This is a genomic window from Epilithonimonas sp., assembly GCF_036780765.1.
In the GTDB taxonomy this organism is placed as follows: domain Bacteria; phylum Bacteroidota; class Bacteroidia; order Flavobacteriales; family Weeksellaceae; genus Epilithonimonas.
Map to the genome: position 1 here is coordinate 1 of NZ_DAIQCG010000002.1, position 57,671 is coordinate 57,671.

Annotated in this window: 56 protein-coding genes (1 of these 56 running past the window's edge); 25 read left to right on the top strand and 31 right to left on the bottom strand. The window is 35.2% G+C overall.

What is annotated here, in order from left to right; all coding sequences use genetic code 11:
* Positions 1-735, top strand: a 735-nt coding sequence (locus tag V7P73_RS03505; RefSeq protein WP_333851546.1) for an isocitrate/isopropylmalate family dehydrogenase, incomplete at its 5' end; no start/stop codon positions are given.
* Between the two features lie 72 nt (positions 736-807).
* Here V7P73_RS03505 and V7P73_RS03510 read toward each other — a convergent pair.
* The 6 genes from V7P73_RS03510 to V7P73_RS03535 form a co-directional block, all read right to left on the bottom strand.
* Positions 808-1,305, bottom strand: coding sequence for a hypothetical protein (locus V7P73_RS03510; RefSeq protein WP_333851548.1), 498 nt, complete (start codon positions 1,303-1,305; stop codon positions 808-810).
* Between the two features lie 365 nt (positions 1,306-1,670).
* Positions 1,671-2,174: a hypothetical protein gene (locus V7P73_RS03515; protein WP_333851550.1), complete on the bottom strand. Its 504-nt coding sequence runs from the start codon at positions 2,172-2,174 to the stop codon at positions 1,671-1,673.
* A gap of 153 nt (positions 2,175-2,327) precedes the next feature.
* Positions 2,328-2,504 (bottom strand): hypothetical protein, encoded by a 177-nt coding sequence (locus V7P73_RS03520; RefSeq protein ID WP_333851552.1) that lies wholly within the window; start codon positions 2,502-2,504, stop codon positions 2,328-2,330.
* A 12-nt stretch (positions 2,505-2,516) separates the two neighbouring features.
* Positions 2,517-3,128: a DUF4230 domain-containing protein gene (locus tag V7P73_RS03525; RefSeq protein ID WP_333851554.1), complete on the bottom strand. Its 612-nt coding sequence runs from the start codon at positions 3,126-3,128 to the stop codon at positions 2,517-2,519.
* 32 nt (positions 3,129-3,160) lie between these two features.
* Positions 3,161-3,706, bottom strand: a complete 546-nt coding sequence (locus V7P73_RS03530; protein ID WP_333851556.1) for a TlpA family protein disulfide reductase — start codon at positions 3,704-3,706, stop codon at positions 3,161-3,163.
* A gap of 10 nt (positions 3,707-3,716) precedes the next feature.
* Entirely contained in the window at positions 3,717-4,181 is a 465-nt protein-coding gene (locus V7P73_RS03535) for a nucleoside triphosphate pyrophosphohydrolase family protein (protein WP_333851558.1), read from the bottom strand.
* A gap of 99 nt (positions 4,182-4,280) precedes the next feature.
* Between V7P73_RS03535 and V7P73_RS03540 the strand changes: the two genes are divergently transcribed.
* Complete coding sequence (locus tag V7P73_RS03540) at positions 4,281-4,730, top strand: DUF305 domain-containing protein (protein WP_333851560.1); 450 nt, start codon at positions 4,281-4,283, stop codon at positions 4,728-4,730.
* A 59-nt stretch (positions 4,731-4,789) separates the two neighbouring features.
* On the opposite strand, the gene V7P73_RS03545 is transcribed toward V7P73_RS03540, so the two are convergent.
* Positions 4,790-5,929 carry an acyl-CoA dehydrogenase family protein gene (locus V7P73_RS03545; protein WP_333851562.1) on the bottom strand — a complete coding sequence of 380 codons (1,140 nt, stop codon included), beginning with the start codon at positions 5,927-5,929 and terminating at the stop codon, positions 4,790-4,792.
* A 119-nt stretch (positions 5,930-6,048) separates the two neighbouring features.
* On the opposite strand from V7P73_RS03545, the gene V7P73_RS03550 reads away from it, so the two are divergent.
* From V7P73_RS03550 to V7P73_RS03565, 4 genes are all read left to right on the top strand, one after another.
* Positions 6,049-6,564 carry a ribonuclease domain-containing protein gene (locus tag V7P73_RS03550; protein WP_333851564.1) on the top strand — a complete coding sequence of 172 codons (516 nt, stop codon included), beginning with the start codon at positions 6,049-6,051 and terminating at the stop codon, positions 6,562-6,564.
* A gap of 116 nt (positions 6,565-6,680) precedes the next feature.
* Positions 6,681-6,968, top strand: a complete 288-nt coding sequence (locus tag V7P73_RS03555) for a barstar family protein (protein WP_333851566.1) — start codon at positions 6,681-6,683, stop codon at positions 6,966-6,968.
* Positions 6,958-7,407, top strand: a complete 450-nt coding sequence (locus V7P73_RS03560; RefSeq protein ID WP_333851567.1) for a GNAT family N-acetyltransferase — start codon at positions 6,958-6,960, stop codon at positions 7,405-7,407. Before V7P73_RS03555 ends, V7P73_RS03560 begins: the two co-directional genes overlap by 11 nt.
* 45 nt (positions 7,408-7,452) lie before the next feature.
* Entirely contained in the window at positions 7,453-7,956 is a 504-nt protein-coding gene (locus tag V7P73_RS03565; protein ID WP_333851568.1) for a DinB family protein, read from the top strand.
* A 111-nt stretch (positions 7,957-8,067) separates the two neighbouring features.
* Here V7P73_RS03565 and lnt read toward each other — a convergent pair whose 3' ends face one another.
* The 4 genes from lnt to V7P73_RS03585 form a co-directional block, all read right to left on the bottom strand.
* Positions 8,068-9,717 carry an apolipoprotein N-acyltransferase gene (lnt, locus tag V7P73_RS03570; protein ID WP_333851569.1) on the bottom strand — a complete coding sequence of 550 codons (1,650 nt, stop codon included), beginning with the start codon at positions 9,715-9,717 and terminating at the stop codon, positions 8,068-8,070.
* A 181-nt stretch (positions 9,718-9,898) separates the two neighbouring features.
* On the bottom strand, positions 9,899-11,557 hold the full coding sequence (gene gldG, locus V7P73_RS03575; protein WP_333851571.1) for a gliding motility-associated ABC transporter substrate-binding protein GldG: 1,659 nt from the start codon (positions 11,555-11,557) through the stop codon (positions 9,899-9,901).
* 220 nt (positions 11,558-11,777) lie between these two features.
* A complete protein-coding gene (locus V7P73_RS03580; protein WP_333851573.1) occupies positions 11,778-12,506 on the bottom strand; it encodes an ABC transporter permease subunit in 729 nt (242 codons plus the stop codon).
* 38 nt (positions 12,507-12,544) lie between these two features.
* Positions 12,545-13,093: a CopD family protein gene (locus tag V7P73_RS03585; protein WP_333851575.1), complete on the bottom strand. Its 549-nt coding sequence runs from the start codon at positions 13,091-13,093 to the stop codon at positions 12,545-12,547.
* 535 nt (positions 13,094-13,628) lie between these two features.
* Here V7P73_RS03585 and V7P73_RS03590 point away from each other — a divergent pair.
* The gene (locus V7P73_RS03590) at positions 13,629-15,782 is read left to right on the top strand and encodes a M12 family metallo-peptidase (protein WP_333851577.1); all 2,154 of its coding nucleotides are present in this window, start codon (positions 13,629-13,631) and stop codon (positions 15,780-15,782) included.
* 43 nt (positions 15,783-15,825) lie between these two features.
* Here the strand turns inward: V7P73_RS03590 and V7P73_RS03595 are convergent, their stop codons facing one another.
* Entirely contained in the window at positions 15,826-16,653 is an 828-nt protein-coding gene (locus tag V7P73_RS03595) for an SAM hydrolase/SAM-dependent halogenase family protein (RefSeq protein WP_333851579.1), read from the bottom strand.
* Between the two features lie 101 nt (positions 16,654-16,754).
* On the opposite strand from V7P73_RS03595, the gene V7P73_RS03600 reads away from it, so the two are divergent.
* The 8 genes from V7P73_RS03600 (at position 16,755) to V7P73_RS03635 (ending at position 24,954) form a co-directional block, all read left to right on the top strand.
* Positions 16,755-17,702, top strand: a complete 948-nt coding sequence (locus tag V7P73_RS03600) for a PhoH family protein (RefSeq protein ID WP_333851581.1) — start codon at positions 16,755-16,757, stop codon at positions 17,700-17,702.
* 58 nt (positions 17,703-17,760) lie between these two features.
* The gene (locus V7P73_RS03605) at positions 17,761-18,285 is read left to right on the top strand and encodes a hypothetical protein (RefSeq protein ID WP_333851583.1); all 525 of its coding nucleotides are present in this window, start codon (positions 17,761-17,763) and stop codon (positions 18,283-18,285) included.
* Positions 18,286-18,458: 173 nt separating this feature from the next.
* Complete coding sequence (locus V7P73_RS03610) at positions 18,459-19,313, top strand: transketolase (protein ID WP_333852118.1); 855 nt, start codon at positions 18,459-18,461, stop codon at positions 19,311-19,313.
* Positions 19,314-19,414: 101 nt separating this feature from the next.
* Complete coding sequence (locus V7P73_RS03615; RefSeq protein WP_333851585.1) at positions 19,415-20,368, top strand: transketolase family protein; 954 nt, start codon at positions 19,415-19,417, stop codon at positions 20,366-20,368.
* A 349-nt stretch (positions 20,369-20,717) separates the two neighbouring features.
* On the top strand, positions 20,718-21,632 hold the full coding sequence (locus tag V7P73_RS03620) for a 1-aminocyclopropane-1-carboxylate deaminase/D-cysteine desulfhydrase (protein ID WP_333851587.1): 915 nt from the start codon (positions 20,718-20,720) through the stop codon (positions 21,630-21,632).
* A gap of 203 nt (positions 21,633-21,835) precedes the next feature.
* Positions 21,836-22,900: a glucosaminidase domain-containing protein gene (locus V7P73_RS03625; RefSeq protein ID WP_333851589.1), complete on the top strand. Its 1,065-nt coding sequence runs from the start codon at positions 21,836-21,838 to the stop codon at positions 22,898-22,900.
* 69 nt (positions 22,901-22,969) lie between these two features.
* On the top strand, positions 22,970-24,250 hold the full coding sequence (gene hemL, locus V7P73_RS03630; protein ID WP_333851591.1) for a glutamate-1-semialdehyde 2,1-aminomutase: 1,281 nt from the start codon (positions 22,970-22,972) through the stop codon (positions 24,248-24,250).
* Between the two features lie 5 nt (positions 24,251-24,255).
* A complete protein-coding gene (locus V7P73_RS03635) occupies positions 24,256-24,954 on the top strand; it encodes an XAC2610-related protein (RefSeq protein WP_333851593.1) in 699 nt (232 codons plus the stop codon).
* A 50-nt stretch (positions 24,955-25,004) separates the two neighbouring features.
* Here V7P73_RS03635 and V7P73_RS03640 read toward each other — a convergent pair whose 3' ends face one another.
* The 6 genes from V7P73_RS03640 to V7P73_RS03665 form a co-directional block, all read right to left on the bottom strand.
* A complete protein-coding gene (locus tag V7P73_RS03640; RefSeq protein WP_333851595.1) occupies positions 25,005-26,225 on the bottom strand; it encodes a hypothetical protein in 1,221 nt (406 codons plus the stop codon).
* On the bottom strand, positions 26,209-28,767 hold the full coding sequence (locus V7P73_RS03645; RefSeq protein WP_333851597.1) for a DUF2339 domain-containing protein: 2,559 nt from the start codon (positions 28,765-28,767) through the stop codon (positions 26,209-26,211). Before V7P73_RS03645 ends, V7P73_RS03640 begins: the two co-directional genes overlap by 17 nt.
* Before the next feature lie 95 nt (positions 28,768-28,862).
* Positions 28,863-29,924 (bottom strand): NADPH dehydrogenase NamA, encoded by a 1,062-nt coding sequence (gene namA, locus V7P73_RS03650; RefSeq protein WP_333851599.1) that lies wholly within the window; start codon positions 29,922-29,924, stop codon positions 28,863-28,865.
* 83 nt (positions 29,925-30,007) lie between these two features.
* Positions 30,008-30,454 (bottom strand): hypothetical protein, encoded by a 447-nt coding sequence (locus tag V7P73_RS03655; protein WP_333851601.1) that lies wholly within the window; start codon positions 30,452-30,454, stop codon positions 30,008-30,010.
* A gap of 115 nt (positions 30,455-30,569) precedes the next feature.
* Positions 30,570-31,025 carry a DUF1569 domain-containing protein gene (locus V7P73_RS03660; protein WP_333851603.1) on the bottom strand — a complete coding sequence of 152 codons (456 nt, stop codon included), beginning with the start codon at positions 31,023-31,025 and terminating at the stop codon, positions 30,570-30,572.
* Between the two features lie 4 nt (positions 31,026-31,029).
* Positions 31,030-31,389 carry a hypothetical protein gene (locus V7P73_RS03665; protein ID WP_333851605.1) on the bottom strand — a complete coding sequence of 120 codons (360 nt, stop codon included), beginning with the start codon at positions 31,387-31,389 and terminating at the stop codon, positions 31,030-31,032.
* Positions 31,390-31,598: 209 nt separating this feature from the next.
* Here V7P73_RS03665 and V7P73_RS03670 point away from each other — a divergent pair, with 209 nt between their 5' ends.
* The 5 genes from V7P73_RS03670 (at position 31,599) to V7P73_RS03690 (ending at position 36,600) form a co-directional block, all read left to right on the top strand.
* Positions 31,599-33,212 carry a CTP synthase gene (locus V7P73_RS03670; protein ID WP_333851607.1) on the top strand — a complete coding sequence of 538 codons (1,614 nt, stop codon included), beginning with the start codon at positions 31,599-31,601 and terminating at the stop codon, positions 33,210-33,212.
* A gap of 176 nt (positions 33,213-33,388) precedes the next feature.
* Positions 33,389-35,176 (top strand): membrane protein insertase YidC, encoded by a 1,788-nt coding sequence (gene yidC, locus V7P73_RS03675; RefSeq protein WP_333851609.1) that lies wholly within the window; start codon positions 33,389-33,391, stop codon positions 35,174-35,176.
* 363 nt (positions 35,177-35,539) lie between these two features.
* Positions 35,540-36,199 carry a TrmH family RNA methyltransferase gene (locus V7P73_RS03680; protein ID WP_333851611.1) on the top strand — a complete coding sequence of 220 codons (660 nt, stop codon included), beginning with the start codon at positions 35,540-35,542 and terminating at the stop codon, positions 36,197-36,199.
* A 31-nt stretch (positions 36,200-36,230) separates the two neighbouring features.
* Complete coding sequence (locus V7P73_RS03685; RefSeq protein ID WP_333851613.1) at positions 36,231-36,446, top strand: hypothetical protein; 216 nt, start codon at positions 36,231-36,233, stop codon at positions 36,444-36,446.
* Positions 36,436-36,600, top strand: coding sequence for a hypothetical protein (locus V7P73_RS03690; RefSeq protein ID WP_333851614.1), 165 nt, complete (start codon positions 36,436-36,438; stop codon positions 36,598-36,600). Before V7P73_RS03685 ends, V7P73_RS03690 begins: the two co-directional genes overlap by 11 nt.
* Before the next feature lie 216 nt (positions 36,601-36,816).
* Here V7P73_RS03690 and V7P73_RS03695 read toward each other — a convergent pair whose 3' ends face one another.
* From V7P73_RS03695 to tsaD, 5 genes are all read right to left on the bottom strand, one after another.
* Complete coding sequence (locus V7P73_RS03695; RefSeq protein ID WP_333851615.1) at positions 36,817-37,509, bottom strand: RsmE family RNA methyltransferase; 693 nt, start codon at positions 37,507-37,509, stop codon at positions 36,817-36,819.
* Positions 37,510-37,595: 86 nt separating this feature from the next.
* On the bottom strand, positions 37,596-37,955 hold the full coding sequence (locus tag V7P73_RS03700) for a four helix bundle protein (protein ID WP_333851616.1): 360 nt from the start codon (positions 37,953-37,955) through the stop codon (positions 37,596-37,598).
* A gap of 33 nt (positions 37,956-37,988) precedes the next feature.
* Positions 37,989-38,870 (bottom strand): DUF808 domain-containing protein, encoded by an 882-nt coding sequence (locus V7P73_RS03705; RefSeq protein ID WP_333851617.1) that lies wholly within the window; start codon positions 38,868-38,870, stop codon positions 37,989-37,991.
* Positions 38,871-38,944: 74 nt separating this feature from the next.
* On the bottom strand, positions 38,945-39,361 hold the full coding sequence (locus V7P73_RS03710) for a hypothetical protein (RefSeq protein WP_333851618.1): 417 nt from the start codon (positions 39,359-39,361) through the stop codon (positions 38,945-38,947).
* A gap of 292 nt (positions 39,362-39,653) precedes the next feature.
* The gene (gene tsaD / locus V7P73_RS03715; RefSeq protein ID WP_333851619.1) at positions 39,654-40,670 is read right to left on the bottom strand and encodes a tRNA (adenosine(37)-N6)-threonylcarbamoyltransferase complex transferase subunit TsaD; all 1,017 of its coding nucleotides are present in this window, start codon (positions 40,668-40,670) and stop codon (positions 39,654-39,656) included.
* 5 nt (positions 40,671-40,675) lie between these two features.
* Here tsaD and V7P73_RS03720 point away from each other — a divergent pair, with 5 nt between their 5' ends.
* The 3 genes from V7P73_RS03720 (at position 40,676) to V7P73_RS03730 (ending at position 46,375) form a co-directional block, all read left to right on the top strand.
* Positions 40,676-45,337, top strand: coding sequence for a translocation/assembly module TamB domain-containing protein (locus V7P73_RS03720; RefSeq protein ID WP_333851620.1), 4,662 nt, complete (start codon positions 40,676-40,678; stop codon positions 45,335-45,337).
* A gap of 129 nt (positions 45,338-45,466) precedes the next feature.
* A complete protein-coding gene (locus V7P73_RS03725; protein ID WP_089871628.1) occupies positions 45,467-45,937 on the top strand; it encodes an Lrp/AsnC family transcriptional regulator in 471 nt (156 codons plus the stop codon).
* Between the two features lie 66 nt (positions 45,938-46,003).
* The gene (locus V7P73_RS03730) at positions 46,004-46,375 is read left to right on the top strand and encodes a hypothetical protein (protein WP_333851621.1); all 372 of its coding nucleotides are present in this window, start codon (positions 46,004-46,006) and stop codon (positions 46,373-46,375) included.
* Positions 46,376-46,672: 297 nt separating this feature from the next.
* On the opposite strand, the gene V7P73_RS03735 is transcribed toward V7P73_RS03730, so the two are convergent.
* The 4 genes from V7P73_RS03735 to V7P73_RS03750 all read right to left on the bottom strand — a co-directional run bounded on the left by V7P73_RS03735 (position 46,673) and on the right by V7P73_RS03750 (position 50,882).
* On the bottom strand, positions 46,673-48,133 hold the full coding sequence (locus V7P73_RS03735; protein WP_333851622.1) for a tetratricopeptide repeat protein: 1,461 nt from the start codon (positions 48,131-48,133) through the stop codon (positions 46,673-46,675).
* A gap of 105 nt (positions 48,134-48,238) precedes the next feature.
* On the bottom strand, positions 48,239-48,814 hold the full coding sequence (locus V7P73_RS03740) for an acyl carrier protein phosphodiesterase (protein ID WP_333851623.1): 576 nt from the start codon (positions 48,812-48,814) through the stop codon (positions 48,239-48,241).
* Positions 48,815-48,997: 183 nt separating this feature from the next.
* A complete protein-coding gene (radA, locus tag V7P73_RS03745; RefSeq protein WP_333851624.1) occupies positions 48,998-50,341 on the bottom strand; it encodes a DNA repair protein RadA in 1,344 nt (447 codons plus the stop codon).
* A gap of 1 nt (position 50,342) precedes the next feature.
* Positions 50,343-50,882: a hypothetical protein gene (locus V7P73_RS03750; RefSeq protein WP_333851625.1), complete on the bottom strand. Its 540-nt coding sequence runs from the start codon at positions 50,880-50,882 to the stop codon at positions 50,343-50,345.
* Positions 50,883-51,020: 138 nt separating this feature from the next.
* On the opposite strand from V7P73_RS03750, the gene V7P73_RS03755 reads away from it, so the two are divergent.
* A complete protein-coding gene (locus tag V7P73_RS03755; RefSeq protein WP_333851626.1) occupies positions 51,021-51,521 on the top strand; it encodes an FKBP-type peptidyl-prolyl cis-trans isomerase in 501 nt (166 codons plus the stop codon).
* Positions 51,522-51,582: 61 nt separating this feature from the next.
* Here the strand turns inward: V7P73_RS03755 and V7P73_RS03760 are convergent, their stop codons facing one another.
* Positions 51,583-53,022, bottom strand: coding sequence for an aminoacyl-histidine dipeptidase (locus V7P73_RS03760; protein WP_333851627.1), 1,440 nt, complete (start codon positions 53,020-53,022; stop codon positions 51,583-51,585).
* A gap of 139 nt (positions 53,023-53,161) precedes the next feature.
* Between V7P73_RS03760 and V7P73_RS03765 the strand changes: the two genes are divergently transcribed.
* Positions 53,162-53,677, top strand: coding sequence for an FUSC family protein (locus tag V7P73_RS03765; protein WP_333851628.1), 516 nt, complete (start codon positions 53,162-53,164; stop codon positions 53,675-53,677).
* Between the two features lie 207 nt (positions 53,678-53,884).
* Here the strand turns inward: V7P73_RS03765 and ahcY are convergent, their stop codons facing one another.
* The 3 genes from ahcY to V7P73_RS03780 all read right to left on the bottom strand — a co-directional run.
* On the bottom strand, positions 53,885-55,198 hold the full coding sequence (gene ahcY / locus V7P73_RS03770; RefSeq protein ID WP_333851629.1) for an adenosylhomocysteinase: 1,314 nt from the start codon (positions 55,196-55,198) through the stop codon (positions 53,885-53,887).
* Between the two features lie 147 nt (positions 55,199-55,345).
* Entirely contained in the window at positions 55,346-56,791 is a 1,446-nt protein-coding gene (locus V7P73_RS03775; protein ID WP_333851630.1) for a TolC family protein, read from the bottom strand.
* Positions 56,769-57,671 carry the 3' portion of an efflux RND transporter permease subunit gene (locus V7P73_RS03780; protein WP_333851631.1) on the bottom strand. Its footprint extends 2,289 nt past the window's final position, so 903 of the gene's 3,192 nt are visible here — the last part of the coding sequence; its start codon lies beyond the right edge, outside the window; its stop codon occupies positions 56,769-56,771. The genes V7P73_RS03775 and V7P73_RS03780 overlap by 23 nt, the downstream gene beginning before the upstream one ends.

A 57,671-nucleotide genomic window follows, 5' to 3' on the forward strand; every position in this document is an offset into this window, starting at 1 on the left:
GGAACGGATATTCAAATTTATCGTGAGTTGATTAGCGGAATTTATTTCGGGGAAAAATTCACGGATGAAAACGGAGATTACGCTTACGACCTTTGCAAATATTCCAGAGAAGAGATTGTGGGAATTACCCATTTGGCTTTTCAAGATGCGCAGAAAAGAAGGAAGAGACTGACCTTGATAGACAAAGCAAACGTTCTTGATACTTCCAGACTTTGGAGAAAAATCGTCAAAGAAATTGCACTTCAATATCCGGATGTTGAATTAGATTTTATGTTTGTGGACAACGCTGCGATGCAGATGATCCTCAACCCAAAACAGTTTGATGTGATTTTGACTGAAAATATGTTTGGCGATATTATTTCGGACGAAGCTAGTGTTATCGGCGGTTCTATCGGTTTGTTACCGTCGGCTTCCATTGGCGATGATAATGGACTTTTCGAACCAATCCACGGGTCATACCCACAAGCCAAAGGAAAAGGAATTGCAAATCCAATCGCTTCAATCTTGAGCGCGGCAATGTTGTTGGATTATTTGGAACTGAATCAAGCTGCGGATAAATTGAGAAAAAGTGTAGAACACGCTATAGAAAGCAAGTTTGTAACAATAGATTTGAATGCGGAACAGCATTATTCCACTTCAGAAGTTGGTGATTTTATCGCAGATTATATTAAGTTTTCAGAAAGGTCTTATTATAATTACGAAAATATTCAGTTGGGCAAATCCACAATTGTATAAAATATTAATAAGAATCCAATAAAAAAGAACCGAATTTCTGCGGTTCTTTTTTTGTAAAATTAAAAGATGATTTTAATCTTTATTTCCCAAAGAATCCATTTCATCAACCATTCCTTCTTGGATAGTCGTCTTTGGTTTTCTATTGTCTGTAAAATATAAATCATTTTTAGCCTTTGCAATAATTCTGGCTTTTTTAGACTCGGAAATTGGATATTCATGAGGAGTATTTGGATATTTATCAGCCAAATAACCTTTTGTTTTTTCCTCCACATCTATTGCGCCATTTTCGTCTAGGATTGCTTTTGCAGCATTGGCGTCTTCTTCGGTTTCTGTGTAAACAGTAATGGTACTGCTGTTGATACTTGCATACTCGTAGCGGTCTTTTTCAACAACATCTCTGTCAAATAACCAGTCAAAAAAATTAGGCTTCTTCCCGGTGTCAACTTTTTCAAGTGCTTCCACTTCAGATTTCGAAATCGTATATTCGTACAAGCCTGCATCTTCCAGTTTTGTAATCACATCTCTGCTTTCTGTTTCGTTGGGGAAAATCCCGATAATCGTGTAAGACATAATAATATTTTTTTGGTGTTAAACATATTTGTTTATTTCTAAACAAAAATGATGTCACATTCTGGATATCTATAAAATTTAACTTTATTTTAATATTTTGGGCGCCTTTATCCGCCTTCCGCTCCCAATCTTTTCACTCCACTTCGTTGCGTAAAAAGGATTTCCGCTCAAGTCGGGGCGCGCTTCGCAAAATAGAAATTTTTCTAGCAAAAAAACCTTCCAGTTTATCCGAAAGGTTTTTCATAGTTTGAGTTTGTAAAAGACTATTAAAGACTGAAGTTTTATGTAATACCAGCCTAAACACACTCTTCGTAAGCATCAGAGAGACAAAGCAAAACTGGATGTCTTAAGTTGTCTTAATTATTTTACTTGAATTTTGTAAATACCAATCCATCGATTTCATCAGATATTCTTTTTTCGTGATGAGAATGTGGCTTTCTATCGTTTGTAAAGAATAGATTGTTCTTAGCTTTTGCAATGATTTTGGCATTGATACTTTCAGAATTCGAATAATTCTGTAATGTTTCGGAATGATTTTCAAACATATATTCTCTAGTTTTCTCTTCGACATTCACTGCGCCATTGTTGTCTAGGATATCTCTCACGATGTGCGCATCTTGTTCCGTTTTCAGATGTACGGTTATCGTGTTGTGGTCGATACTTGCGTATTCGAAACGGGCAATGTCGAGATGGTCATCATCGAATAACCAATTCCATAGCCCATTTTTCTTCTCAATGTCTACATTTTGCAAAATTTCTTCTTCGGAATGAGAAAGATTGTAGTCATTGTAACCTGCGTTTTCCAATTTTAAAAGGACTCTTTCAATTTCCATCTGAGTGGGAAAAAGCCCTACAACAATATATAACATAGCTGTAAATTTTTGGTGAAACGAAATTTTAAAGAACATAACTAAACCAGAATTAGTGAACTTCTGATTTTGTTATTAAATATACATTAATTTTATTAAATAAATAAGCCTTTCAAAATAAATTGAAAGGCTTATTGTATTATTCGTAAAAAATTACTTTTCTGTATTGTCTGTTTTTCCGTCTTTGTTGACTTTCGAACCTTTGTCGATATCTTGTTTATCAATATCTGGCGGATTTTTTTTATCTGATGCAGCAGGAATATTTTTGAAATCTTCGGTCTGCTTTTTATTTTCAGAATTGTTGCTGTTTTCGGATTTATCAGGATTCATAACGGTGATTTTTTATAATTCGGTGGAAGGAAATGTATTTGTTTTGTCTTCTATCGAATAATGCAAGGCCTTTGCCAAAACAAAAATTTCGTTAAGATTTTCTTTAAGTTGTTTTTTACTTTGCTGTTTCAGACTTTCCTGATTCACACTTTTTGCCATATTTTTCTTGGCAGATTCCATAATACTATTGATGTCACTTTGCTTGAATCTGTTAACCGCATAATCATCCATAAAATGAATTTTCACGGCCGGAAAAATCTTGATTTCAGGTTGTGGTAATTCATTAATAATAACTTTTTTGCTGACCGTGTCCACATCAATTTTCATTCTTTTCAAATCGTAAGAAACCTGAGCTTTTGCAGTCGTATAAAGAACCATTTCTCTTGGCAAAATATCGAATCCTGCAACAGTCGCCGCTGAACTTTTATGGGTTTGAAAGCTGGAAAAATCTTGTTCCAAAACCACCATTTTGTTCATTTTCTGGATTTGGTTCGTAATCAGATAATAATCCTGATTGACTAGAGCAGCATCGTCTTTTTTGTTGCAGCTTCTCCACGACAAGAACACAAAAACCGTCAGAATAATTCCGAAAATAAAAGAAAGTAAACCTGTGTATTTATTCATTGATTTAGAATTTATCAGCAAATCAAGTTCTATTATTTAAACAAACCTGAATTATTATCTTTTTTCAGAATGTTAAGCAAATCTCTTTCCAAATAGCCTGTTTCCGGCATTTCTGTGATTCTTCCGATTTCTTTTCCATATTTTTTAACGATAATTGTCGGAACTAGAGTGATGTTATACAAACCTTCTTCGCCTGCTGGGGATTCTTTTTTTCGATTAACGGCTATGATTTGCATTTTTTCAGTATTGTATTTCAAGGTTTCCAGAATTTTTATCAATCTCGGAAATTCTCTGTGACTGTCTTCGCACCAGCTTCCTACAAAAACCACCAAACTGTAAGAATTAAGTTTTTCTTTTTTTAATTCCGCCAAACTCGATTGGTCAATTTGGTAACGATTGTACTCCTCATCAAACCAAGTTTTAAATGGTTCTTTTTGGAACTGGTCAAGCGTCTGTGTTCCCAAAAGCATTTTACCATCGTTTTTGGATTCTACTTCTCGGTTGACGATGACTCTTTCAGCACAAGAATTAATAGTTGTGAGTGCAATGATTCCCAATAAGATCGAAATTTTTTTCATCCTGAGTTTTTTATTTTATTAAAGAAGCGATGTCCGCAGCAGAATAATATTTGTTCTTAAGAACTTTGTTGTCTGCAACTCTGTGAACATTGTATTTGTCGCCAGATTTTTCGTAATAAGCGTCGGTTCCTTTGTCTTTGTAAAATTCTACAGTTTCCTGCGCCTGAACTTCATTATCACAAGCTTTTGACATATTAGAACGCTGAACTTCATTAAACAATTCCACGAATTTTTCACCCAAGCCAAATTCCAAAACGGCGCCGCTCAAAACATATTGCAAATCGCAAAGTGCATCTGCAACTTCTACCAAATCATTATCTTCAATTGCTTTTTTCAACTCGTCTAATTCTTCTTGTAAAAGGCTGACTCTCAAAGCTGCACGTTCTTTTGAAGGAATCTGTGGCGTGTCAAGAATTGGAGCGTTGAAGGTTTTATGAAATTCGGCTACCTGATTCAGGCTATCTAATTTTTCCATTATTTTTCTAAAATTTTAACAAATATAAAAAACAGAATTTACAGAGAAGAATTTATTGGTTCGGATATTGCATAATTACAGAAAAAAGTTATGGAAAATATGAATTCCCACACCTATGGCAAGCTTGCGGTTACGTTGATAATTTCCTTTGTAATAATGTATTTGGTTATGTTTCTGAATATGGATAAAATAGAAGATTATCATACAAGTATTACAAGAATTTATATGACTTTTCTAATGATTTCACCAATGGCGATTTTGATGATCTTACGTATGAAAATGATGTATAAAAACAGAAAAATCAACGTTGCAATTATTATTTCTTCGGTCGTCATATTCGTATTTTCATTAATAGGATTGCGAACGCAGACACCTCTCGGAGATATTCAATATATGAAAGCAATGATTCCGCATCATTCATCTGCTATTATGACCAGTAAAAACGCAAATATCAAAGATGCTGAAGTCAGAAAGTTGGCAGATAGTATCATCAAGTCTCAGGAAAAAGAAATCAATCAAATGAACAAAATTCTTAAAAGACTGGAATAAATAAAAAAGCCTTCCAAAATCATTTGGAAAGGCTTTTCAATCATAACAGATTCTTTTAATTATAAAGTGATATCCCTCCCAATCACCAATCTCTGGATTTCAGAAGTTCCTTCTCCAATTGTACACAATTTAGAATCTCTGTAGAATTTTTCAACTGGGAAATCTTTAGTATAGCCATAACCACCGAAGATTTGAACAGCATTATTGGAAATTCTAACACATGCTTCGGAAGCATATAATTTTGCCATTGCGCCTTCACGTGTCATTTTTTGTTTCGCATTTTTCATGTCAGACGCTCTTCTGATTAATAATTCTGAAGCATCAATTTCTGTCGCCATATCAGCCAACATAAAATTAACCGCTTGGAAACTTGAAATCGCTTTTCCGAACTGATGTCTTTCTTGAGCATATTTCAAAGCCGCTTTGTAAGCACCTCTTGCAATTCCCAAACTCAAAGCTGCAATAGAAATACGACCGCCATCTAGAATTTTCATTGCTTGTTTGAAACCGCTTCCAACTTCGCCCAATCTGTGAGAATCTGGAACACGGACATTATCGAAAATCAATTCTGCTGTTTCAGAAGCACGCATCCCTAACTTGTTTTCTTTTTTACCGGAAGCGAAACCAGCCATTCCTTTTTCCAAAACAAAAGCTGTGGAATTATTTTTCGCTCCTTTTTCTCCAGTTCTTGTCATTACAACTGCAATGTCTCCGGAAATAGCATGCGTGATAAAGTTTTTTGCACCGTTGATAATCCAGTCATCGCCATCTTTTATAGCAGTTGTTGACATTCCGCCTGAGTCAGAACCTGTGTTGTGTTCTGTCAATCCCCAAGCGCCAATAACTTTTCCAGATGCTAATTGTGGTAACCATTTTTTTCTTTGCTCTTCGTTTCCGAATTCATAAATATGATTAGTACAAAGTGAATTGTGCGCAGCAACCGATAATCCTATCGATGGGTCAACCTGAGAAATCTCGTCCAAAATGGTGACATATTCTTGATAACCAAGACCAGAACCTCCATATTCTTCAGGAATTACAATTCCCATAAAGCCTAATTCTCCCAATTGATGAAACAATTCTACAGGAAAAATCTGGCTCTCGTCCCAATCCATAATGTTTGGGCGAATATTTTTTTCAGCGAAGTCTTTGGCCGTTTCGGCTATCATTTTTAAGTTATCCATTGTGTCGGAATTCATATTTTTATCTTTGTGCCCAAATATAGAAAAATTAGGTTAAGCACAATTTTTTTTTAAAGTTTGTTTTTTCTTCTGTAAGAATCAAGGTTTTCATTATTTTAGCGAAGAAATTTTCATCCATGAATCCAAAACTGAAAACCCTGTTTTTCTTTCTCATCGGAGCTTTTGCCGGAATATTGACAATGTATCTCATTTCGAATTACCGAATCGAAAAGAAGTCAGATCATGGAAGTCGGAAGACTGAAGTTGCGCAATCTGAGAATAAATCCGAAACTAAATTAGGTGTTGAAAAACCTTCTGAAGAAAGTTCAATAGAAAAGTTGACGAATGAGACAAAAGTTATTTCTTACGTCAAGTCCAATCACAAATTGCCCGATTATTATATCACAAAATCTGAAGCGAAAAGTAAAGGCTGGAATCCATCCAAAGGAAATCTTTGTGACGTTTTACCGGGAAAAGTGATTGGAGGAGATAAATTCAGTAATCGTGAAAAACAATTGCCAAAAGGAAAACAATATTATGAAGCAGACGTGAATTATAATTGCGGAAACCGAGGCGCTGACCGAATTGTCTTTACTAAAAACGGTGATGTTTGGCTCACAAAAAATCATTATAAAACGTTTGAGAAAAAATAGTTAGAAGCTGGATGTCAGATGTCAGAAGTCGGAAGATTTTTGATTAGTAATGATTAAAAAATAAATATTAAAAACTTCGGACCTCGGTCTTCCGACTTCCGACAAAAATTAAAAAAATGAAAGAAATATATATCGATTTCGTCAACATCGGCGATTACGAAGATTTTTATGAACAACTGAAATCGAAATTAGAATTGCCAGAACATTTTGGTGATAATTTGGACGCCTTATTTGATGTGATTTCCGGAGGATTGGAAATGCCGCTTCATATCGAATTTGTGAATATGAGTGTTGACCAATTGGAATTGTTTGAAGACCTTCTGACAACTTTGGAAGATGCAGAAGATGAGGTAGAAGGTTTCACTTTTACTTATTATCTGGAGCAATATGAGGATGAAGAATAACATCAGAAAAGCAAGTCAAGAAGATTTGGTTCAGCTTTCACAATTGTTTGATGAATACAGAATGTTCTATCACAAAACATCTGATTTGTCAGGCGCACAACGATTTTTATCTGAACGATTAGAGAAAAATGATTCCGAGATTTTTGTTGCAGAAGATGAAGGGGAATTGGTTGGATTTGTTCAGCTTTATCCATTGTTTTCATCAACAAGAATGAAACGTTATTGGTTGTTGAATGACCTTTATGTTAATTCGAATTCCCGTGGAAAAGGTTTTTCCAAAGCTTTAATAGAAAGTGCAAAAGAACTTTGCAGAACATCTGATTCTTGTGGAATGTATTTGGAGACAGGAAAAGAAAATATGATTGGAAATCAATTATATCCAAGTGCAGGCTTCAAAAAATATGATGAAGTTAATTTCTATGAATGGGAAGTTTCTTAATCATTTATAATTAACAATTAATAATTAATAATTAATAATTAAAAAGTGACAGAATTCGAAAAATATATACAGCGCTATTTGGATTTGGTACCTTCTGATCAATGGATTGAAGAAATGAAAATTGCTTCGGACCAAACTTTACAAATCTATGAATCTCTTTCCGAAGAACAGGGTAATTATGCTTATGTAGAAGGAAAATGGAGTTTAAAAACACTTTTGCAACATCTCATCGATACAGAAAAGGTTTTTGCTTATCGTGCTTTGAGATTTTCCAGAAAAGACAAATCATTGGTTTCAGGATTTGATGAAGAAGCTTGGGCAGATAATTCTTATGCGGACAGCCGAACTTTGAAAAGTCTGATTAAAGAATTTAAATTGACTAGAAAATTATCCATTAAATTCTTTAAAAATCTTCCAGAAGAAGCGCTTCAATTAATCGGAATCGTAAATGGAAATGATATCAAAGTGGAGACGATTGGAAAATTGACCGTTGGTCATAATATCCATCATTTGAATATTATTAAGGAAAGGTATTTGCCGAATCTGTAAAATTGTTGATTTGCTGAATCGTAAAATCGTTCGAATTTTAACAATTTTACAGTTTTACAAATCAACAATTTCACCAATCTTACAGTTTTACAAATCAACAATTTCACCAATCTATTTTGTCCTAGTTAAATACTTTCTCCCCGGAATAAAAAGCAACAATGCACCAATCACAAAAAGACAAATTCTGGAAAGGAAATCGCCACTTTTGGTGTAGAACGTTTCTTTGTCAATCAGATTGACTTTTGCTGTCAATGCACCTTTTGCACCGTATGGTAATTCATCCACAATATCGCCTCGAGAATTGATGTGAGCACTGGTTCCGCTGTTTGCTGCTCTTGCAATTTCACGTCTGGTTTCTATGGCACGTAGTTTTGCATAAGCCAACAATTGTTTATGTCCCTGTGAATATCCCCACCAAGAATCATTAGTTACAATAGTTAGAAGGTTTGCTCCTTTTTTGACATAACCAGTCACGAATTCGCCATAGATGCTTTCGTAGCAAATGATTGGAGCGATTACAGATTTGTTGTAAGGATTTGCGAAAACTTTTCTTTCGTTGGAAATTCCAAGAGAACGCGTAGTTCCACCTAAATCCAACATTACATCACCTAAAATCGGTTTAAAGAAATTGATATATGGAAAAATCTCAACACCAGGAACTAGCATTGCTTTGTGATAAACTTCGGGTTGTTGATTAGGAATGATTTGTATTGCCGAATTATACTCATCCAACCAAATCCCTTGTCTGTCAAGATAACTTGCTGTTGATGGTTTTTCTTCATCTTCTTTATAAACATAATAACTGGAAATTCCGCCTGAGAAAACAGATTTGGGATGCTGAGAAAGAAAACCCTCGATATTATTGATTAATAAACTATTATTAAGACCTCTTTCGCTAAAACCGCCAATTCCGGGGAGTGAAGTTTCGGGAGAAAGATATAAATCGATTTTAGATTTTTTATCGCTTTGTAACACCGAATTTTCTGTAGCCAATTTTAACAAATCATTTTCAATTGTTAAACTATCTTTTTGGTATTTTTCATTGTAAGGGTCAAGCGCTGGTTGAAGCATTGTGACATTAATTGAACCAACTGTTTCTGGTTTGTAATTATAATATTTAACCAAAGAAATAACCATCGGTAAAATGATAAAACCGGCTGTCATCAAAACATTTTTGATTAATGATTTTCTGATTCTTCCAGCTTCCCAAATTCTTATTGTATAAAAAACTAAAACATTACAAATCAAAATCCAGAAACTTCCACCGGTCGCACCCAAAGTGTCGTACCATTGGACAAACTGATGATAATCTGCAAAGACATTTCCGAGATTGAGCCAAGGCCAGGTGAATTCCCAAACGAGATGAAGCTTCTCAAAACACATCCAAATCGCTACAAAAAAAACCAACCCGAAATAAGTTCCCTGACTTTTTTTATAAATGTGATAGAAAGTAAAAACCAAAGCCATAAAAAATGAATTGGTGAGAACAGGAAACAGAACTGCTAAAAGAGATTTGCTTCCATCAGGCAATTGCGAATTGTAAAGCCAACCCGTAGTAACCCAATTCCAAATCAAAAATGTGAGATATGAAAAACAAAAAACCGCTAATTTTTTCTTTTTGATATCGCTGAATTTTGCAATGTTGTGTTCCATCATCAGAAGCGGAACCCACGCAAAAAATATAAAAAACGGAATCCCGTAAGTTGGCCACGAAATGGCGAGTAAAACTCCGGAAATTAAAGCCAGTAAAAGGTTTTTCATAATACGTTGTTTATGAACGCAAAGCGCGCAAAGTTTTATAACAATTATTGTGATTATTTTAAGTTCGAAAATCCGTTAGCATTTAGCAAAGAATCTCTTAGGAGCGAAGCGTCTTTGTGAACTTATATTAATTTTTATTTTTATTAAAAATCTTAGTGGACTTTGTGTTCAAAAAGATTTATTACGAGAACATCTTCTTTCTCAAGAAATAGAATCCTGCTCCCAAAGCTCCCAAAATCCCTAAAGGTAGAAGCAGATTGAACCATTGCCAATCCGATTTTTCTTCATCAATTCTCTGTCTATCGAGTAATCGGACTTCGATGGTTCTGTCACGCAGTTCCATTAGGTTGCTGTCATCCAAAAGATAATCCAAAGCATTTCTCAAGAATTGCGCATTGCCGTAATGTTGTTTAGTTAGCAGATCTTCGCCCAAAGGAAGCGGTTCGCCTTTCCATATTTGGTTTCGGGCAATGTCGCCGTCAGCAATTACGAGCATTTTATTTTCCGGACTTTGAGCTTTGAAATCTGGATAAGCATTTTTCTCGCTTCTTGTCGCATAAGCGGATTTGAATTTACCTTCCAACGCTACTGCGAAAATCTTCGGTGGCGTTGGACGTTCCATCTCGCCGATGCTGTCCGTTCTTACAATTTCAGAAAGTGCGACATAATTCGGAACTGTTTTGGTGTTGGTTCTTTCGCTGGATTCGAAAAGAACTTTGGTTTTGATATTTGGTCTTCCCAAGGTATCAATCGAAGTCGGAAATTCGAATTTTACAGGATTGATATTTTTGGTAATTGGATTTTTGGCTTCAGCAATTCCTAAAGGAAAATATGGCCAAAGAAAACTGCTGTACTGCGGATTGCCAGCGACTTCTCCCGAGACAATTCTTGCCAACGCCGATTTTTTCATATCCTTTACCAAAGCTGGATTAATTCTCAATCCATAATTGAACATAAAATCTGTAAGATTAAGGTCAATTGGGTAAGCCATAATTTTTTTAGCTTGAAAAAGCGTGTCCATCTCGGCATTCACAGCGTCCAGCATCCAAAGCGTTTTTCCACCATTCATAATATATTGGTCAAGAATCACTTTTTCAGTATCAGTAAACGCTTTTCTTGGTTTTGCAATGACCAGAGCATCCATTTGTTTCAGTTTCGGGACGTCTGCTAAGGATAATTCGGTTTTGTTTTCCGGAATGATTGGTCCAATATTGTAATTCTCCATGGCCAAATCCAAAAATCCACGGAATTCATCGGGACTCAATTCTTGCTGATTGACTAAGAAACCAATATTCTTCGCTGTTTCTTCCGTCATTCCTTTGATAGTGGAAACAAAATTATATTCCAGGTTTTCAATCGATTTGCTGAGTTGTGTTGCTGCATCAATTCCGGATTGCTGGACAATCAAAGGAACCGAAGTTCCGTAGCCATTATATTTGATAGCGGCATAAGGAAACATCACGATTTCGGAGATTTTTCCGTCTTTCATATCAGGCAAAATCGAAGGTTGCATTCCCATAGCTTTCAGCGTGTCCTGCGGAACTTTCTCAGCAATCGGGTCCCGGAATTTGTAATCGATTTTCGGATTGATTTTTCGGAACTCGTCCAACATAAATTTGGTTTCGTTCGAAAGCTGTTTGAAAGAAGCAGGAAAATCACCTTCCAAATAAACCTCAATCGTCATAGGTTTTTTCACATTTTCCAAAACCTTGATTGTAGAATCAGAAAGTGTGTAGCGTTTTTCCGCCGTCAAATCGAAACGTTTATAAATAATACCGCTCATCCCGATAATTAGGAGAACAGCAATTATAATCAAAGTGATTTTATTTTTTTTATTCATTTTAATTAATTGACAGTTGTTAGTTGTCTTTCGAGTCTTTGATACTCGATTTTGAATCTTTTTTACTCTTCGTTGAGTCTTTTACACTCGAATTCGAGTCTTTTATACTCGTTGTTGAGTCTTTTTCACTGGTTTTTGAGTGTTTCATACTCATCATTGAGTCTTTTTGACTCGTTATTGAGACTTTTATACTCGTTGTTGAATGTTTTATACTCGTTTTTTATTTCTTTTTCCAGACAAACCAACTCGCTAATCCTAACCCCAAAAATATCACGAAAAGAAAATAGCAAACGTCTCTTGTATCAATTTGACCTCTTGTAAAAGCTAAGAAATGTTGATAAAAACCGATATTCTGCAAAATATAATCTGCACCGCCCATCAACTTATAACTTGCCAATTGTTCAATGCCAAAATAGAGAATGAAACAAAGGAAAACGCCCAATAGATAAGCCATAATTTGGTTCGATGACAACGATGATGCTAAAATCCCGACTGCAGAAAAAGCGGCAATCAAAATAGTCAAACCGATATAACTTCCGAAAGTCATACTTCCATCAATATTACCTTCTGGAACGCCTAAAACATAAACCGTGTAATAATAAACCAACGATGGTAGCAAACATAAAATACCAACCAACCAAACGGAAAGGAATTTTCCGCCAACGATTTCGGTGATTTTCACCGGTTGAGAAAACAGCCAAAATAAAGTTCCGGACTGTTCTTCCTCGGCCAAAGTTCTCATACTGATTGCAGGAATGATGAACATAAAAAGCCAGGGCGAAAGCACAAAGAAACTTTGTAACGTGGCGCTTCCAATATCGAAAATATTAAAATTATTCTCGAAGAAGAATAGGAACAATGCGGAAATATTACTGAATGCTGCGATGATGATCCACGCGCTCCAGTTTCCGAAAAAATTCCAAAGTTCTTTTTTGAATATAGCTATCATAATTTAGTTGATGGTTGTTGGTTTGTTGTTGATAGTTTTTATTTTTTCTTGTTTTTGTTCACCAATTTTACAATCGAGGTTATCAGAATGACGATTCCGAAAAATCCGAGTAACAGTTGCCACCAATATTGTATAACGGAATATTTGAGAATTACTGTAAAAACTACTGCAAATAAAATAAATGTTGCAATCTCATTGAATTGTCTAAGTTTAATATTCGGAATGGAGAGTGTTTTTCCGTTGAGGTTTTTCAATTCTTTAACTCTCTTCCAGCACCAGAAGTGATAAATCCCGAGCCCGACTAGAAAAGTCAATTTAAGATGAAACCAAGGCGTTTTCAGTAATCCTGAATTAAGGAAAACCATTGTGAGTCCGCTTAATAACATCAGAATTCCTGCAGGAACAGTGATGATGTTCCAAAGTCTTACTGCCATAAAAGTATATTGATTTCTGAGAATCTGCTGTTTCACGTCATCAAACTCATCAGTATCTTTATAATAGACAAACAATCTCACGAGATAGAAAATCCCGGCAAAATAACTTACCATAAAAATAATATGAATTGCCTTGATAATCGTGTAAAGCATCTACGGATTTTTTTGCAAAGATACTTTTTATTGGCTGAAGATAAAATTTGGTTTCAATAATTGTAAATTGAATAATTGAAGGCTAAAACGGATTTTTGTGATTAATTTTTCAATGAAAATTTTCATATTGTAACAAAATAACAACTCAATGAAAAACGAAATTACAATTTCTTGTTTTTTAGTTTGTGGATGTTGAGTTTTGCTCAGTTAATTATCAAAGGAGATGATAGAGTGGTGTCAGGAAATTATGTTGTTAAGATAAAAAACGGATCAAAAAACAATCAGTAAAAAATTAATCAAATAATAAACTGTATCAAATTGAATAAAACAGTCTAATTTATTTATCTGCTGTTTTTTTTTGTAATCAATTCTAATTATTATTATATAAATTACTAGAAAATTAGATTTTTTTTGTGTGGGTGAATTAAATTTTAGGTCAAATTTAAATTGAAAGAAAATTGTTAAATTTTTGTTTAGGTAATGAATTCTGAAAAAAAAACCTTTTTTTTGTGGGATAAATTTAATTGTTCTAAATATGAAGAAAATTTTACAACTACTATTTTCAGTGTGTATTACAGTCTTCGGATTTTCTCAAAATCTAAAGCCAATTGCACAGAAAGTAGCAGCTCAAAAATCAGCGAAAAAAACATTCGCAAAATTCAGTCCTTTTACAAAAGATGTTGCATCAAAAAATGCAGCAACTTACAGAAATGAAGCAGAAGACGTCACGGTAATGCAATTGAAAACAACAGAATTGCAAAAAATCGTCAATGAAAAGCCACAAACAATGGAAATGAATTTTCCTTTTGAAGATGGCGAAATTACGGTAGAATTGGTTAAAAATGACATTTTTGCCGCTGGTTTCAAAGTGGGAACCGATAAAGGAGATGCCAACTATACACCCGGAGTTTATTATCAAGGGATTATCAAAGGAGATGATACATCTGTTGCAGCTTTTAGTTTCTTTAATAATGACATTGTTGGTGTAGCTTCTACTAACCAATTTGGGAATATTGTTGTAGGTAAAACAAAAAGTTCTGATGACTTTGTATCTTACAGTGATTATAAATTGAAATCTCAAAATCCATTCTCTTGTAGTGCAGATGAACTTCCAGAAAACCAAACTAAGAAAATATCTTTTGATCCCTACAAGAAAAAAGCTTCTAAAGATGCTAACAGTTGTGTAAGAATTTATTTCGAAGTTGGTTACGGGCCTTATACGCAGAATGGTTCTAATGTAGCTTCTACAGTAAACTGGGTTACAGCTTTGTTCAACAATATCAAAACATTGTATGATAATGAAAATGTAAAAGTTGCGATGAGTGAAACTTATGTTTGGACAACAACAGATCCTTATTCTGGACAACCAGGAGCAATTCTAAGTCAATTCAGAACAACAAGAACTTCTTTCAACGGAGATCTTGCACAATTAATTAGAAACCCAGCAACAACAAGTGTAGCTTATGTTAACTCATTGTGTTCAACTTATAAATACTCTTATTGTGGTGTAAATAACCAAAATGTAGCAGTCCCTACTTATTCCTGGAATATCGAAGCGATGACACATGAGTTAGGACATAATCTTGGTTCTCCTCACACGCACGCCTGTGCTTGGAATGGTAATAATACAGCAATCGATGGTTGCGGACCTGCTTCTGGTAATGATGAAGGTTGCGATGGACCACTTCCTACAACTACCAAAGGTACGATTATGAGTTATTGTCATTTGCTTTCTTCTGTAGGGATTAGTTTTGCCAATGGTTTTGGACAACAGCCAGGTGACTTAATCAGAGAAACTATTGCAGGTAAACCTTGTCTCGGATCAGACTGTATTGCTTCTTGTGATGTTACTATTACAGGATTAGCAATTAGTAATCTTGCTGCCAATACAGCTACTGCAACTATAGCAGATGCGACAGGTACAAGCTGGAAATATCAATTGACTAAAACAACAGATGGTAGCGTGATAACATCTGGAACTACAACTAATAAGGTGTTGAATTTTACAAATCTTGATGCAAATTCTTTTTACAAAATTGAAGTGGGAACAGATTGTGCTACAACCTATCAGAAAAGCCAAATCTTCATAACAGATGGTTCTTGGTGTGGTAAAGTTCTAACGGATACCGGAGGCGAAAATGGAAACTATTCTAATAATGAAAACTGGACAAAAACTTTCTATCCAGATGCAGAAGGACAAAAACTGAAGATTACTTTTACAGAGTTTGATCTTGAAAGTACAACAGATTATATCACCTTAAGAAACGGTTTGGCTAATTCTGGTGTATTTTCTGGCGCTGCACGATTGACAGGGTCTAATATTCCTGCTTCTTATGAGTCAACTCACGCTTCTGGTGCAATAACAATTACTTTCAGATCAGATGATGCTGTCACAAAATCAGGGTTTAAAGCTAATTTCAGCTGTACTTTATTAGCAGTGGATGATGTAGTGAATTCTAAAGATGTTGTATTATCCCCAAACCCAGTTAAAAATGAATTTACTTTAAAAGGAATTAATAAAATGGTTTCTGTAGAATTGTATGATATCTCTGGAAAATTGGTTAAGCAATTTGATGCTGAGAGTTTATCAAAAAATAATTTCGATGTTTCTCGATTGAAAAGTGGTAATTATGTTGTGAAGGTTAAAACTTCCAATGATAGTTTTACTAAGAAATTAATCAAACAATAATATTCTTAGATTAAAACAAAAACCGGCAATTATTTGCCGGTTTTTATGTGAATTCTATATAGATTTTCTCACCAGCATTCATTCCGAAAAGAGAAGAAGCACCATTCAGAACACTGCCTTTGTAGATGGTAATTTCTAACAAGTCTGCATCATTAAAAATCACAGAAGATTTTCCGTGGAATTCCTGTTCTCTGCTCCAGTCTGTAACAATATCAGTGTATTGTTCCAAGATTTTTGATAAAACAATATTTCGGAATTTAACCGTGAAATCATTATTGATAGAGGCGTGTTTTTCGAAAAATTTTCTGCTGATATTAGAAACTACATTTCCGAAATTATCAATATACATTACTTCGCCAACAATCATTTTTTCAGCTTCGTTATAAATGGCCTTTGGAAAAGAAATATCCTTAATGGTTTTAATTTTTCTTCCAATTACTTCTGGTAAACCGCCTTTGTAAAGATGCATAGCTGCAGGAACAAAAATATCTACCGATGGAAAAGAAACCTTGTCATCGAATCTGTTATTCAAAGTTATTTCATAAATAGCTTCTGGTTTGATGTCAAAAAACATCAGATTAATGATTCCATTATCGGCACAAATGAAATAATGACCATCGATTTTAGTAATAATATTCTTCCTTGACTTATGATGAAAACTGTCCACAGAAATGATATGGATACTTCCTTCTGGGAAAAATTTATAAGCGTTTCTAACAATGTAAGCGGTTTGTAAAAGGTTGTAAGCCGTTATGTTATGGGTGATGTCAATGACTTTTACATCCTCGCTCCAGCTGAGTATTTTTCCCTTGATACTTGCCACCCGATGGTCTACAAGTCCGTAATCTGAAGTAAGCGTAATGACTGACATTTGATAAGATTTGTTGCAAATTTAATATAATTCAATTTTTAAAGGCACATAAGATGTCAAATCTATTCATATATTTGTTAGACTAACCACTAATATTATTTATGTTCGAAATCAATTATGAACTACAAGATATCAACACCAAAACATTTTATGGTGTTCAGAATCAAAATTTCAACCTAATAAAATCCAGTTTTCCAACACTCAAAATCACGGGTCGGGATAATTTTATCTTTGCAATGGGAAACAGAGAAACTCTGGATGTTTTGAAGCAAAAACTCGATGATATTTCTGCTTACATTACCAAGCACAATTCTATAGAAATCAAACAATTGGAATCTCTTCTAAAATTAAAAGATGATTCTGAAAAACAATTGGTTTTTGATCAGGATATTATTGTAAAAGGCGTCAATGGAAAAGCCATCAAAGCGAAGACTACCAATCTGAAAAAATTGGTAAAAGCATCTGAGAAAAAAGATATGGTTTTTGCGATTGGTCCTGCTGGAACTGGAAAAACGTATACCAGTGTTGCTTTGGCTGTAAAAGCATTGCGTGATAAAGAAGTTAAAAGAATCATTCTTACAAGACCTGCAGTGGAAGCTGGCGAAAGTCTTGGTTTCCTGCCTGGCGATCTAAAAGAAAAATTAGACCCATATATGCAACCGTTATATGATGCGCTTCGTGATATGATTCCGCACGAAAAGCTGGAAGGTTTTATGGAGAAAAGAATCATAGAAGTAGCACCTTTGGCTTTTATGAGAGGTAGAACTTTGGATGAAGCTTTTGTAATCTTGGATGAAGCACAGAACACCACACATTCTCAAATGAAAATGTTCTTAACCAGAATGGGGATGAATGCTAAATTCATCATTACAGGCGATCCGAGCCAGGTAGATTTGCCTAAAAATCAACAGTCTGGGCTTAAAGAATCTATGACTATTCTAAAAGATGTAGAAGAAATTGGTTTTGTACATCTTTCAGAAGAAGATGTTGTAAGGCACCCTGTGGTGAAAAAGATTATTATGGCTTATAATAATGTAGAAAGAAAGTAAAAATTAATTTTTGGTACAAAAATTGGTTAAAGTTTTGCTGAAATTAAATTTTTAAACTATGAAAAAGTTATTTTTAGCTGCAGCTATAGCAGTTTTTGGTTTTACTCAAGCACAAGAAGGTTTTAAATTAGGAGCACATATTGGTGCGCCTACAACTGGTAACTCTGATTTTACTTTAGGGTTGGATGCAGCTTATAGATGGAATATTGCAAAAGGTTTTGACTTAGGTGTGGCAACAGGATATTCTCACTATATTGCTAAAAGTTACAGATATGAAGGTGGAACTTATAAAGGTGATGATTTCGGATTTATTCCGGTTGCAGTTACTGGAAAATACTCTTTTTCTGGAGCACCGATAGCTGTTGGACTTGATTTAGGATATGCTATCTCCACAGCGGATAATGTTAACGGAGGTTTATATGCAGTGCCAAAATTTATGTATAACTTACCTGTAGGGGAATTATATGTTGGATATCAAAGTGTTTCTAGTAAATATGATAGAGGATATTATGATGACCGACCTATTGCTGGCAAAGAAACAGTAGGTGCAGTTGTTGTTGGATTTAATTTCAATTTGAAATAGACTAACCACTATAAATAAATACAAAAAACTCCAATGTGTTCATTGGAGTTTTTTGTTTATACATTTTTGTGTATTAAAAATTGTTAATTATTGTCAGTGATTATTTCTTAAGTTACATTCAGCTTGGATTTACACATAAAAAAAACGTAATTTCGCAAGAAAGCAAATCCAATATAATGAGCAAATCAATAGAAGAGCTGAAAAGCCTTTCAACGCAAATCAGAAGAGATATTCTGAGAATGGTTCACGCTGTAAACAGTGGTCACCCAGGAGGATCTCTTGGTTGTACAGAATATTTCGTAGCACTTTACGGAGAAGTTATGAACTACAAACTGCCTTTTACAATGGAAGGTAAGAACGAAGATTTATTTTTCCTTTCAAACGGACATATTTCTCCAGTGTTTTATAGCACATTGGCGAGATTCGATTTCTTTCCGGTTGCAGAATTGGCAACGTTTAGAAAATTAAACTCAAGATTACAAGGTCACCCAACAACACACGAAGGACTACCTGGAATCAGAGTTGCTTCGGGGTCATTAGGTCAAGGGTTGTCAGTTGCTTTAGGAGCTGCTCAAGGTAAAAAATTAGACGGAGACAATTCTTTGGTTTACACACTTCAGGGTGATGGTGAGTTGCAGGAAGGTCAAAACTGGGAAGCATTTATGTATGCTGCTGCAAAAAAAGTGGATAACATCATTACAACAATAGACTACAACGGAAGACAGATTGATGGAGATACAGTTGATGTGTTGTCTTTAGGAGATTTGAGAGGGAAATTAGAAGCTTTCGGATGGCTGGTTCTTGAAGAAAAAAACGGAAACGATCTGGAAGCTGTTATTGGAATCTTAAACAGAGCAAAAGCGGAAACCGGAAACGGAAAACCTGTTGCGATTCTCCTTCATACAGAGATGGGAAGTGGTGTAGATTATATGGTGGGAAGTCACGCTTGGCACGGTAAAGCGCCTAATGATGAGCAGTTGGAATCAGCTATCAAACAATTGTACTTAGAAGCACCAGCTGATTATTAATTATCAATGATAAATTATTAATGATGAATGATTTTTTTTGATTAAACAAAATTAAAAGTAAAGAAATCATTTATTACTTATCAATCATCAATTATAGTAAAATGAAATATACATACATAGAAAAAAAAGATACACGTTCCGGTTTTGGAGCAGGATTGGCAGAACTAGCTGATACAAATCCAAATGTTGTAGCACTTTGCGCAGATTTGATTGGCTCTCTTAAAATGGAGAAATTCATAGAGAAAGCTCCGGAAAGATTTTTCCAAACAGGTATTGCAGAGGCTAATATGATGGGCTTGGCGGCAGGTTTGACGATTAACGGGAAAATCCCTTTTGCTGGTACTTTCGCCAATTTTGCAACATCCAGAGTTTACGATCAGATCCGTCAATCCATTGCTTACTCAGGCAAGAATGTAAAAATTGCCGCTTCTCACGCTGGGGTTACTTTGGGAGAAGATGGTGCAACTCACCAGGTTTTGGAAGATATTGGGATGATGAAAATGTTGCCAGGAATGACGGTAATCAATCCTTGCGATTATAACCAAACTAAGGCGGCAACTCTTGCTGCAGCTGCACACGAAGGTCCTGTTTATCTAAGATTTGGACGTCCAGTTGTTCCGGTTTTCATTCCGGAAGATATGCCTTTCGAGATTGGAAAAGGAATTCTTTTGCAAGAAGGAACGGATGTAACGATTGTTGCAACCGGACATTTGGTTTGGGAATCTCTGTTGGCAGCGGACGAATTGGAGAAAGAAGGTATTTCAGTTGAAATTATCAATATCCACACCATCAAACCTTTGGATGAAGAAATTATCTTGAAATCTGTGGAGAAAACAGGTAAATTGGTTTCTGCAGAAGAGCACAACTACCTAGGTGGACTTGGAGAATCTGTTGCCGGGATGTTGGCGAGAAGAAGACCAACACCTCAGGAATTTGTAGCGGTTCACGATACTTTCGGAGAATCTGGAACACCGGCAGAGCTAATGAAAAAATATCAAATTGATGCCGATGCTGTTGTAAAAGCAGTGAAAAAAATCATCGAAAGAACAAAATAATTTTTAAGAATTATATCATAAAAAGTCCACCATTTTTGGTGGACTTTTTTGTTTGTAGAATTTTTAGGAGCTTATTGACTCCGTCGAATAGCGACTTTTTAAATTTTCAATTAGGAGCTATTTCCCGCTATCCGCTATATCTTTTTTGGCATTGCGAACGAAGTGAAGCAATACTTAGAGGTTTTCACCGCAATGCCAAAAAAGGATGCCGCTACTATCGGGGCTATGGCTTTTGTCATCCAAAATATTTTTTCAGTTTAGTAGAACAGTCGGAAATTTTTTATAGTGAAAGAAAGAGAAAAATTTTCATAAATTTCTTTCTCATCAAAAACTTACCTAATTTTGAAAAATGCTTCAGATTCCGGAATATAAAATCCCAATTGTTGAAATCAAAACTGATTTTGATATTCAGATTTTTATCAAAAGAGAAGACTTGATCCATCCAAAAATTTCCGGGAACAAGTTCTGGAAACTCTTTTTCAATGTCAATCAATATCTAGAATCAAATCCTGAAAATCCTTTAATAATAACGTTCGGAGGCGCTTTTTCTAACCATATTGCATCGGTTTCAGCCTTTGGGAAAGAGTTTGGGATTCCTACAATTGGAATCATAAGAGGAAATGAATTAGAAAATAACGGGCAAAATAATCCAACACTTTCCGAAGCTTCCAAAAACGGAATGCAGTTCTTCTTTGTTTCCAGAGAAGATTATCAAAAGAAAGAAAAATTAACCAAAGAATTTTCAGAACAATATCCCAATTCACTCATCATTCCGGAAGGCGGAAGTAATGAAATGGCAGTGGAAGGTATACAATATATGTTGAGAAATGACACCAAAGATTTTGATTATCTTTGCACGGCTGTTGGAACTGGAGGAACAGTTGCTGGGATTTCCAGATTTGCAGAAGAACACCAGAAAGTAATTGGAATCAAAGCGGTGAAAGATAATTCGCTGGAGAAGACAATACAAGAATGGAGTAGGAGAAGCAATTTTGAATTGATGGATGCAGATGAAAGTCGTTACGGAAAAATAACTGACGAGAATATCCGTTTTATAAATTGGTTTTATAAAAAATATGAGATTCCGCTTGACCCAATCTATACAGGAAAAATGATGCAGAAGATTTTTGATTTGGCCCAGAAAGCTTATTTTCCGAAAGGATCGAAGATTCTGGCATTTCATACGGGCGGATTGCAGGGCATCAAAGGCGCGAATCAGTTTTTGAAAAGTAAAAATAAAGCGTTGATTGATTTTGAAATGTGACGTCAGTTCGAGTGAAAATTATTGAAGTGTAACGGAAATAATTTTTGTATCGAGAACTTTTTATTATAAACTTCTCGATACGTCTCGCCTAAGGCGGACTACTCGAAGTGACGGAAGTTCTAAAGAAGTTGAAAACCCATAGCCCCGATAGTAGCGGCATTAGCTCCTTAAAAATAAAGAATAAATATTTTAAAATATTGAAAATGAAAAAATTATTGGCGATTGGTTTCGTTTGTGTTTTAGGATTTGCAAAAGCACAAACCTGGAAAACGGAAGACCAATATATCCAGAAGTTCGCGCTATACGCGGTGGAAGAAATGGAAAAATATAAAATCCCAGCGAGTATCACACTGGCTCAGGGACTTTTGGAAACTGGAGGCGGGCAAAGCCGATTGGCGCTGGAAGGGAAAAACCACTTCGGAATCAAATGTAAGGAAGAATGGACAGGAAAAACAATGAAACATACAGACGACGCTCCGAATGAGTGTTTCCGTGTTTATGAAGACCCGAAACAGTCTTATGAAGACCATTCGATTTTCTTGGCAACGAGAAAATATTACACGAAACTTTTTGACCTAGACCCAAAAGATTACAAAGCTTGGGCTCACGGGCTTAAGAAAGCTGGATATGCAACCAATCCGAGATATGCGTACATCCTGATTGATAAAATCGAGCGATACAAATTGTATGAATTTGATAATACTTCTAAAGACGAGGTTTATTATGCGATTCTGAAATTGTATCCCAACTTGAATAGTGACGCAGTTTTTATGGCACAACTAAGTCAGGAAAAGCAAAATGAAAAAGTTGCGCCGCCAACAGTGAAAGTTCCTTATTCGCAAGGTTCTTATGCAAAAAAACAAGCGGAAGTTTCTGATATTGTAGATGCCAATACGAAAACAGCACTTTTGAAAAATATCCTTGTGAAAAATCATCCCAACGGCGATTTGAAATTCTTTGTAATGCCTGTAGATGCAGATATGTCTGATATTGCTAAGAAATTCGGGATCAGTGAAAAACGTCTGATGAAATATAATGAGTTGGAAGATTCTAAGCTGGCAAAGAATGACATCATATTCTTGGAAGGCAAAAACTCATCCGGAAACAAAGAAACTTACAAAGCCGGAATTAGCGAAACAATGCACGACATAGCTCAGAAATTCGGAATCAAATTGAAGAAATTGTATTCTAAAAATAGAATGGAAGCTGGACAAGAACCAAGAGCAGGACAGGTGATCTATCTGCAAAGTAAAAAACCGAGAAGTTAGAATTTAGAAATTAGCGGTTAGAATTTAGACCAACAACTATCAACCAACAACCAACAACCAACAACTATAATGTTATACCAAAGAAGTTCAGCGCTTTTTGAAGAAGCGTACAAATATATTCCAGGCGGTGTTAATTCGCCGGTTCGTGCTTTCAAATCTGTGGGTGGTGTTCCACTTTTTATGAAGTCTGCAAAAGGTGCTTATCTTACAGATGAAGACGACAGAACTTACATCGATTATATCAACTCGTGGGGACCAGCAATCTTAGGTCACACACATCCAGAAGTTTTGGAAGCTCTGAAACTACAGGCAGAGAAAGGTTTTTCTTTTGGTGCTCCGACTGAATTGGAAACAGAAATCGCAAAATTCATTGTGGAAAATGTTCCTAATGTTGACCAAATCAGAATGGTTTCTTCCGGAACCGAAGCTTGTATGAGTGCAATTCGTCTGGCTAGAGGTTATACTGAAAGAGAAAAAATCATCAAGTTCGAAGGCTGTTATCACGGACATTCGGATTCATTTTTGATTCAGGCAGGAAGTGGAATGGCTACTTTTGGAAGTCCGAATTCTCCAGGCGTTACCCAAGGAACAGCAAAAGATACTTTGTTAGCCGAATACAATAACATCGAACAAGTCGAAGAGCTTTTCAGAAATAATCCTGAGCAGATTGCTGCGATTATCGTAGAACCGATTGCCGGAAATATGGGTTGTATTTTGCCTGAAAATCAATTCCTTCAAAACCTTAGAAAACTTTGTGATGAAAACGGAACGTTATTGATTTTTGATGAGGTAATGACGGGATTCCGTTTGGCTTTTGGTGGTGCGCAGGAAGCTTTGGGTGTGAAAGCGGATTTGGTAACTTACGGAAAAGTGATTGGCGGCGGTTTGCCAGTTGGTGCTTTTGCCGGAAGAAACGAAATTATGAACTGGCTTTCTCCAAGAGGACGCGTTTATCAAGCGGGAACTTTGAGTGGAAATCCATTAGCAATGAGAGCCGGACTCAAAACTTTACAACTAATCAAACAAGATGCTGATTTCTATAAAAAATTAGATAAAACAACCGAAACCTTAGACTTTGAAATTGGGAAAATTCTGAATGAAAAAGGAATCAGACACAGAATCAACAGAAAAGGAAGTATGATGTCAATTTTCTTTGATGTAACTTCTGCGAGTAACTTTAATGAGGTGAATAATTCCAACATCGGATTGTTCAATAATCTGTTTCATCAGGTTTTGGAACAGGGGATTTATCTTCCGCCAAGTGGTTATGAGACTTGGTTTATTTCATCTGCGATTGGCGATACAGAGATTGACAAAACGCTGGAAGCTTTTAGAAAGTTTCAGTATTAAAGTAAATGAAATATTTTTTCTTTTTATTTGTTGCCGTTTTGATTTTTTCTTGCCAAAAGAAAGAAAAAAATGAGATAACATATAATTTAGTTGATAAATATATTGACAGTACAAATTCTGGTGAAAAAGGTAAGACCAGAATTGTAGCTGAACAATTTCAAAGAAATGATGATTCTGGAGCTTTCGTTATTCTAAATTTTTATCATAAAGAAAAAATTATAGATTATAAGTCTCAGAAATATAAGTACAAATGGCATTTTGATAATAGATATTATTTTGAGACAACAAGTCCTTTAGGTATTGGTGCTAATTTACAAGATTTTAATAATGACGGATTTAAGGATTTCACATATCAGTCTTCCACAGCAGCGAGAGGAGGAAATGAAGTAAGAAAATTATTCATCTATAATCCGGTATCAAAAAAATTTAATTATATCAGGAATTCAGAACGTTATCCCAATCTGTTTTACAATTCCAAATTGAATTGTATTGGTTCTATAATTTTAACTGGTTCAACAACTTCTTATTTTCTTAAAATTAAAAAAGATACTCTTTATGATTTTGCAAAGGTTGATGCAAGCGATAGTGTTTTAGTTAAGGAAAGAAATGAAAATGGAGAATATCAAATAATTCAAAAAAGGAAATTGAACAAGAATGAAGATGAACTTTCTACCTTTTCAAATTTTAAACCGTTAGAAAAATAAAACAAAAAACTTTCCTAATATGAAAGTTTTTTGTTTTATTTGAGTTTGAACTATTTATTCTCTTTATTGATATCCTTAACCAACCCAACCGCAAAATAACCAATTATCGCAACAGCTAAAACAATACAAATCCACATAAACAAAGATGTTTGCCAAAAAGTTTTTGCTTGTTCATTTGGTTTTGCTTGCTCTATTTTTTCTAAGTTTGAAATGGTTGCGACAGGATAATTCTGATTAAAATCGATTCCGGAACTGGCTAAATCGTATTGTGGAGCGGACCAAGTGGAATCAATTTTTAAAGTATAATTTTCATTAGATTTCAAATCGGTTAGAATACTGACTGGCGATTGGAAAAGATTGATTTTGTTGATTTCTAAAGCGGGATTGTCTTGATTATCAATTTCAATCGTAAATTCTTTGGTAAAAAAACTTTGAACATCAAATCTGTTTTTACTTTTTGAATTTAGCTGAAACGCAGAGATACTTTCGACATAATTCTCAGTCGATTTTTTATAAACTCTGGCTTTATTAATCAAAATCCTTGCATCACGCAGATAATAACTCAGCGAAGAAATCTCGAAACCGATTCCGTCAATCACTTGCGGATTGGCAAATGTGATGGTGATTCTGGTTTGCTTTTGTTTTTTATCAGTTTCAATTTTTTGAGTGAAGTTTTGTAATTCGGTCTTAGATTGATCTACCGAATGACTTTCTTCCAAACTAGCTTCTAGAACATTGATTGGCAAAGAATTTTTATCAATAAAATCAAATTTCAGGAACTTATAATTATTCAACGGAAAAGAAAAATTCCTTTCTACAGAAGTTTTTCCAGCTTCGTTTAGGTCAGAAATGATTTTGTTGCTGACCAATCCGAACCATTCTTTTTGATCGTTACTTCCGCTGATATTGAATTTTTTATCAACGCTTGTATTAGCAATTTTCAGCGTCAGATTATCCAGATTCAAAGCATTTTCATTGGAAATAATTACAGATGTTGCGACATTCGGAACTGCAGTTTTAGAAAGGATTGTAAAATTCTTTAAGCTGGAATTATTAGATTTTTCTTCATAAATCACATAAGGAACTTCATTATTCTCAGCATCGAAAATTCTTAGAAAATCAATATTATTTTGTGATGCAGAACGAAGTTCTGGTGTCAGCGAAATCTGATGAAGTCCGTTTTCTGAGACTTTATTTATTTTTCCCTGATAGTTTTGAGCTAAGGAAAAACTCGCGATCAGAATTGGTATTAGATTAATTAACTTCTTCATCGTTTGGGTTTTTAGTTTCTGTTTGGTCTTCAGGATTTTCAATTTTATCCGAAGCGATTTTTGTTTCATCTACGACCAGTCTTTTAATCTTTTGATAAACGAATGAAATAATCAAAATCAAGACACCTAACAAGATGAAAGCGATGATTTTTCCTGTTTCTGATACGTTTTTGATATCGTAAACAAACAATTTAATAATCGTGATTCCGAGCAAAGCTAATGCGATAATCCGCAATTGTTGGTTTTGTTTTTTGATACCGATAATCAGGAAAACAAAAGATAAAATACCCCAAAGAATCGGATAACCAATTTTGATGATTTGAAGTTTTATAACTTCGAATTTATCATCGATAAATAGTTCTTTTTCGTAGCTGTAACCGGTTTTATTGAAAGGATATTTCGCTAATTCTGCTGGCGAAATAATGTCCTTGGTCAACATCAATCCGTGAATCATCACTTCATTACTCAAAACATGAACGATACAAAATGCGAAAATCCATAATGCTGATTTGTGATTCAAAAGTTTGTCGAAAAGACTTTCGTTTCTGAATTTAATCAAAACATATCCAAAATAAGCTAGACAAACCAGCAAAGCATAATGGATAAAATAAGCCGATTTTGAAGTTAAATTAAGAACTAAATTTTCCGTCATTTCGTTGTAAGTCAACTTATAGAAATAGGAAATGTAAAGAATGATATTAATTGAAGCTAAAACAATAATGAAACTGTTCCAAGCTTTGTTTTTCAACTTTAAAACGACATAAATCAATCCAACGCTGAACAAGAAATGATACAAAACCGAATATGACAAAGCCGAATAATAATTGCTAATATAATCGTCTGCCTGATAGCTGATTTCCAGCATTCCGGTAAAATATCCAACCAAAATACTTACACCTAAAATAATATTTCTATAAGATGAAGGATGAAATTCGAAACCGAAAATATTGGTAACTTCTTTTTCTTTTTTCAATAAAATGTAAGTGAAAATCAATGAAGCCAGGGAAACAATTCCTGTGATGAATATTCGGTTGAGGAAAGGTTTCAATTCCATTAGGTTTCCGGAATAAAATTTTTCCCAATCCATAATCAAACTTCCGAACATCAAAAGCTGAACGATAATGGCGCCTAATTTGAAGGTGACAATTTTCGATTTTTGAGACAACCAGAATAATAAAACCGCTTCTCCTGCCCAGAATAATGTGATGTAATTTCCGCTAAACTGGATTGGAATTGCTAATGTTACAAAGGTTAAAGTCAATCCGAGTAAAAGATAAATTGCATTCTTATCCAACCCGAACTTTCTGTATAGAAATATTGCGTAAACCAGATTGTACAAAGCCAGTGCAACTGTGAACAAACCCTTTAGTTCTGGTCTCCAGTTTTCGATAATACTAATTCCCATTCCGAAATAGAAGAATGTATTAGCGACCATTATGAAATATTCCAGTTTCGTAAATGATCCTTTGTTTCTAAGGTTGTTGATAACCGTTGCCAGACTGAAAATAATGTAAAATATAGTGGCAAAGAACAATGCACCACGATATGGTAATTTGTCGTCGTAAAAGCCTTTTCCAAACCACGCAGAATAAAGCAGACAACTGAAAATGAAAGCTAATAAAGTAACCAAATTCCATTTTTTGAAGTAAGCAATCAAAAGCATTCCGATATTCAGAATCGCAATGTATGTGAACAGAACTTTGTAGTTGCCTTCGCCTGTGCTGACCATAAATGGAACGGCAAAACCTCCAATCAAGGACAAAACTGCCAATTCTTTTCGGTCATAAGAAACAGAAACAAACACACTGAAAATTGTAATAACCACCATAATAATGAACGCCACAGTCTGGCTGAACAAATGATAATCGTGGAAAGCAATTCCAATCGTGAGATAAAAAATACTAATGGCTCCAGCTACAAAAACGTAACTGAAAGCGGCGTAATTTTTTCTTAGTCGATGTGCAACGCCCATCACAAGCGCACCAGCCAAAATACCGATTCCGACACGTGCCGGTTCATTAATCCAATCTTTGTCAATCGCATATTTCACGAAGAAACTGATGCCGAGAACCAAAATCAGAATTCCGATTTTATTGATGAGGTTTTCTCCTATGAATTTCTCGATGTCAGGATTATTTTCTCTGAAGTTTTCCAGCCACGATTTTTTAGGAGGTACAACTTCTCTTATCGTATTTTCTGATGAGAAAGCCACTTTTTGTTCCACTTTTGGAAGTTCATCTTCAACTGGCGGAATCTTATTTTCAGTACTTTCCGGCTGTTTTTCTTCGATGATTTCTTCTTCGATTATCGGAGGAACTTCAACAGGAGTTGGTGTTATGTCTTCCGGTTTGATTTCTTCCTTGATAATTGGAATTTTAGGTTCTTCTTGTTTTATAGGTGAAATTTGGATTCCTGATTTCAAAGAATCTATCTTTTCCTGAAGCTGTTTGATTGAATCCTGAGTGGCTTGATGGTAGGAGTTGACTTTGTTATAAATAATTATCACAAAAACTATAACGACTAATAATAAAAATATCTCCATAAATGAGCTTCTGTTAACAAATATAAAAGGAAATAACAATTTATGTGCTATTTTGGGATAAAAGAAAAACTTCCCGCTTGGAAAGTTTTAGTTTTTTATTTTGAAGGTTTTGCTCTCAAATATTGATGCGGATAAAAACAATCATCTCCCCTTTGCCAAGAAGACTGAACAGCGAAATAAGGATTTCTCAAAATTTCTCTAGCCAAGAAAATCAAATCTGCTTGTCCGTTTTGTAGAATTTCTTCCGCTTGTTCTGCAGAAGTGATAAGACCAACAGCTCCGGTTTTGACGTCCGAATTCTTTTTCACATCTTCTGCTAGCGGAACTTGATAACCCGGTCTCAACGGAATTGTTACACCATTAATATTTCCACCACTGGAAACATCAATTAAATCTACATTTTTAGCCTTTAAAGCTTTTGAAAGTTCAACACTGTCAGATATTTCCCAACCGTTTTCTGCATACTCGGTTCCGGAGATTCTTACGAAAAGCGCTTGATTTTCTGTAATTTCAGAATTAACTGCATCCACAATTTCCATTAAGAATCTTGCTCTGTTTTCTGGATTTCCACCATATTCGTCGGTTCTGATGTTGGAAAGAGGTGATAAAAACTGATGAATCAAATAACCGTGCGCACCGTGAATTTCCAAAACATCAAATCCAGCATTTACAGCTCTTTTCGCTGCTTTTCTGAAATCTTCTACCAAAGTTTTTATTTCGTCAACAGATAATTCGTGAGGAATTCTTTCGGAGTGATGAAAGGGAATTGGACTTGGCGCAACAGTTTCCCAGCCTTCTTCCAAGCTCATCTGTCGATTGGTTTCAGCGGAAATAGAACCCTTTCTACCAGCGTGTGCCAGCTGAATCCCAATTTTACTTTCCGAATTCTGATGAACAAAATCAACGATTTTTTTCAAAGCCAAAGCTTGTTCATCATTCCAGATTCCAAGACATTTGTTAGTGATTCTTCCGCGTGGTTCGACGCCTGTTGCTTCTACTATAATAAGACCTGCGCCACCTTGCGCTCGGCTTCCGTAATGAACAAAATGGAAATCATTTGTAACGCCTTCTTCTGCAGAATACATACACATGGGCGACATTACGATTCGGTTTTTCAGTTCTATATTTCTGAATGTTATTGGTGTGAAAAGTTTCATTTTAAATTTATTTATATGGCTTCGAGAGCCTCAGCCTGACAACTTAATTCATATTGTCATCTTGAGGTTCTCGAAAAATTATTTTAGTTATTGAAATAGAAAGGAAATTTGAGCGTGTTTCCATAGTTGGTCCACGTTCCTTCGAATTTCAATTGGTTTTTGTCTGATGACTCTTTGAGTGTTAATTCTCCGGAAAAGATTCCGTTGTGTTTTCCGTTTCCTTTTTCCGACAGTTTCAAATCATAGATTTTGGATTGGTTTTTTGAATTTTGAGTTTTTTCTGCATCCAAAGTTATAGTTCCTTCAAAGTAAGCTTTTGTTCCTTCTACATCCGAGAAACCAAAAACTTTGTAAGCGTCTTTTTCTTGATCTTCTGTAGAAATAGTTTCGAAAAGAACTTTCAGATTGGCAGAATTATCAATTTTTCCAGTGAAAAACTCGTTGTTATTTTTGATTAATTTCTCAACTTCTTGTGCATTGAAAATTGTAAATCCGAAAATAAGGACTAAAAGAAAAATTACTTTTTTCATAATCATAATTTTAAAACGTTGAATCACTCGCAGCCCGGCTTGAACGGAGCTCTTTTTCTTTTTTCTCAAAAAAGAAAAAAGCCGGAGTGGAAGACGGAAAAAGCTGCCCTAAAAATTAAACTCCAAATTGGGTCAAATGGTGGTCAAGATGTTTGGACATCATATTGTTCCATTCGGTTGCAGTGAGTTTTCCGAAATTAAAACTCTCTTTTCCGTCAAAAGCTTCTGCTCCTAATTGTTGTGTCTTTTGAATGAATCCAATGATTCTTTTTCTCTCTTCTTCAAAGATTTTGTTATCTGTAATCACAAACATTGCTGAAGTGGGAGAGTTGTGTTTGTAAGGTGTTTCGCTCACGACTTTGGACTTTACGAAGTTTTTTAAAAGCCATTTGGTGATAAAAGTTGGCTTTCTGTGTTTTTCCTGTTCGTAGATGAGTTCGTAAGTTACGTTACAATGCGCCAACATTTTGTCTACGGACATCACACCCCATTTTGGGAAAGAGTCTTCTGTGAGTGCGTTGATTCTTTTGATGAAATGGCTTGTGTCTGCTTGGTCGAATATGTTCTTCATTTTTTTAGGTCGTGATTTTGTTTATTTGATTGAGCTTTTCTAATAATAATTTGTTGCACTTTTTGTGCTTGATAAATTTAAGAAGAAACCAAATAAATAGGATTGAAGAAATTACGATAATTTGGGTACATATTATTCTCAATCTGCTTTTTTGTTCCTCTATTTTTTTGTTGTTTTCCTGATTCAGGACATCGATGCTTTTGTTGAGAGAAGCGAGTTCGCTCTGTTCTCTGGCAAATTTGGTCTCGATATACAGTTTATTGTACACTTCATAATTGTTCCAATCTTGAAGCGCGAGATAATTGTCCGAAAAACTTTTGTAAATCCCTTCACTCAAAACCAAATCGCCGATTTTTTTGGACAAATTGACCGATTTTTTCAAAAGCTCTATCGCTTTCCACTCAAACCTAGCGAAATAAAAAAACATCAAACCGAGCTGCGAATAATTCAATGGTAAATATTTTGCTAAATCATTAAAATCTGCGAGACAAATATTCGTTAACAAAAACCTAATTGTCTCTCTAAAATTGTTTTTTAGGTCGAGATGCTTTAACTTTGCACAAACCTAATCTAATGAGTAAGAAAGAAACGAAGTACATCTTTGTAACAGGAGGTGTAACTTCTTCACTGGGTAAAGGAATAGTCTCCGCTTCTTTGGGACTTCTACTGAAATCGCGAGGTTTCAAAGTTACCATCCAAAAACTTGACCCTTATATCAACATCGATCCCGGAACTCTTAATCCCTATGAACACGGTGAATGTTATGTGACCGAAGACGGCGCAGAAACAGACCTGGATTTGGGACATTATGAGAGATTTCTAGATTCTCCAACCTCACAAAACAACAACGTTACGACTGGGAAAATCTACCAAACTGTTATTGAAAAGGAACGTAAAGGCGATTTTCTTGGGAAAACAGTTCAAGTGATTCCTCACATTACCAACGAAATCAAACGCAGAATAAAGATGCTTTCCAAAAAGGATTATGACATCATTATTACTGAGATTGGTGGAACAGTTGGTGATATTGAGTCACTTCCTTATATAGAAAGTGTTCGTCAATTGCAATGGGAATTAGGAAAGAACAACTCTATGGTTATCCATTTAACATTGTTGCCTTATTTATCTTCAAGTGGGGAATTGAAGACGAAACCTTCTCAGCATTCTGTACGTCAGCTGATGGAAAGCGGAATTCAGGCAGATGTTTTAGTTTGCAGAACAGAACACGCTATTCCGAAAGAACTACGTTCCAAGTTGGCTCAATTCTGTAACGTAGGACTAGAAAACGTTATCGAATGTATCGATATGGACACAATTTATGAAGTTCCATTATATCTTCAGAAACAGAATTTTGACGAAGTTGTTCTCAAAGAATTGAATCTTCCTGTAGGAAAAGATGTTAATCTAAAAGACTGGAAAACATTCCTTAAAAAATATAAAAATCCAAAACGTAGTGTAGAAATTGCTTTGGTTGGGAAGTATGTTTCGCTTCAGGATTCTTATAAATCTATTGCTGAGGCTTTTATCCACGCAGGTTCTGATATGGAAACCGAAATAAAAGTAAGATGGGTTTACAGTGGTGATATCGAACAAGAAGGTGCTGAAAAATTATTATCAGGCGTTGATGGGATTTTGATTGCGCCAGGTTTCGGAGATAGAGGAATTGAAGGTAAAATCCAGGCGGCGAAATATGCAAGAGAAAACAAAGTGCCATTACTGGGAATTTGTTTGGGAATGCAAATTATGACGATAGAATTTGCTAGAAATGTATTAGGATTGGCAAAAGCCAACAGTATGGAATTTGATACTTCTACGCCAGATCCAGTGATTTCTTTGATGGAAGAGCAGAAAAATGTTGTGGAAAAAGGCGGAACAATGCGTCTTGGTGCTTGGAAATGTGTCTTGAAAGCAGGCTCGAAATTAGCTGAAGTTTACGGTGCAAAAACCATTTCAGAACGTCATCGTCACAGATACGAGTTCAATAGTGATTATAAAAAAGACTTCGAAGATAAAGGTTTAACTCCAAGCGGACTGAATCCGGAAACGGATTTGGTAGAAACTTTGGAACTGAAAGACCATCCGTTTTACATCGGTGTCCAATATCATCCTGAATATAAGAGTACGGTTGCTACACCGCACCCACTTTTCAAAGCTTTTATCAACGCAACAGTTAAGAATAAATCATAAATTAATGAATGGCTCAAAGTATTTCTCTGAGCCATTCGTCTTTATAACGGAATCTGAAAAATAAAACCTATTTTTGCAGACCAAAATGATGTAGGTTTTGAACTATAAAAATGTCATCCTGAGCTTGTCGAAGGATATTTAAAATTCAAACCTTAAACTTTAAACTCAATTCTATAATGCAACAAAACAACGGATTAGACAAAAAACAACTGATTAGCTTCGGTATTTTTTCTATGATTCTTATCGGTTTTATGTTTTATTTCCAAAACCGAAATGCACAAGCCGAACAAGAAAAGTTAGCGCTGGAAGCTAAAAAAACAGAGCAGACTACAAAATCTAAACCTGCAGCAACCAACTTAAATGCAGCAACAGTAACACCTAATTCTGTTCAGAAAGTTAATCTTCAGAATGATGAGCTATCTCTTGAGTTCTCTAGTGTTGGTGGGCAATTGAGTTCTGTAAGACTGAATAAATTCGAGGCGTTTGGTGGAAAACCACTTTATCTTTTCAGTAACAATAATGCAAGTTACGGATTCCAATTCACAGATAAAGCGGGGAAAGTTTTCAATACAAAAGATTTGGTTTTTGTACCGCAAGTTGCAGGAAATGTAGTAACCCTTAATTCTAAAGTTGGAAACGCCGTTATCCAATTCATCTATACACTTAAAGCAAAATATACCGTTGATTTCCAAGTGAAAACACAAGGATTGGCTAGCGTTGTGAATGATGGAAAAGCTAATTTTATTTGGAATTACAACGTAAGAGGCGCAGAAAAAGGACGTTCACAGGAAGAGACTCACACCGAGTTTTCTTATGCGTTCAACAATTATAAAGACTACGATTATGACGCTCGTTCTGATATGGATGAGCCAGACGAAACACTGAACTGGATTGGTATCAAGCAACAGTTTTTCTCTGCAGTTATAGAGGCTAAAAACGGATTCACAAAATCTAAAGGTTTCCAGGAAGCTATTCCGGAAGGTGAATATTTGAAAAAATTCAATTACGATGGACAGGTAAATTTGGCGGGAAATGAGTTGAATCAAGATTTCACTTGGTACTTTATGCCTTTGGACATCGAACTTCTTAAATCTTATGATAAGAACTTTGACGAGATTCTTCCGTTAGGTTGGTCATTCATCGGTTCATTGAACAGATATGTATTCATTCCGTTGTATAACCTGATTTCGGGATGGGGAATTGCAGCAGGTTGGGCAATCTTCTGGATGACAATTATTGTTAAATTGATTTTGTCTCCGGTAATGTTCAAACAGCACAAACTAAGTGCAATGATGAAGGTGATTCGCCCGGAAATTGATGAGGTGAATGCCAAATTCAAGGACGCCGACCCGATGAAAAAACAACAGGAAACAATGGCGGTTTACCGAAAGGCCGGCGTGAATCAAATGGCGGGCTGTTTACCGGCGTTGGTTCAGATTCCGTTGTTCTACGCACTATTCCGTTTCTTCCCGAATATGCTTGATCTTAGAGGGAAAAGCTTCTGGTTCGTTCCGGATTTGACAGCTTATGATGATATTATCAGTTGGGGAACCAACATTCCGTTGTTAGGAAATCACCTGAGTGTATTTGCTTTGGCTTGTACCGTTGTGATTTTGATTTACACCATTATGACTTCAGGTAACATCCAGCAACCTCAACAAGAAGGAATGCCGAATATGAAAGTCTTGATGTATATCTTCCCAATCACGTTCTTGTTCTTCCTGAACAGTTCTGCGTCAGGTTTGTCTTGGTACTATTTTGTATCCAACGCGATTAATATTGTTATCATCCTAGTGATAAAACATTTCATCTTAGATGAGAAGAAGATCCACGCTCAGATTCAGGAAAACAAAAAGAAAGAACCTAAAAAAGAAGGAACTTTCCAAAAAAGAATGAGAGAAATGATGGAGAAAGCGCAAGAGCAACAAAAAATGCAAGAACAGGCTAGAAACAAAAAGAAATAAATATTAAAGGCGGTAATTTTTTACCGCTTTTTTTATTGGGGCGTATCCCTTTGTAAGATTAGCTTTTTGCAAAAAGCCAATCTTACAAGCGGGCCGTGCTTTCCGCTATATCTTTTTCTGCCCAGGCTTTTCCCGATCCAGAAAAAGGATGCCGCTGCAATCACTTACGCGCTGACGCCTTTGTTCAACATTTGTCAAAATATAAAAACAAAACTTCTATAAGCGAAGCGCCTTTGTGAACCTAAAACAGCTTTAATTAAAAGAATCTTTGTGCGCTTTGTGTTCAATTTTTCGCACAAAAACATTTAGCATTTTAATTCTAAATTCCCGAAATTTGCAATCATCAATTTTAAACCCAAAACCTTGAACTTAGAATCCACATACGAATACCTTCAGTCTTTTTTAACGCCAGAACGTTTCCAGAAAATTGAACATTTTTCTAAAGAAAGTTCAGACTTCGTTTTGCCTGTGATGGAAGATATTTATCAGTTCAGAAATGCAGCAGCTATTGTTCGTTCCGTAGAAGCTTGTGGATTTCACAAAGTGGTGGCGATGGAAAAAGAGAACTACTTTGAACCAAATTTAAAAGTCACAAAAGGTGCAGATACTTGGGTCGAAGTGGAGAAAATGCCAAGAACAATAGAGTCTTTACAAAATATCAAAAATAGAGGTTATAAAATAGTAGCGGTTTCGGCAGAAAACAATGCAAAAATGCTTCCTGATTATAAAATCGAAGAACCTTTAGCTTTGGTTTTCGGAACAGAGTGGGAGGGAACGACAGATGAATTGCTGGACTTTGCTGATGAAACTTTGGCCATCCCAATGTTTGGATTTACTAGAAGTTTTAATGTTTCTGTTGCGGCTGCAATCTGTATGTACGAGCTCAAACAAAAACTCCTAAAATCTGATATTGATTATAAGTTATCCGAAGAAAAACTGCTTCAAATGAAAATCCGCTGGGCAAAAAATTCTATTCCGAGTGGCGATATGATTTTGGAAAAGTATTTGAGAGAGAATCAATAATCTTAGTATATTTGATTATAAAATATTAATTATGACCACTTACAATGTTTCTATACCGGATAATAAAGATTCTTTTTTTCGAGAATTTTTAGAGCTTATCGGAGCAAAGTATGAAAAAAAGCAAGATACTTTTGAGCTGTCTGATGAGCAAAAGAAAATATTAGATAACCAAGATGATTTTTCGTTGTCCGATCATGAAGATAATGAAAGTTTTGTAGCAGAATTAAAGAAAGAATATGGCGTTTAAAGTCATTGTTTCTCCTATCGCGAAATCAAATGTTAGAGAAGCTGCATCTTATTACAAAAAAGAAGTATCTGACAAAGTAGCTCGAAAATTTATTGAAGATTACGAGCAAACTATCGTAAGAATAAAGCAAAATCCATATTTCCAAATCTATTAAAGATTTCAGAGGATTAACGATGCGCAAATTTCCTTATATTATTTTCTACCAAGTTTCTGGTGATATTATTTTTGTAAAAGCAGTTTTCCAATGCACTTCAGGATACTAAGAAAAGACCAAAGTAATTTTTAAGAAACCAACTCACAAAGCAAAGCCTCTCTCCAATCTTAGGAGCCAACGTAACAACGCATTCCGGAAAGTTGTACAGCGCAGAAGTCAAAACATCTTATCATAATTCCAAGCGGCAACAAAAATACCAGCCGTTTCTGTTCTCAATCTTTGATTGCCAAGAGAAACAGCTTTGATGCCTTTGTCTGCTAAAAGCTGAATTTCTTTATCAGAAAAATCACCTTCCGGACCAATCAGGAATGTGTAATTTTCAAACTTTGGAATGTCATTAAGAGAAACTCTTTCCAAGTTTTCATTGCAATGCGCAACAAATGTGTTTTCTGGATTAAGACTTTTCATAAACTCAGAAAACTTAATCAAGTCGTTCACTTTCGGAAAATGAAATCTGTGACTTTGTTTTGAAGCAGAAATGGCTTGTTTTCTCAGTTTTTCGATGCTGATATTCTTGCGTTCTGTTTTTTCTGTCAATATAAAACTGATTTCTGAGATTCCCATTTCCACAGCTTTTTCAACAAAAAATTCGATTCGGTCAATGTTTTTTGTTGGAGCAATTGCGATATGAAGCTTCGGAGAAAAATAAGGAAGGTTTTCTTTGATTTCGGAAACCTCTAATGAAACTTTTTTACCTTCGAAAACAAGATTCCCTTTAGCCAGATTTCCATTGCCGTCGGTTACGAAAATCTCTTCACCTTCTCGCATCCTGAGAACTTTTGTGATATGCTGTTGCTCGTCAGAATCAATAATTAAATCTGGGAAAATCTGTCCAAAGAAAAGTTTCATATTTTGTTTAATCGTTGAGTTGTTAAATTGTTAAATCGTTGAATTGTAATGATTTAAAGTCGATTAATTGTAAATTGAATTTGTGTTTATTTATTAAGAGATTTGCTCAGAGAATTAATTTGGTTAGTTATAAACTCTGATGTTTCTCTTAGTTTATTATAATTTTCATTAGTTAAAAAACCTAAGTCATTTGATAAAATTAAAAAATTGATGACCTCAATTGTTGAACCAAATGCAATATTCAGGAATCTGGATTTTTCTTTGTTGGATTGTCTTGAAAAACCTTCTGCAATATTTGCTGAAATACTTGTAGAAGCACGTCTCAGCTGATTTGTGATTCCAAATTTTTCGTTTTCTGGAAAAGAAGATGTTGCCAGATAAATTTCTTTTACTAATTGCCTTGAGTTTTGCCAAACTTCTAATTTTTCAAAATAAAATTGATACATATACTTGCAATAGTTTTAGAACAAAGCAACAATTTAACGATTATTCGGTTTTACAAATTTATAAATCTTCTTGAAAACCAGCATTACCAATACCGCAGCTAGCCCAAAAACAATCCCTAATCCGAATTTCGAAAAGATATTTTCTGGAAGCAAATGATGAATATAATCGATATTATGAAGGAAAATTTCGCCAGAAACCAATAACAAAGCGATAGTTCCAACAACGCCAAGAATTTTAATGACGATTGGTAAAGCCTTAATCAAAACCTGTCCAAGACTGGAGAAAAAGCCTTTGTTTCCAGATTTTTTCATTAGGAAAAATCCTGCGTCATCCATTCTTACAATCAAAGCTACAATTCCGTAAACGCCTACTGTTGCTATGATTGCTACGAACGAAACGCTCAAGATTTGTGTCAAAAGTGGATGTTGTTTTTCGATTACTGTTCCCAATGCAATGATGACAATTTCCAGAGAAAGGATGAAGTCAGTTTTGATGGCAGAACTGATTTTCGATTTTTCAGAGTTCTCATCTTCTTCAGGCAAAGTGCTTTCTTCTACAACCTCGTGTCCTTTTTTGTTTCTGTGGAAAAGAAATTCGATGATTTTCTCAACACCTTCGTACGCCAGATAAATCCCACCAAGAATCAAAATATAAGTGATTGCAGGCTCATAAAGCCACTTTAGCAAAAATATAAAAGGTATGATAATTACCTTGTTGATGAAAGAACCTTTGGTAATGGCCCAAAGAACAGGGATTTCTCGTGATGAAAGGAAACCTGTTGCTTTTTCCGCATTCACGGCAAGGTCGTCGCCGAGGATTCCGGCTGTTTTTTTAGTTGCTAATTTGCTGGTAACTGCGATATCGTCCATCAGCGCGCCGATATCGTCTAAGATTGCAAAGAATCCTGAAGCCATAACTTTTTATTTTGATACAAAAATAAGTTTTAAACTTTAAAATTCAATGGTTAAAATGGAAGTGCGAATTATTTTTATTTGATGTTTTGAAACGCAATTTCATTCTCGCTGATGAAAGCCACGCCGGTTTTAATCGTTGTGTAGATATCTGTGTCGCATTCCCGCAAAGAACACATATAGACTTCCTCAACCCAAGTATTGTTGATGAAAATCAAATTAAGGTATTCCTGTTTTTTCAAATTGTTTTTGATGGAAAGATAATCGCCTTCTTTTGGCTCATAAGCAAAGCTGAAAACATTTTCAGAATTGATGGTTTCCAAAATTTCCTCTTTGATATCCTGAAGATAACCTGTCTCCGAACTAATTAAGTCAAAATCCTCAGATTCTACCGAAGCTTCAGTTTTGCCTGTAATAGTTTCTAAAATCCAGTAAAATTTAGATTTTTTTTTGGCTTGTTTTTCTAGGATTTTTTCTTCTAGTAGTAGTTTCATAGGGATTTATTTGGATATAAAGTTCTTATTAATTTATGATGTAAGAACATCAATCTAAATATTCTTAATCAAACAAAAATTATTTTTGAAACATTAAAATTAGACCACTTAAAATTAAGATTGCTACTATTCCCCAAAAACTTCTTATTTCTGTAGGAATATAAAAGTCGTCTCTCTTATTATTTTTGTAAAAGTATTTTTTTTCAATTTGCAAATAGATTAATAATAGACCTACAAGCTCTAATAATATTCCCCCAAAAATCATTTTATTATATTTTGAACAGGATAATTCTTACAAATCATACTTCGCAGTAGCCGTTGTTCTAATATCCGTAAACTCGCCACGTTCGTATTTTAGTTTGGCAACCATTGCAATCATTGCGGCATTATCTGTTGTGTATTCAAATTTTGGGATGAAGATGTTCCAACCGAGTTTTTCACGATTGTCTTCCATTGCTTTTCTAAGACCGGAATTGGCAGAAACACCGCCAGCAATAGCAATATCTTTGATGTTAAGTTCTTTCGCAGCTTTTTCCAATTTGTCCATCAATATTTCAATGATTGATTTTTGGACAGAAGCACAAAGGTCATTGATATTATCCTTAATGAAATCCGGATTCTTTCTCACTTCTTTCTGAATAAAATATAAAACCGAAGTTTTAATTCCACTAAAAGAATAATCATAACTTTCCATTCTCGGTTTATTGAATTTGAAAGCGTCAGGATTTCCTTCTTTTGCTAATCTATCCACAATTGGTCCGGCAGGATAATCGAGATCGAAGATTTTTCCGATTTTGTCAAACGCTTCGCCCGCAGCATCGTCAATGGTTTTTCCGATAATTTCCATTTCGAAATAATCCTTAACCAAAACAATCATCGTATGACCACCTGAAACTGTCAAACATAAAAACGGAAATGTAGGCGGCGTAGGATTGGCATCATCAATAAAATGTGCCAAAATATGAGCCTGCAAGTGATTCACCTCTATCAACGGAACGTCCAAACTCATTGCCAAAGATTTGGCAAAAGAGGTTCCCACCAAGAGCGAACCCAAAAGTCCAGGACCTCGTGTGAAACCAATCGCACAAATCTCATTTTGTTGTATATTTGCTTTTGAGAATGCTTTTTCTACGACAGGAATGATGTTTTGCTGATGTGCTCTGGAAGCCAACTCGGGAACAACGCCACCATATTCGTTATGGATTTCCTGATTGGCAGCTACATTGGAAAGGATTTTGCTACCGCTGATAACGGCTGCAGAAGTGTCGTCACAAGAAGATTCTATACCTAAAATAATTGATGCACTCATAATAGATGGCAAAGTTAGAAAATAAAAATACAAATAACGAAGAACCACATATTGACAAAACTGTCAGCAAGAAAAAACGACCTCTTTTTCTAAGAATTCTCAGCACCGTTTCCTATAGTATTATTGCTTTGGTTGCTTTGATTCTGATTATCATTAATCTTCCTATTACCAAACGTTATATCGCCAATCAAGCTATCGATTTTCTGAACAAAGACCTGAAAATGGGAATGTCTATACAAGATATTGATGTTAATTTTTTGGGTGATGTCACGATAAAAGGATTGACACTGAAGGATTATAAAAATTATGAATTTGTAAAAGCAAAAGAGATGCAAGTAAAATCAGATTGGTTTGCTCTGGCTTTTAACACACGAGATATCAAATTCAACCAAGCGACAATCATTGAGCCAACCATCCGAGTCATTACTTACAGAGGCGACAGCATCAGTAATTTTATCCGATACGTAGATAATTTTGATGATGGAAAACCGCGTGACCCAAAAAGAAAACCCTTTAAAATGGGGATGAAATTCGATATCATCAACGGGATAGCAAGTATCGTCAATGAAAATAGTCCGGGAGAAGCAGGAAGATGGCTGGATGCAAGAAATGTCAACCTGAATGTCACTTCTCTAAAAGTAGAAGGTGCTGATGTTTTTGCGGATATCAGAAACTTCAATTTCATCACAAAACGCTACGGCAAAGAACATATTGTAGATACTTTTTCCACCAATTTTGAACTGACTAAAAAACATTTGAAGTTGGGGAATCTGACCTTCAATACCAATTATTCTCTTTTGCAAGGTGAAGCGATTCTTAATCTTGACCCGAAAACCAAATTTGCAGATTTTGGGAATAAAGTGAATTGGGATTTGAGAATGGTTCCGGGAAGCCAGATTAGTGGGTATGATTTGAGTTATTTCGTTCCGGATTGGGACAATTATACACCAATCAACATCTCAGGAACGATGACTGGACCGCTGAATGGTTTTACTTTGAATAATTTCTTAATCCGTTCGCAGGAAATCAATCTGAATACCAAAAAGATGACCATCTCAAGTGTTCTTGATAAGAAATTTTTCATTGAAAGTAAAGATGTTTCCGCCGATTTTACGTACAAAGGTTTGAAAGCCTCACTGCCGAAATTCATTGCTTCGAAGTTGGGAAATATTGCGGATGATTTTGGAAGGTTAAAATATAATGGTTCCGTCAAAGTGAATCCAAAACAGATTTTCGCCACCGGAAATGTCATTACAGGAATCGGACAGGCGAAAATGAAAGATTTCAATCTTGTTGATTATAGTACAAAACGTCCGAAATACAGAGGTTATGTAGATGTCAAAGATTTGAATGTAACAGCTTTGACGAAAAATAAACAGGTTGGCTTGATTTCAGGAAAATTCAATGTTCAAGGCGAAGTTTTTGATGTGAATACGATGTATGTGAAAACGACTTCGGATGTTAATCATATAGATTTGATGGGCAAAAGCCTTAATAATATTGAAATCGATGGTGTTCTGAACAAAAGAAGATTCACAGGGAATGTTAATGCCAACGATGCTAATGTCAAAGGGAATTTCAAAGGAATTGTGGACTTTAGTACCAAAAGATTGTTTGCAGATTTCGATGCTAATATCCAATATGTTAATTTGAAATATTTCGGGATTTCGGCTGGTGATACCAATTCTGTTAGCGGACATTTGGTTGGAAAAGTTTCTATGACTAACCTGAATGACCTTAATCTCGATACCAATATCAAAGGATTGACATTGAATTCAAGTTCTCAAAAATTGCAAATTCCGGATTCCAAACTCAAAGCTTTTTTTGAAAATGGGAATAGGATTGTTTCTGTTGATGCACCTGGAGCGGTTACAGGAAGAGTTTCCGGTAGGTTTGATTTGGAAGATATCGGAAAGATGGTGATGAACAGTTTCAACAAAATTTTGGTAGGCAATCCTCCGAAGAAAACATACAACGGACAGAATTTCGATTTCGATTTTGATGTGAAGCAAGGTTTGGTTTCTTTCTTTGTTCCAAATTTGGAATTACCGGATGGCGCAAAAGTCGCTGGAAGTTATATAGGTGCTACCAATGATTTGATTCTGAATGCTGATGCCGCTCAAATCAAATATGTGATGACCAGCAAAAAAGAACTTAGTGAAGCTGAGCTGTTTTTGGCAGAAACCGATGCGACATATCAGCCAGATCTTAGTAAAGTGAAAGATAGCGCGATGGTTGATAGTCTGAAGCTGAGAGTGAACACAGCAAATCTAGACCAACAGTTGCTTGCGACAATCAAAAGAGGGCAATACGGCAATAATGTTCTTCAGGATGTGAAGTTGACCGCTAATAATGAAAATTCGCAGGTTTTGCATATAGGAACGGTTTTCAAATTAGGAAGCTTGGAAGATGAAACGGCAAAAGAAATGAAAGAATATGCGGTAAACATTAACCAAACGACCAATGCTATTGGAGATTATGTATTGCGTTTTGAACCAACTACCGTTAAACTTAATGATGTTGCTTGGAGCGTAGATACGAGTCCGGAACTCAATCATTCGATTACATATAGAAAGAAAGAAAAAGATTTCATTGTAGAAAATCTCAGGATTCATTCTGATGAAAGTGAGCTTTTGGTCAAAACTGCAGATTTCAAATCCGGAAAAGAGTTCACGGCAGATGCAGAGGTGAAAAATCTTGATATATCGAAACTTCTCGCTTTTAGTAAAGATAAAAATGCACTGGATATCAAAGGAACTGCAAACGGAACTATCCAAATCAAGAAGTCTGGAAACAATTTGGAACCTTTGGTAGACCTTGATGTGAATGATATTTTTATGAATGGTAAAGCGATGGGTAACATCGAAACCAAAATCACAAAAAGTGAAAAACCAAATGTCTTTGATGTTAGTATTCAGGCTTTGTCATCAGATTTATTAGGACGTAATACTTTGGATGTAACAGGAACTGTAGATAATACAGGATCATCTATGATGCTTGCTCTTAATGCTAAAATGGATGAATTTGACCTTGGATTTGCACAACAATTTGTTAAACAAATTTTTGGAAACTTCCGAGGCAAAGCGACTGGAGACCTTAAAATTTCAGGCCCAGTGAATGATATAGATTACAGTGGTGATATTGCTTTGAAAGGATTTGGTTTGAAATTATTATTCACGGGTGTAGATTATTCTATGGATGACACAGTCATTAATCTCTCAAAAGGTTTAGCGGTACTTAACAACATTGGAATAAGAGACGGAAGAGAAAATTCTAAAGGAAATATTTCTGGTTCAATACAATTTGAAACTTTGTCTTCCTTAGGAATCAACTTAATTATGCATGCCGATAATCTTTTGGTTTTGAACTCAACGCAAGATGACAATGATCTTTTCTGGGGAAGAGTTACAGGGCAAGGCGATGTCTATGTGAGTGGGCCGGTTTCTGCATTGGAGATTTCTACACCTACTGATGGACTAAGAGTTTTGAATAATAGTACGTTCACATTCAACAGTGCTTCTACAGCCAATGTTGAGGAATTTAAAATATTAAGATTTTTGAAACGTGACGATTCTGGTCAGATCTCAATAGAAAAAAAGAAAAGATCTGGTGCTAATATGTTGATTGACTTTGATGTAACCATTGATAAAGGTTCTTTGGTGAATGTTTTGGTTGGAGATGATGTTGGGAATATCTCTGTGCGAGGAGATGCTCGTCATCTTAAATTTAAGATGGAACGGAGCGGGAATATCTTGATGGACGGAAGTTATACTGTAGATAACGGAACATTTGTTTCAAAAGCTATTTTGAACAGAACATTCCAGATCGCTAAAAACAGTAATATCCAATGGAATGGAAATCCGATGACTCCAGATTTAGATATTACTGCAAATTATACAAGAACTGTTACAAACGCCGGAGAATATCTAGGTATGTCTCTTACGCAACCTATTAATGTAGTTCTGTCTACTAAGATTACTGGAACACTTACAAAGCCTGATATTTCTTTTGGAGTTGCTGCCCCAGATGGTTCTTCACAAGTTAGAGAAACTCTGGCAACCAAAATGAGTACTGATGACGAAAGAATTATCCAGTTTGGATCTGTCTTGGTGCTTAATAATTTTAACGTTGTCAATTCGGGAGGTTTGAAAGTGGATGTATCCCAAACTGCAGTGAGTACAGGTTATAGTATGGCATTCAAACAATTGGGTTCTGTTCTTAATACTATTAGTAGTGCATTTCAGATTAATCTGGATTATATAAGTGGTGATGTGGGATCTAATACTTCAGACAGAGCAAATACCAGTGTAAGTTTGGCACTTTCTCCAAGATTAAAATTGAAAACTGGTCTTGGAGTTCCTATTGCAAGAACAGATAATGCTACCGCTAATTTCCTTTCAGCTGAAGGGATTGTAGAATATGACTGGAGTAGAAATAACAACGGAAGTAGATTGTTAAGAGCCTATTCCAAACCTTCTAATATTGGGCTTAATACGGCGACAGGAACAACTGCCGGAGCCAATCAAAGTTATGGTGTTGGTGTTGTCTATAGTAAGAGTTTCAATTCTTTCAAATATATCTTCAAAAGCCGAAAAAGGATAAAAAAGGACTCTGTTGACCTAGAACAAAATAAAATAGATTCTGTAAAAAACAAGCTAAATAAATGATAATTATCATAGTGAATATGAAGTTTTGTTAAAAGCTGTTAATCTTTTGATATTTCTTTTTATTTAAAATATTTTTTATAAATTTGCAAAAAAATTAGATATATTTTAAATAAATAATAAAATCATACAATGAACTATCAATTAGACGATATCGATAAAAAGATTCTGGATTTCTTAGTAGAAAACACTAGAATGCCTTTTACAGAAATTGCAAAACAAATGGATGTTTCTGCTGGGACAATACACGTAAGAGTTAAGAAAATGGAAGATGCGGGAATTATCTTGGGTTCATCTCTTAACATTGACTACGGTAAATTAGATTATAACTTCACAGCTTTTATCGGTATTTTGTTAACAAAATCAAACCATACACAAGAAGTTTTGAAGCAGTTAGCTTTGATCCCAAATGTTGTAGAAGCTAGCGTAACATCTGGAAAATATAACATCTTCTGCAAAATGAAAGCAAAAAATACTGAAGATGCTAAGAAAATCATTTATCAGATAGATGATATCCAAGATGTAATGAGAACAGAGAGTATGATCTCTATGGAGGAGTACATCAGCGATAAAAACCGCTTAATCAATGCGGTTAGTATATAGTTAGTTAATAGAAATTTCTATAAAGAAGAGCTTATTTATTAAGCTCTTTTTTTGTAATTTTATAATATGAATTCAGTGGATAAAAGTTTTAAAAATAACAAAGATTATTACCTTAGTTTTGGTCTTATATTATTGGTGTTTTTGTTAAGTGTAAATACCGATTTAGCAGAGTTTTCGCAACATCAATCACTTAATATTCCTTCAGGTTTTTTCTACTATACTTTTGGAGTTGATATTCTTGTAATTCTCAGTTGGATTCTCATTCTATTTTTCAGAAAAATAGGTGTTATACTTTTTCCTATTTTGATAATGTTGCATTTTGGACTGCATAACTATTTTTTGAGTACCTATCTGTATTCTGATATTACTGCCTTGTTTCTTTTTGTAGGAGTTGGTTTGATAGCAATTATTCCGAGATGGAATGATGCGATGAAATAAAATTATAAATGCTTATAAAAATAGAAAAGCTCTAGAATAATCTAGAGCGTTATCTTTTCTCAGCATCGACTAGATATTTTTTGGAAAAATCTGCTGATGGTATCTGTATTTAATATTAAAACAGATCTATGTTCATCTTGTGTGCCTTTAGAATCTAAGGGACGAATAAAGTGTTTAGTTTTGTGCTACAAAGATTATCATTTAACTTAATATTGACAAAAAACAAACTACTACATAACTACGCCAATTAAGTAATGTTTTGATAATGAGTTGTTTTTAATTTAAGTGTAGGCATTTTTAGAAATCCATCATCCATTTATTCAGATCAATTTCTGAAGAGATATCCAGTTGTTTTCTCAACCTATTTTTTCTGGTTTCCACACTTCTTACAGAAATATTGTTATAATGCGCAATTTCTTTTGTGGTGAAATTAAGTTTCAACAAAGCACAAAATTGAATTTGACCTGTAGTGAGTTCCGGATAATTAGTAATCAATTTATTATAGAAGAAAGGATAGATTTCTTTGAATCTGCTTAGAAATGATGAGTCGTTGCTTTTTGCCAATTCCAAAAGTTCTGCAAAAGCATCATTTACTTTAAGTTCCAAATGATTAAGTTCCTCTTCTTTTTCGATGAGATCATCCTCAATATTTTCCTTTTGCTCTTTTTCTTCTTTATAGCTTTTGAAATATTTAATTGTAAAAAAGAAAAATACAACCGCAAGAAAGATAATGCTTCCGATAAAGATATAGAGATTCTTATACCAATTTTTCTTTTCCTCCTCCAAAATGTTTTGAGAAACTTTGTCTGTTTCCATCTTTTCTTTCCTGCGAATAATTTCGCCAAGCTCGCGGGATTTTTTTGTGTAATAAGCATAAATTTTGTCTTCATCCATCTGTTCGTAGATCATACCAAGATCATCATAGATATACTGTAAGCGATAGATATCATTAGCTTTCTCAAAAATAGGTAGGGCTTGTTTGTAATAATGGATAGAACTGTCATTCTGCTTCATTTCCAAATAAGCATTCCCCAAACCGAATAAGCCAAATGCTTGATTGATAGAGTCATTCTCCTGTTTTCCCAATTCGTAGGCTTTTCTGCAATAATAAAGTGCCGGTTTGTAATCTTCCAGATCTATGTAAGTTATTCCTAAACTGGAGTATTGTGCTGAAAGCCAGTTATTACGTTTTGTTTTATTTTTAACTTTCTTATAATACTCGATGCTTTGTAGATCGTACTTCAGGGTTTTTTGCGGATCTGTATATTGTAGATTTAAGATTTCTGCTTTCCCGTTATAGATTTGTCCCAATGAACTGTAAAGCTCATCGTTATCTTTTATTTTTTTACTGAATTCTTCTGCTTCTTCGCTCGTTCTAATGGCTTTTTCAAAAAAACCTAGATAAGCATAAGCTATTGATTTTGCAATATAAGCTTGGGTACAATGGTAATTGTCGCCTTCTTTCTTGGCTATTTCATACAGTTTTTCAGCAGATTTTAAAGCTTTTTCTTGTTCTCCCAAACCAAGATAAGAACTGATGTCTGCTTTCAGAGATTTTGCTTTTCCTTGATAATAATCAATATCTGCGGAAATTTGGTAGGTTTTATTGCTGATTTTTAGAGCTTCGTTCCGATCGGCAATTTTAAAAGTTTTTGCAATTAACTGGTCTATCTGCTGAGGTGTATATTGCTGTGCATCTACTTCCGATATAAAGGGAAACAGAAGAGAAAGTATTAATAATTTTTTTTGTATATCCACAGCATCAAAGGCGACTACAAAAATATTAAAAAAACAAACATTATCACCAAAATAACAAAATTATTGAAGAATTCTAGAGGTTTTTGGTTGATTTATTAACTTTGGTTAAGTGCTGGAATTAAAATTAGCGTTACACTCGGATAAAATGTCTGGGAAAAATTGATTAAAATGAACTTGTAATACTTCTTTGTTTTTCATAAATGCATCAAAAACTGGAATATCTTTGTTTAGATATTTTGCTTTGTTCAAGACATTTTGCATACTGAATTTTATCCCCTGATCCGTTCTGTAATTGGTCAACCAATCATCTTGTTCCATCATTACAAGCATTTTTTTATAATTTTCGGGAAGCCATTTTTCATTTTCCCAAAGTATTTTATAAGCTTTTAGAGAATGATTTCTCAATTCCTTTTCTGCGTAATAATGAGCTACAAAATAATCAAAAGCAACATCTACAAATGCACCCGAATATAGTCTGACTAATGGACTGAAAATCTTCTTGGCTTCTGAAACAGCTGGATGAGTGTCTGTAAATGTATCAATAAACCGATGAAGTTTAATCCCTTCCTGAATTTCCAATGGAAAACTTTCTCGCTCATTATTTTTGATAAAGTCCGCAATCATATTCCCAACAAGTTGTCCGGTGGTGTAAGAAAGTATCGAGTGGGCGAGATAATTCAATTATAAAGGATGTTTGGTAAATTTACTTATTGCTAATATACTGAATAAAGAAAAACTAATTATTGTATAATAGTCATTTTCGAAATTATTTTGAAACCCATCATAAATGCTATACAGTAAACTTCCGATGGCAAGAATCAAAAAAAAATATTGGGTCCAAGTTTTCATGATTTGAAATTTTTATTAAAATAGTAACTCCACAAAATCCTCAATTTTACTGATTTCCTCAATTTTAATTCCAAATTTTTTCTTCGGAAGTTTGTTAAGATTGGAAATGAAAATTTTTTCATAACCCAATTTCTCTGCTTCGGTAATTCTTTGCTCTGCTTGTGCAATCGGACGGATTTCACCACTTAAGCCAATTTCTCCAGCGAAACAAAAGTGTTCAGAAATTGCAATGTCTTCATTACTAGATAGAATAGAAGCAACCACGGCCAAATCCAAAGCTGGATCATCTGTTTTAATTCCGCCTGTGATATTAAGGAAAACATCTTTTGCGCCGAGTTGGAAACCTGCTCTTTTTTCTAAAACTGCCAAAAGCATATTCAATCTTTTGGAATCAAAACCAGTCGAGCTTCTTTGTGGCGTTCCATAAACTGCGGTGGAAACCAAAGCTTGGATTTCCAATAACATCGGTCGATTGCCTTCCAAAGTTACTGCAACAGAATTTCCGGAAAGTTCTTCAGATTTTTTGGTGATGAGAATTTCAGATGGATTTTTAATTTCTTTTAAACCTTGTGAAATCATTTCGTAAATCCCGATTTCTGATGTAGAACCGAAACGGTTTTTATTGGCCCTAAGCAATCGGAAAAGATGATTTCTATCACCATCGAAATTCAGAACCACATCCACCATATGTTCCAAAACTTTTGGTCCCGCGATTTGTCCGTCTTTGGTAATATGACCAACCAAAAAAACAGGAATGTTATTTTCTTTGGCAAATTTGATGATTTCGTTAGAACATTCTCTGATTTGAGAAACCGTTCCGGGCGAACTTTCTATCAATTGCGATTGAAGCGTCTGGATAGAATCGATAATCATAAAATCAGGCATTAGTTTTTTAGCTTCGTGCAAGATTTTCTCAACATTAGTTTCAGTAAAAAGGAAACAATTCGGATTTTTGACTTCGGCTAGACGGTCGGCTCTCATTTTGATTTGTGACGCACTTTCTTCGCCCGAAACATAAAGAATTTTTTTCTTCATTTTCAAAGCCAATTGAAGAAGCAGAGTCGATTTTCCAATTCCGGGTTCACCACCAATTAATGTTACAGAGCCTAAAACAATTCCGCCACCCAAAACTCGGTCCAATTCTTCAGAAGGTGTTTTGATTCTTGGCTCTTCATTAGTTTCAACTTCTATAATGTTGATGATTGAAGATTTAGATTTTGCAACGACAGATTTTGTAGATTTTTCTACAATTTCTTCCACAAGTGTATTCCATTCTCCACAGGTTTTACATTGCCCGTGCCATTGGGAATACTGTGCACCACAGTTCTGACAGAAATATTGAGTTTTGAGTTTTGCCATTTTAATTGATAGGTAAAAATTCTAATTCAGTAATTTTTTCTTTTTTACATTTATTTTCAATTTTTCGAAATGAATCTTTGTTTTCGATAGGAGTCATAAGATAAGATTCATTATTAATTTTAAATAGAGCAATTTGATTGTTTAAATCGTATCCGGTTGCCTTGATTTGAAGAATTTGGTTCTTATTTTTAGAAAAATTAATGAAAAACTTGTTAGTACTATTAATATCTTCCCTGATATCATACTTAATGAATTCAGGTTCTATTTGATGTCGAATCTCTACAGTTTCTGGTTGTGTTTTCCAATCAATAAAAAAAGTATTACCATCACACGGTTGATAAATTAAGTATCCTTTCTTATCTTTCTTTATTTCAATCCATTGTTGAGGAATATTCTTATTTGCCCAATCTTTTTCAAAAGGTTTTATTGATGTTTTTGGATTTGTTTCGATAATGTTTTGCTTTCCTTTTTGTTGACAATTTATTGCAATTGAAAAGCAAAATAGTGTGACCGATATGATGGTTGTTTTGAGTTTTGCCATTCTGCTAAGTTCTAGAAAATTTTGGAAAATAAAAAATTAGAATTGCTTTAAAAAGAGGATTAACGTTTTATTTTGAAAAGAGTACATTTGCCATTCATATACATACTGATATTATCAGATAATTTAAATTTTTTAAAAATGGCATTAGACAAAAATCACGTAGTAACTTTGAAATATGTTCTACATACTAATGATGAAGCAGGAGAAAAAGTATTTGTAGAAGAGACTTCTGCAGAAAACCCAATGACGTTTCTTTACGGCGTAGGAATGATGATTCCGAAATTTGAACAAGAAATTCAGAACTTAAATATTGGCGAAACAACATCTTTCACGATCGAACCAAGCGAAGGTTACGGAGAAAGAGATCCTCAAGCTGTTACTCAGTTGCCTGTTGATATGTTCCAAGGACAAGAATTGCCTCCAGTTGGAGCGGTTTTACCATTGTCTGACAATCAAGGGAATAATTTCCAAGCTGTGGTTGTAGAAGTTACTCCAGAAGCTGTGGTTGTAGACCTTAATCATCCAATGGCTGGAAGACCTTTGCATTTTGATGTTGAGATTTTGAACACTCGTCCTGCAACGGAAGAAGAATTGGCGCACGGTCACGCGCACGGTGCTGATGGACATGCTGGTCACTAGGTTTATGATTTTAAATAAAAAATGCTCGTCTAATTAGATGAGCATTTTTTGTTGGTATAAGTTATTTTTTAGGAATATTTTTCAGAATCTCCTGAGTATATTTCCAGAATTTTTGAACAGATTGTATATTGGCTCTTTCGTCTGGCGAATGAGCACCTTTGATGGTTGGTCCAAAAGAAACCATTTCCATTTTTGGATAATTGGCACCAATGATTCCACATTCTAATCCTGCGTGGCAAGCAACGACTAAAGGTTTTTCTCCGAAATTGTTCTCATAAAGTTCAGTCATTACTTTGATGATTTCTGCTTCAGGTTTTGGTTTCCAGCCCGGATAAGAACCTCCGAATTCTGTTTTCAAAGAATTACTTTCGAAAGCAGATTTCAATTGATTTGCAACTTCCCATTTTGTAGATTCTACGGAAGAACGCGTCAAGTTTAATATTTTGATTTCTCCATTTTTCAATTCCACTCTTGCAACATTGTTAGACGCTTCTACCAAGCCTTCCACATCCGGACTCATTCGGAAAACGCCGTTGTGAGCAGCATTGATTGCATAAACTATTTTTTTAGAATCTACAACAGAAATTGCTTTTTCTGATGAATCTAATTTCTCGATATGGATAACTAAATCTTTTTCTAATGAAGCAAATTCCTCAAGAATTTCAGATTTAAGTTTTTCACATTTTTCTGAAAAATCTTGCGAATTATCTACTGAAAATACTGCTTTAGCTTCTCTAGGGATTGCATTTCTCAAACTTCCACCATCGATAGAAATTAACTGAATTTGATTATCTAATCCTAAAAACAGCAATCTTCCTAACAATTTGTTAGAATTTCCAAGACCTTTGATGATATCCATTCCAGAATGTCCGCCTTGCAAACCTTTGATTTCGATTTTGAAAGTTTCGCCTTTAGCCTCTTCCAAATCGAATTTTGCAGAAGCCGTCACATCCACACCACCAGCACAGCCGATATCAATTTCGTCATCTTCTTCTGTATCAAGATTTAAAAGGATTTGACCTTTCAATTGTTCAGGTTTCAAAGCTAAAGCGCCAGTCATTCCGGTTTCTTCATCAATTGTGAAAAGTGCTTCCAAATCTGGATGTGCAATGTCATTACTTTCTAAAATGGACATAATCGTTGCAACGCCCAAACCGTTGTCCGCGCCCAAAGTTGTTCCTTTTGCTCTTACCCAATCTCCATCTACATACATTTGGATTCCTTGAGTTTCGAAATCAAAATCTACATCGTTGTTTTTTTGACAAACCATATCAAGGTGGGATTGCATCACGATTGGCGTTCTGTTTTCCATTCCAACAGTTGCAGGTTTTGTGATGATGACATTTCCAACTTCGTCAACGGTTGTTGGTAATCCAAGATTCTCCCCGAATTCTTTTATGAATTTTATAACTTTTTCTTCTTTTTTTGATGGTCTGGGAACCGAATTCAGTGCTTCGAAATTCTTCCAAATCACTTTTGGTTCCAGTTGTGAATATTCCATTTTTTTTGAAATTTTTTGATGTTGCAATTTACTAATTATGAAAGGAAAATGAAATCTTTATGACATAAATAATGCTTCTGGAATCTTTGTTTCGTTTTTTGTTTTATAATTTTGAAGTTTCATTTCTAGCAAGATTTTAATGGCGAATTTTATACAACAGTTTTCCAAATTTTTAAGATTAAGAGTCTCTATTTCCGAATGGATTTATCTCGTGAAATGCGTGATAGGCGCATCTATTTGTTATCTGTTTTATATTTTTCTTTCGCAATATCCAGTTTATTGGGCGTTGATTTCTGTTGTGATTGTTTTTTCGCCCGATAATAGCAACAAATTAGCTTACGACAGAATCAAGTCCAATCTTCTCGGTGCTTCTATCGGAATGATTTTATTTCTGATTCCGATTCCTAATATTTTATTGATTTGTATAGGTGTGGCTTTGACGATTCTTGTAGGAATTGCTTTGAGGTTGGATAATACGCTTCGTTCTGCTCTCGCAGCTATGGTAATTGTTTTGATTGAGGAAAATCAGGCGCACGATTGGCTGATTCCGATTGAGCGTGTGATTTGTGTTTGTATCGGATGTTTTGTAGCGCTGATTATCACTTTTGTTTTTTCGAAATTCAAGACTTATGGTCAATCTTTTCTGAAACATTGATAAAATGTACAAAATCTCTAGCCCCGATAGTAGCGGCATCCTTTTTTGCCATTGCGGTGAAAAGTTCTAAAGATTGCTTCATTTCGTTCGCAATGACAAAAAAGATATAGCGGATAGCGGGATCAAGCTCCTAACAAAAAAAACTCTCCAAAAATTGGAGAGTTTCTATAATGTTAAGATCCTTCGACAAGCTCAGGATGACAATTCTTAATATCTGTAATACTCAGGTTTGAAAGGTCCTTCAACAGAAACACCGATATAATCAGCTTGTTCTGGAGAAAGCGTTTCCAATTCTACACTCAATTTCTTAAGGTGAAGAGCTGCTACTTTTTCGTCAAGATGTTTTGGCAACATGTAAACTTCGTTTCCGTAAGCTTCTGAATTGTTCCAAAGTTCGATTTGAGCCAAAGTCTGGTTAGAGAAAGAGTTAGACATCACGAAAGATGGGTGACCAGTTGCACAACCAAGGTTTACCAAACGACCTTCAGCAAGAATGATAACTTCTTTACCTTCAATTGTATAGATGTCCACCTGAGGTTTAACTTCAGATTTTGTGTGACCGTAGTTTTCGTTCAACCAAGCCATATCGATTTCGTTATCGAAGTGACCGATGTTACAAACGATTGCTTTATCTTTCATCTTAAGGAAATGCTCTTTTCTTACGATGTTGAAGTTACCAGTAGTTGTGATTACGATATCTGCGTTATCAACAACAGTATCCAATCTTTTTACTTCGTAACCGTCCATCGCCGCTTGAAGCGCACAAATTGGGTCAATTTCGGTAACTGTAACGATAGAACCAGCGCCTCTGAACGATGCAGCAGTTCCTTTTCCAACGTCTCCATATCCGCAAACTACCACTCTTTTTCCTGCCAACATTACGTCTGTCGCTCTTCTTACAGCATCTACTGCAGATTCTTTACAACCGTATTTGTTATCGAATTTAGACTTGGTAACTGAATCATTTACGTTGATTGCAGGCATTACCAAAGTTCCGTTTTTCATTCTTTCGTACAATCTGTGAACACCGGTTGTAGTTTCTTCAGAAAGCCCTTTGATATCTTTTGTAAATTCAGGGTATTTATCAAAAACCATATTGGTCAAATCTCCTCCATCATCCAAAATCATATTCAATGGCTTTCTGTCTTCGCCAAAGAAAAGAGTCTGCTCAATACACCAATCGAATTCTTCTTCGTTAAGACCTTTCCAAGCATAAACAGGAATTCCGGCAGCAGCAATGGCAGCAGCAGCGTGGTCCTGAGTAGAGAAAATGTTACAAGAAGACCAAGTTACTTCAGCACCTAGCGCTACCAAAGTTTCAATCAAAACTGCAGTCTGGATTGTCATATGCAGACATCCTGCGATTCTTGCACCTTTCAATGGTTGAGATGGTCCGTATTCTTCGCGGATTGCCATCAAACCTGGCATCTCAGCTTCAGCTAGAGTGATTTCTTTTCTTCCCCATTCTGCTAGAGAAATGTCCTTCACTTTGTAAGGAACGTATTGTGTTGTTGTACTCATATGTAATGAATCGTTTTTAATTCTGATTTTAAAATGCAAAATTACAATTAAAATATTAATAAATAAAACTTCTGATTTTTATCAATTTAAAAAAATGCTCCCGAAAAAAATTCCGAGAGCATCGTGTATAGAGAGAATAATGAATGTTTATTTCCAGCCGCCACCTAAGCTTTTATAAATATTAACCACTGTACTGAGTTGTCTTTCTTTAGCTTCGATGAGTTCCATTTTGGCGTCCAATGCATCACGTTGATTCATCAGAACTTCCAGATAATCTGCTCTCATATTTCTGAATAGCTGATTGGCAATGTCGATTCCTTGGTCAAGCGCTTTGACTTCCTGAGACTTCATTTCATAATATTTATCGAGGTTTTTAATCGCCGACATTTGATTCGTAATATCAAGATAAGCACTCAAAATGGTTTTGTCATATTCATACAAAGCTTGTATTTGTCTTGCATCTGCTGATTTGAAATTGGCCTGGATCGCACTTTTGTTAATCAGCGGACCAGCCAATTCTCCAACCAGGCTGTAAGCCATAGATTCTGGAAGTTTTACGAGATATGAAGGTTTGAACGCTTCCAATCCCAAAACCGCACTGATTTCCAAACTTGGATAGAATTCTTTTCTAGCCGCTTCTACATCCAGTTTTGCAGATTGTAATTCTAATTCCGCTTGTTTGATATCAGGACGATTGGCTAATAACTGAGACGGAATTCCTGTATAAACCGTTTGAGGAACAATTGACATAAAACTTTCTTTCGTTCTTACAATCGGTTGTGGATAACGTCCCAGCAAAGCATTGATTTGATTTTCCTTTTCCGTGATTTGTTGTTTCAAATCATATTCAGTTGCATTGGATTTTGCTGATTCAGCCTCGAATTTTTTCACCGCTAATTCTGTCGCAGCCATTGCCTGCTTCTGGATTTTAGCAACTTCAAGTGCTTTTTTTTGTAAATCCATATATTTATGAATAATATCCAATTGATTATCAAGAGATAATAATTCATAATAATTATCAGCAACTTCAGCAATCAAGCTTGAAAGAACAAAATTCTTTCCTTCAACTGTTGACAAATAATGAGCAACGGCAGCTTGTTTTTCTGTTCTCAATTTATGCCAGATATCGACTTCCCAATTTGCAACCAAACCGCCTTCAAAATTTCCTAAATTCTCAGGAACTTCTTTTCCATCGGTTATTTCTGTGGAAGCATCACCGGCTCCGGTGCTTGTATAACGGCCGACTTTTTCAATTCCTGCTCTTAATTTTGCGGCAACAGTCGGACTCAATTTTCCGTTTTTGTACATCACATCACTTTTTGCGATTTCGATTTGCTGAAGCGTAATCATTAATTCCTGATTATTTTTCAAAGCTTCATCAATCAGATTCACAAGATTTGGGTCTGTGAAAAACTCTTTCCAAGGCGTAATTCCGGAATTATTTTCCGAAGCAGTCTGATTCTCAAAATTCTGAGGAATAGTTTCTTTTACTCTATCCTGAATTTTGGTAGCCATTGGTGCTTTACATCCAATCAATGCTAATGAAATGAATGCTGTGGCTATTATATTTTTATTTATCTTCAAATTTTCCATCGTGTTGGTAAGGTTCAGTGTTTTCTGTTAAAGGATTTTCTTCTTCATAGTAAGTCAGTTTGGACTTAGCCGCAATGTTGGCGAAAATGTAATACAATCCAGGAATTATCATCAATCCGAAAATAGTTCCGATGAGCATTCCTCCTGCAGCTGCGGTTCCGATAGTTCTGTTTCCTACAGCTCCAGGTCCTGTTGCTAAAGCCAAAGGAATCAATCCAGCGATAAATGCGAATGATGTCATCAAAATCGGACGGAATCTCAATGATGCTCCTTGTAAAGCCGCTTCTTTTGTAGAAAGTCCTTCCTCTGCTTTTTTCTGAACTGCAAATTCGACAATCAAAACAGCGTTCTTTCCGAGCAGTCCGATGAGCATTACCATTGCCACCTGTGCATAGATGTTATTTTCTAATCCGAAAAGAGTCAGGCATAAAAACGCTCCGAAAATCCCCGTCGGTAAAGACAAAATGATTGGTAAAGGCAAGATGAAACTTTCGTATTGTGCGGAAAGAATCAAATAAACGAATCCAAGACAAACCAAGAAAATGTAAATCGCTTCGTTACCTCTGGAAACTTCGTCTTTAGAAATCCCCGCCCAGTCTATTCCAAAACCTCTTGGCAATGTTTTATCTGCAACTTCCTGAATTGCTTTAATCGCATCTCCGGAACTATATCCAGGAGCCGGCGTTCCGCTCACTTCGGAAGAGTTGTACATATTGTGTCTCGTGATTTCTGATAATCCATATACTTTTTCAAGATGCATAAAATCTGAATAAGGAACCATTTGGTCTTTATCATTTTTGACATACAATTTCAATAAATCACTTGGCAAAGCTCGATATTGTGGGCCGGCCTGAACAATTACTTTATAAGGTCTGTCGAA

What these genes read in the sequence shown, in the direction of transcription:
- V7P73_RS03635 (WP_333851593.1), top strand. Translation starts at nt 24,256, where the DNA reads ATGAAATATTTTTTCTTTTTATTTGTTGCCGTTTTGATTTTTTCTTGC.
- yidC (WP_333851609.1), top strand. Translation starts at nt 33,389, where the DNA reads ATGCAACAAAACAACGGATTAGACAAAAAACAACTGATTAGCTTCGGT.
- V7P73_RS03720 (WP_333851620.1), top strand. Translation starts at nt 40,676, where the DNA reads ATGGCAAAGTTAGAAAATAAAAATACAAATAACGAAGAACCACATATT.
- V7P73_RS03700 (WP_333851616.1), bottom strand. Translation starts at nt 37,955, where the DNA reads ATGTATCAATTTTATTTTGAAAAATTAGAAGTTTGGCAAAACTCAAGG.
- V7P73_RS03730 (WP_333851621.1), top strand. Translation starts at nt 46,004, where the DNA reads ATGAATTCAGTGGATAAAAGTTTTAAAAATAACAAAGATTATTACCTT.
- V7P73_RS03625 (WP_333851589.1), top strand. Translation starts at nt 21,836, where the DNA reads ATGAAAAAATTATTGGCGATTGGTTTCGTTTGTGTTTTAGGATTTGCA.
- V7P73_RS03660 (WP_333851603.1), bottom strand. Translation starts at nt 31,025, where the DNA reads ATGAAGAACATATTCGACCAAGCAGACACAAGCCATTTCATCAAAAGA.
- V7P73_RS03560 (WP_333851567.1), top strand. Translation starts at nt 6,958, where the DNA reads ATGAAGAATAACATCAGAAAAGCAAGTCAAGAAGATTTGGTTCAGCTT.
- V7P73_RS03760 (WP_333851627.1), bottom strand. Translation starts at nt 53,022, where the DNA reads ATGGAATATTCACAACTGGAACCAAAAGTGATTTGGAAGAATTTCGAA.
- V7P73_RS03615 (WP_333851585.1), top strand. Translation starts at nt 19,415, where the DNA reads ATGAAATATACATACATAGAAAAAAAAGATACACGTTCCGGTTTTGGA.
- V7P73_RS03685 (WP_333851613.1), top strand. Translation starts at nt 36,231, where the DNA reads ATGACCACTTACAATGTTTCTATACCGGATAATAAAGATTCTTTTTTT.
- V7P73_RS03705 (WP_333851617.1), bottom strand. Translation starts at nt 38,870, where the DNA reads ATGGCTTCAGGATTCTTTGCAATCTTAGACGATATCGGCGCGCTGATG.
- V7P73_RS03595 (WP_333851579.1), bottom strand. Translation starts at nt 16,653, where the DNA reads ATGTCAGTCATTACGCTTACTTCAGATTACGGACTTGTAGACCATCGG.
- V7P73_RS03750 (WP_333851625.1), bottom strand. Translation starts at nt 50,882, where the DNA reads ATGGCAAAACTCAAAACAACCATCATATCGGTCACACTATTTTGCTTT.
- lnt (WP_333851569.1), bottom strand. Translation starts at nt 9,717, where the DNA reads ATGAAAAACCTTTTACTGGCTTTAATTTCCGGAGTTTTACTCGCCATT.
- gldG (WP_333851571.1), bottom strand. Translation starts at nt 11,557, where the DNA reads ATGAATAAAAAAAATAAAATCACTTTGATTATAATTGCTGTTCTCCTA.
- V7P73_RS03525 (WP_333851554.1), bottom strand. Translation starts at nt 3,128, where the DNA reads ATGAATAAATACACAGGTTTACTTTCTTTTATTTTCGGAATTATTCTG.
- V7P73_RS03690 (WP_333851614.1), top strand. Translation starts at nt 36,436, where the DNA reads ATGGCGTTTAAAGTCATTGTTTCTCCTATCGCGAAATCAAATGTTAGA.
- V7P73_RS03520 (WP_333851552.1), bottom strand. Translation starts at nt 2,504, where the DNA reads ATGAATCCTGATAAATCCGAAAACAGCAACAATTCTGAAAATAAAAAG.
- V7P73_RS03555 (WP_333851566.1), top strand. Translation starts at nt 6,681, where the DNA reads ATGAAAGAAATATATATCGATTTCGTCAACATCGGCGATTACGAAGAT.
- V7P73_RS03550 (WP_333851564.1), top strand. Translation starts at nt 6,049, where the DNA reads ATGAATCCAAAACTGAAAACCCTGTTTTTCTTTCTCATCGGAGCTTTT.
- V7P73_RS03765 (WP_333851628.1), top strand. Translation starts at nt 53,162, where the DNA reads ATGGCGAATTTTATACAACAGTTTTCCAAATTTTTAAGATTAAGAGTC.
- tsaD (WP_333851619.1), bottom strand. Translation starts at nt 40,670, where the DNA reads ATGAGTGCATCAATTATTTTAGGTATAGAATCTTCTTGTGACGACACT.
- ahcY (WP_333851629.1), bottom strand. Translation starts at nt 55,198, where the DNA reads ATGAGTACAACAACACAATACGTTCCTTACAAAGTGAAGGACATTTCT.
- V7P73_RS03655 (WP_333851601.1), bottom strand. Translation starts at nt 30,454, where the DNA reads ATGAAAAAAGTAATTTTTCTTTTAGTCCTTATTTTCGGATTTACAATT.
- V7P73_RS03775 (WP_333851630.1), bottom strand. Translation starts at nt 56,791, where the DNA reads ATGGAAAATTTGAAGATAAATAAAAATATAATAGCCACAGCATTCATT.
- V7P73_RS03590 (WP_333851577.1), top strand. Translation starts at nt 13,629, where the DNA reads ATGAAGAAAATTTTACAACTACTATTTTCAGTGTGTATTACAGTCTTC.
- V7P73_RS03600 (WP_333851581.1), top strand. Translation starts at nt 16,755, where the DNA reads ATGTTCGAAATCAATTATGAACTACAAGATATCAACACCAAAACATTT.
- namA (WP_333851599.1), bottom strand. Translation starts at nt 29,924, where the DNA reads ATGAAACTTTTCACACCAATAACATTCAGAAATATAGAACTGAAAAAC.
- hemL (WP_333851591.1), top strand. Translation starts at nt 22,970, where the DNA reads ATGTTATACCAAAGAAGTTCAGCGCTTTTTGAAGAAGCGTACAAATAT.
- V7P73_RS03725 (WP_089871628.1), top strand. Translation starts at nt 45,467, where the DNA reads ATGAACTATCAATTAGACGATATCGATAAAAAGATTCTGGATTTCTTA.
- V7P73_RS03645 (WP_333851597.1), bottom strand. Translation starts at nt 28,767, where the DNA reads ATGGAGATATTTTTATTATTAGTCGTTATAGTTTTTGTGATAATTATT.
- V7P73_RS03545 (WP_333851562.1), bottom strand. Translation starts at nt 5,929, where the DNA reads ATGAATTCCGACACAATGGATAACTTAAAAATGATAGCCGAAACGGCC.
- V7P73_RS03540 (WP_333851560.1), top strand. Translation starts at nt 4,281, where the DNA reads ATGAATTCCCACACCTATGGCAAGCTTGCGGTTACGTTGATAATTTCC.
- V7P73_RS03530 (WP_333851556.1), bottom strand. Translation starts at nt 3,706, where the DNA reads ATGAAAAAAATTTCGATCTTATTGGGAATCATTGCACTCACAACTATT.
- V7P73_RS03515 (WP_333851550.1), bottom strand. Translation starts at nt 2,174, where the DNA reads ATGTTATATATTGTTGTAGGGCTTTTTCCCACTCAGATGGAAATTGAA.
- V7P73_RS03605 (WP_333851583.1), top strand. Translation starts at nt 17,761, where the DNA reads ATGAAAAAGTTATTTTTAGCTGCAGCTATAGCAGTTTTTGGTTTTACT.
- V7P73_RS03755 (WP_333851626.1), top strand. Translation starts at nt 51,021, where the DNA reads ATGGCATTAGACAAAAATCACGTAGTAACTTTGAAATATGTTCTACAT.
- V7P73_RS03620 (WP_333851587.1), top strand. Translation starts at nt 20,718, where the DNA reads ATGCTTCAGATTCCGGAATATAAAATCCCAATTGTTGAAATCAAAACT.
- V7P73_RS03710 (WP_333851618.1), bottom strand. Translation starts at nt 39,361, where the DNA reads ATGAAACTACTACTAGAAGAAAAAATCCTAGAAAAACAAGCCAAAAAA.
- radA (WP_333851624.1), bottom strand. Translation starts at nt 50,341, where the DNA reads ATGGCAAAACTCAAAACTCAATATTTCTGTCAGAACTGTGGTGCACAG.
- V7P73_RS03670 (WP_333851607.1), top strand. Translation starts at nt 31,599, where the DNA reads ATGAGTAAGAAAGAAACGAAGTACATCTTTGTAACAGGAGGTGTAACT.
- V7P73_RS03510 (WP_333851548.1), bottom strand. Translation starts at nt 1,305, where the DNA reads ATGTCTTACACGATTATCGGGATTTTCCCCAACGAAACAGAAAGCAGA.
- V7P73_RS03695 (WP_333851615.1), bottom strand. Translation starts at nt 37,509, where the DNA reads ATGAAACTTTTCTTTGGACAGATTTTCCCAGATTTAATTATTGATTCT.
- V7P73_RS03585 (WP_333851575.1), bottom strand. Translation starts at nt 13,093, where the DNA reads ATGCTTTACACGATTATCAAGGCAATTCATATTATTTTTATGGTAAGT.
- V7P73_RS03580 (WP_333851573.1), bottom strand. Translation starts at nt 12,506, where the DNA reads ATGATAGCTATATTCAAAAAAGAACTTTGGAATTTTTTCGGAAACTGG.
- V7P73_RS03640 (WP_333851595.1), bottom strand. Translation starts at nt 26,225, where the DNA reads ATGAAGAAGTTAATTAATCTAATACCAATTCTGATCGCGAGTTTTTCC.
- V7P73_RS03535 (WP_333851558.1), bottom strand. Translation starts at nt 4,181, where the DNA reads ATGGAAAAATTAGATAGCCTGAATCAGGTAGCCGAATTTCATAAAACC.